Here is a 52,826-nt window from a genome sequence, read left to right on the forward strand (position 1 = left end):
GGTGGGCAGGGGCTGCGGGACGGCTGGCCGCCAACAGGGGCTGGGCAACGGGTGAGCAGAGGCTGCGGAACGGCTGGCCGCCAACAGGGGCTGGGCAACGGGTGAGCAGAGGCTGCGGAACGGCTGGCCGCAAACAGGGGCTGGGCAACGGGTGAGCAGAGGCTGCGGAACGGCTGGCCGCCAGCGGGGGGATCAACGGGTGGGCAGGCCGCCGAGCGCCTGCCCACGCGGCGTCGAGGCGTGTGGGCAGGCGTTCGCGGGGCTACTTTTCCGTTACCCCGGCCGAGTCGAACGTGGCCACCTCGTGCATTGCTCGGGCCGCGCTCTGGACCACCGGGAGGGCCAGGAGGGCGCCGGTTCCCTCGCCCAGGCGGAGGTCCAGGTCGACCAAGGGGCGCAGGCCCAGCTTGTTCAGGGCCGCCACGTGGCCCGGCTCCGCGCTGCGGTGGCCCGCGATGCAGGCCGCGAGGACCTCGGGGGCGATGGCGCGGGCGACCAGGGCCGCCGCGCCGGCGCTCACGCCGTCCAGGATGACGGGGGTTCGGAGGGAGGCTCCGCCCAGGAGGAGGCCGACCATCGCCGCGTGTTCCAGGCCGCCGATCGCCGCGAGGACGCCGATCGGGTCGGCCGGGTCGGGCTTGTGGAGGTCCAGGGCGCGGCGGACCACCTCGACCTTGCGGGCGTGCATCTCGTCGTTGATGCCGGTGCCGCGGCCGGTGACCTCCGCCGCGTCCACGTCCGTGTAGACGGAGATGAGAGCCGCGGACGCCGTCGTGTTCGCGATGCCCATCTCGCCGGTGAGCAGGGCCTTGTTGCCTGCCGCAACGAGGTCGCGGGCCGTCTCGATGCCTACCTCGATCGCAGCCTTGACCTCCTCGCGGGTCAGCGCGGGGCCGGTCGTCATGTCCGCCGTGCCCGCGCGCACCTTGCGGGGCAGCAGGCCCGGCGTCGCCGGGAGTTCACTGGCCACGCCCACGTCGATGACGCAGACCTCGGCGCCCACCTGGTTGGCGAAGGCGTTGCAGACCGCGCCGCCGCCGAGGAAGTTGGCGACCATCTGGGCCGTCACCTCCTGGGGCCAGGCCGTGACGCCCTGGGCGTGCACACCGTGGTCGCCCGCGAAGATCGCGACGGCCGCGGGCTCCGGGATCGGCGGCGGGCACTGCCGGGAAAGGCCCGAAAGCTGCGCGGAGATGATCTCCAGCATGCCGAGCGCGCCCGGCGGCTTCGTCATCCGCTTCTGCCGCTCCCACGCCTCGCCGAGCGCCTTCGCGTCCAGCGGGCGGATGTTGGAGACCGTCTCGGCGAGCAGGTCGTGCGGGTCCTCGCCGGGCAGCGCGCGTCGGCCGTACGTCTCCTCGTGTACGACCCACGAGAGCGGGCGGCGCTTGGACCAGCCCGCCTGCATCAGCTCGGGCTCCTCCGGGAACTCGTCGACGTATCCGACACAGAGATAGGCCACGACCTCGAGGTGCTCGGGCAGGCCGAGGGTCCTGACCATCTCGCGTTCGTCGAAGAAGCTGACCCAGCCGACGCCGAGACCCTCGGCGCGCGCCGCGAGCCACAGATTCTCGACGGCCAGGGCCGAGGAGTACGGGGCCATCTGCGGCTGCGTGTGGCGGCCCAGGGTGTGGCGGCCGCCGCGGGTCGGGTCGGCGGTGACGACGATGTTCACCGGGGTGTCGAGAATGGCCTCGATCTTCAGTTCCTTGAACTGCTTCGCACGGCCCTTGGGGAGCGACTTCGCGTACGCGTCCTTCTGGCGCATGGCCAGTTCATGCATGGTGCGGCGGGTCTCCGCCGAGCGGATGACGACGAAGTCCCAGGGCTGCGAGTGGCCGACGGACGGCGCCGTGTGGGCCGCCTCCAGGACGCGGAGCAGGACCTCGTGCGGGATCGGGTCGCCGCGGAAGCCGTTGCGGATGTCGCGGCGCTCGCGCATGACGCGCAGGACGGCCTCGCGCTCGGCGTCGTCGTAGCCGGGGGCCGCGGCGGACTCCGCCGGGTGGGTCGGCTGAGCCGGGTCCACGGGCTCGGCGGGCTCTGCCGCCTGGGCGGGAGCGGTCTCGTCCGTGGGCTCGACGGGGGCGGCGGGCTCGGCTTCGGCTGCCGCTTCCGCTTCGCCTCCAGCCGCCGCTTCCGGTTCGGCTGCCTCGGCCGCGGGCTCCGGTGCCTCAGCGGCGATCGGCTCTTCTGCCGTGTCCGGTACGGGAGTTGCGGCCATGTCCGGTACGGGCGTCGCCGTCGCGGAGTCCCCGGCGTCACGCGGGGCGGGAACGGTGGCCGCCGGCTGCGGTGCGGGCTCGGGGGCCTCGGCGGTCGCGATGACCTCGGGGATCTCGGGAACCTCGACGACCTGGGGGGCCTCGACGACCTCGACGGGGGCCGGGGCCTCCGGGGTGCCCGGCGTCTCGGGGGCGTCGGCCTGCGGTGCGGGCGCGGGCGCCTCCGCCTCGGCGGCCGGCTCGGGCTCGGCGGGCTGCTGGGCCTCGAAGTGCTCCGGGGGCACGGCCACCGGCTGCGGGGGCGTCGGTGCGAGGTGCGGCGTGGACGGTACGGAACCCTCGACCGGCACGAACTGGCCGAGCGGCGCGGGCGCCGGGGCCATCGGGGCGTCCGTGTGCGGGACGGCCTGCGGGATCTGCGGGCCCTGCCCGGCGTGCGGGAGGTGCCCGCCACCCGGAACCGCTGCGTCCGCCCAGGGCTGCGCGGCGGCCACGGCGAACTGCTGCTGACCGGCGGCCGCTTCGTGGGCGGGCACGCCTACGGCCGACAACTGCGCGTCTTCGGGGGCGAGCGGGAACTCCTGGCTCGCCTCCGGCACGGGCACCTGCTGGTCCGCGACCGGCGGCAGCACGGCCTGGCCGGTGGCCGCCGGCTGATCGGCGTCCTGCGCACCCGGGACGTCCAGCGCCTCGGCGGCGAACGCGGGCTCACCGCCGTCCGCGGCCTGCGGGAAGGCGGCCGCGGGCGGTCCTGCGACGGGCGTTGCCGTTGCGGCGGGCGTGGGTTCGGGCAGCTCGGCGGCGGCCGGTGCGGGCTGCGGTGCCTCGGGCGCGAGTACGTCCGGCGTGCTCTGCGGGACCTGTGCGTCCTGCGCGACCGGCGCGGCCTGTGCGTTCTGTGAGTTCTGTGAGTTCTGTGAGTTCTGAGGTGCGGGTGTGGCGTCCGGGACGACCGTTTCTGCTGGTGCGACCGACTGCCCGTGCTGCGAAGGCTGCGAAGGCTGCGAAGGCTGTGCGAACTGCTCGGCCTGCTCGGCCTGTCCGACCTGCTCGGCCTGAGGCTGCGGCGTCCACGGTGTCGCCCCCTGCGGCGGGATCTCGCCGAGCTGCGGACCCGGCAGTATCCCCTCGCCGTCACGCGGGATGTCGAGGTACTCGGGGCCGACGGTCGGCGGCCCCGCATGCCGCGCGGGCACGGCGTGCTGCGGCGCACCGGCGGGCCCGCGGTCGGCGAGCGAACGTACGGGGCTGCCCGTGCCGTCGGGTACGGCGGGGCCCGACGGCCCCCGGTACAGCGGCCGGCGGGCGGGACCGGCGTGCGAGGCGGGCGCGGGGCCCGTCGCGCCGGGCAGCTGGACGCCGTTCAGATCGACCGAGCCGCTGTCACGGCCCGCCGTCTCGTGCGGGCCCGGCTGGTGCGCGGCCTGCGCCTGCGCGAGCTGCGCTTGCGCGGCCTGCGCCTGCGCGACCTGCGGCTGCACGGCCACGGGCTGGCCGCCCAGGGACGGATCGGCCACGGGCTGCTGATCGCTCCCCTGCGGGGCGACGGCATAGGCGGCGCCCTGCGCCTGCTGCGGTGCCGTCTGCGGCTCGCTCCAGGCGCCCTGCGCGCCCGGCATCAGGAGCAGGTCGTCGTCCTCGGCGGAGGCGACTCCCCCGGCGGGATTCTCGGAGGGGTCGAGGTAGGTGTACGCACCCGGGGCGGCGACGCCCGGCTGCTCCACCAAGCCTGCGTTCTCCGGCAGTCCCTCGGCCGGGACCTGGCCGGTGTCGGTCATGCTTAACCCCTCGCCCATCGGTTAGTGCTTCTTCGACCGTCCCGCGGCCTTCGGCCGGGGAAGCCCCATTGCCCGGAGCGGCGCACCAACCGCCCGTCATTCTCAACGAGCGTGCGCGCCGCGCGGCACGAACCGCGTACGGACAACAGGCATTGTCCCGTTCGGCCTGCCGTCATGGCAGCTTGATCCGCGACGGCCCGCTGTGGACTGCGCCACGTTGCGCGCCCTCCGGTCATGCCGTACCACACACCCCCCAAAACGGGCGAGTTTTCCGGACATTGACCAACTAATCGCCGGACACCCTGGTGCGGTACAACGATCGGCCAGCCTACCTCGCGCCTTGCGGTGGCAGGGTCACGGGGCGCGATCGGGCAGCATCCCGGACAGCAGGAAGACGACGGTCCGTTCGCGCTCCGTCCACGCGCGCGTGTCGAGCTCGACAGACTGCAGCAGGGCGCACTCCACCGCGTATCCGTGCTCCGTCAGGTCCCTGCCGATGAGTTCGGCCTCGTCACGCGTCGACGCGTGCGTCACGATGCGCGCAGGGCGGCGGTCGGCGACGGCGGAGACCACCGCGGCTCCCCCGCCCCCGACGCGTACGACATCGGGTTCGGGCAGGTCTTCGAGGATGTACGGGGCCGTGCCCTGCACGATCTGTGGCTGTACGCCGAAATGGCGGGAAACGGCCGTGGTGCGGGCGCAGGCGTCGGGGTCGCGGTCGACGGCGATGACCGCAGCGCCGAACCGGGCGGCCTCCGCGGTGAAGGCGCCGCTGCCGCAGCCGATGTCCCAGACGAGGTCGCCCACGCGCGGCCCGGTGCGGGCGAGTTGGGCGGCCCGAAGACGGTCGCTCTCGCCCTCGCCGAGCTGGGCGTCGCCGCCGTACGCCGCGGCGGGCAGCGCCCAGCCTCGCGGGGCGCCCGGGTCGCGCCCCGCGATCCAGCCGGTGTCGGACGCGGCGACCGGGCCGCCGATGACGATGACGACGTTCGGGTCGCGCCAGGTGTGGTCGGCGGCCTTGTCCGAGGTGAGGACGGTGACCTGTTCGCGCTCGGTGCCGAGCTCCTCGCAGATCACGAAGGTGCGGTGGACGCCCTGGAGGAGCAGGCCGAGCTCGGCGGGGCCCGCGCCGGGCGAGGTGAGGACGGCGACCTTGGTGTGCGCGCGGCAGACGTTCACGGCCCGGCGCAGGGTGCGCGGGTGGGCGACCACGACCTGGGCGTCGTCCCAGGGCATCCCGGCGCGGGCGAAGGCCTGGGCGACGGAGGAGACTGCGGGCACGACCTCGACCTCGAGGCCGAATTCGGGGGCGCGCAGGGTGCGTACGACACCGAAGAAGCCGGGGTCGCCGTCGGCGAGGACCACGGCGGTGCCGCGGTGGGCCGCTATCCGGCGGGCGGCCAGGCTCACGCTGCCCAGGCGGATCCGTTCGGCGGCCGGGGGCACTTCGGCGAGGGCCAGGTGGTGGGCGGCGCCCGCGACGAGGGTGGCGGCGCCGAGCGCCGAACGCGCGGCGGCGGTCAGCGGCGAGCCGTCCCAGCCGATCACCGTGACGCGGTCGGCCATCTTCGTCGGTCTCCTGGGTTCTCGCGGGTCGGCAGTGCGGGCCGGTTAGGTGCAGGGGGCAACCGCGCCTGCGGCCAGGGGCGAGCGTACCTGGTGGGACGCGGCAGCGGCCGGGGGGTCAGTTCCAGTCGGAGAACGCGCTGAACCCGCTGTCCGCGAGCTGCTCGCCGACGCCCTCCAGGTCCTCGGGGAGCAGGCTCCACACGATGAGGTCGGTCCGGACGTCGAGCCAGCCGCCGAACGGATCGCCGCCGTTCCTCGTACGCGCTATCCAGGCGCCCCGCAGGACGCCCTCGCTGATGCAGCCGATCTTCTGCGCGACCTGCTGGGCGGCGGTGTTGTCGGCGGCGGTGCGCAGCTCGATGCGCTCGAAGCGCTGGTCGTTGAAGAGCCACTGGGCGGTGGCGAGCGCCGCCTCCGATGCGTAGCCCTCGCCGCGGGCCCAGGGGGCGATGACGTAACTGAGTTCGCTGGAGCGCACCCGCCAGTCGGTGTCCCGCAGTTGGACGATGCCGACCAGGCGCTGGGTGAGGAACTCGGTGACGGCGAGGACGATGCCGCGGCCCTCGGTGCGCTCGGCGGGCGCGAGTTCGGTGATCCAGCGGCGGGCGTGGGCCTCGGTGTAGGGCGCGGGCACGGACGTCCAGGCGGTGACCAACTCGTCGTTCATCATCTCCGCGTACGCGGAGACGTCGGCGTCCTCGAACGGGCGCAGCACCAACCGCTCCGTGCTGATGGAGATGTCGGGGAAGGTGGTAGTCATGCGCTGCTCCGTAACCTGGAACCCTCGGGCCTGCTGAAGAGCCCAGCATGCAGCATGTCGCCGCGCAGACGCACCACGGGGTCCGCTCCTTCATCAGGAGAGGACCCCGTGGTGAGGGCGGAAACGGACTGTGCGTCAGCTCGCTTCGACGGGCAGGACGGAGCCCTTGTACTTGTCCTCGATGAACCGCTTCACCTCAGGTGAAGTGAGCAGCTTCGCCAGCTTCTTGACCCGCGGATCGTCCTCGTCGCCCTTCTTGACGGCGAGCACGTTGTTGTACGGGTTGTCCTTGGGCGACTCGAGAAGGATGGCGTCCTTCTTGGGGCTCAAGCCGGCGTCGAGGGCGTAGTTGTTGTTGATGACCGCGGCGTCGACGTCCTGAAGGGAACGCGGCAGCTGGGCGGGCTCCAACGGCTTGATGGTGAGCTTCTTCGGGTTGGACGTGATGTCCTGGGGCGTCGCCGTGCCGCCGACGCCCTTCTTGAGCCCGATGACGCCCTTGGACGCGAGGAGTTGCAGCGCCCGGCCCTCGTTGGTGGTGTCGTCGGGAACGGCGACGGTCGCACCGGCGGGCAGGTCGGCGACGTCCTTCGTCTTCTTCGCGTACACCCCCATCGGAGGCAGATAGACCTCGGTCACCGGCGCGAGATCCGTCTTCTTGGACTCGTTGAAGTCCTTCAAGTACGGGGCGTGCTGGTAGAGGTTGGCGTCGAGGGACCCTTCCTGGAGCGCGGTGTTCGGTGCGACGTAGTCGGTGAACTCCGTGATCCGGAGGTCGAGTCCCTCCTTCTTCGCGAGGTTGTCCTTGATGTACGTGAGGACTTCGCCGGCCGGGGTCGGGGTGGCGCCGACGACGAGCGTGTCGCCGTCGCCGCCTCCCGTGCCCGACTCGGAGCCGCAGGCCGTGAGGCCGAGCGACAGGGCGAGCGCCCCGGCGGCGGCCGCCATGACGGACGTACGCATGATCAGAACGCCGCGACGACGGCGCCGTCGTACTTGTCCTCGATGAACTTCTTGACCTCGGGCGAGGTGAGGAGCTTGGCGAGCTTCTTCACGCGCGGGTCGTTCTCGTCGCCCTTCTTCACGGCGAGGAAGTTGCCGTAGGGGTTGTCCTTGGCCTTCTCGGCGACGAGGGCGTCCTTGGCGGGGCTGAGCGCGGGCTTGGCCTCCAGGGCGTAGTTGCCGTTGATCACCGCGGCGTCGACGTCACCCAGGCTGCGCGGCAGCGTGGGCGCCTCGAGCTCCTTGAACTTGATGTTCTTGGGGTTCTTGGCGATGTCCTTGGGGGTGGCTTCGTAGCCGACGCCCTTCTTGAGCTCGATGAGGCCGTTGTCCGCGAGGAGCTTGAGCGCGCGGGCCTCGTTCGTGGTGTCGTTCGGGACGGCGACGGTGGCGCCGTCCTTCAGGTCACCGAGCTTCTTGAGGCTCTTGGAGTAGACGCCGAGCGGCTCCAGGTGAACCGTGGCCCCGGGGACGGGCACGATGTCCGTGCCGTTCTTCTTGTTGAAGTCGTCCAGGTACGGCTTGTGCTGGAAGTAGTTCGCGAAGACCTCGCCCTGCTGGACGGCGGTGTTCGGCGTGACGTAGTCGGTGAACTCCTTGACCTCGAGGTCGAGGCCGGCCTTCTTGGCGAGGTTCTTCTGGACGTAGTCCAGGATCTCGCCCTGCGGCGTCGGGGTGGCGGCGACGACGAGCTTGCCGTCCTTGTCGCCCGCGGAGTCCTTGTCGGAGCCGCAGGCGGAGAGCCCGAGGGTGAGGGCTCCGGTGGCGAGGACAGCGGTGGTGATCTTGGCGGTGTTACGCACGAAAAGTGCCTTTCTCCATGGATGGTGCTCTGTGGTGCGGCCCCGCGTGGGTGTGCGGGGTGGGTTCAGAAGCCTTCGGGTCTCAAGAAGCCTTCGGGTCTCAAGAGGCCTTCGAGGGCGCGACCTTGAGGAAGCGCAGGCGCGGCGCTGCGCCCGAGCGGCCGCCTCGCTGGTGCAGGCTGCGGGCCGCGTAGTCGCCCGCGAACTGGATGATCGAGATGACCACGGCGAGGATCGCCACGGTGATCCACATCAGTTCGGTCTCGAAGCGCTGGTAGCCGTACCGAAGGGCGAGGTCGCCGAGGCCGCCGCCGCCGACCGTGCCCGCCATCGCGGAGTAGCCGATGAGGGCGACGATCGTCGTGGTGGCGCCGGAGATCAGCGAGGGCAGCGACTCGGGGACGAGGACCTTGCGTACGACGGTCCAGGTGGAGCCGCCCATCGACTGGACGGCCTCGACGAGCCCGCCGTCGACCTCACGGATCGAGGTCTCGACGAGCCGCGCGAAGAACGGGATGGCACCGATGGCGAGCGGCACGAGGGCGGCCTCGCGGCCGATCGTGGTCCCGACGATCCAGCGCGTGAAGCCCATCAGCGCGACCATGAGGATGATGAAGGGCATCGAGCGCACGATGTTCACGATCTGCCCGATCGCCTTGTTGAGGAAGGCGTTCTGAAGGAGACCGCCACGCTCGGTGAGGACGAGCAGAACGCCGAGCGGCAGTCCGGCGACGATGGCTATCAGCGTCGACCAGCCGACCATGTAGAGGGTGTCCCAACAGGCCTGCTCCAGCAGGGGCTGCGTCTCCGACCAGGTCACTTGGCACCTTCCTTGACCAGCAGCGTGGCGTCCTGCGGCACAGGCGCCGCATTGTCGTCGGTCCCGGCGACATCGACCTGAAGGCCCTGCTCGCGCAGGAAGCCGATCGGGACGACGTTCTCCTCGAAGCGTCCCGGCAGCTCGATGCGCATGCGGCCGACCTGCCGGCCCGCGACGGTGTCCATCGCGGCGCCGAGGATCGAGATGTCGATGTTGTACGTGCGCGACAGCTGGGAGATGACCGGCTGGGTCGCGGCCTCGCCGTGGAAGGTCACGTCGACGACGGTGCGGTCCTCTCCCGTGGCCTCGCCGCTGACCGGGAAGAGCGCGGCGGCCAGCTGGGAGCCGGGCGTCGCGAGCAGCTCGGTGACGGTGCCGTGCTCGACGATCTGTCCGCGCTCCATGAGGGCGGCGGAGTCGCAGACGCTCTTGACGACGTCCATCTCGTGCGTGATCAGCAGGACGGTCAGGCCGAGCTGCCGGTTGAGGTCGCGCAGGAGCTGGAGGATGGAGCGGGTGGTCTCCGGGTCGAGGGCGCTGGTCGCCTCGTCGGAGAGCAGCACCTTCGGGTCGCCGGCGAGCGCGCGGGCGATGCCGACGCGCTGCTTCTGGCCGCCGGAGAGCTGCGCCGGGTAGGACTTGGCCTTGTCGGCGAGGCCGACCAGGTCGAGGAGTTCGAGCGCCTTGCGGGAGCGCTCGGCGCCGCTGAGGCCGAGGATCTCCAGGGGCAGCTCGATGTTGTCCTGCACGGTGCGCGAGGACAGCAGGTTGAAGTGCTGGAAGACCATGCCGATACGGCTGCGGGCGCGGCGCAGGTCCTTGCTCGCGCGGCTCCCGCGGCCGGCGAGCGCGGTGAGGTCCTGTCCGGCGACGCTCACGGTGCCGGCGGTGGGACGCTCGAGGAGGTTGACGCAGCGGATCAGCGAGGATTTACCGGCGCCGGACTGGCCGATGACGCCGTACACCTCGCCTTCGCGGACGTGCAGATCGACGCCGTCGAGGGCAGTTACTTCACGACCGCGTGAGCGGTAGACCTTGGTGAGGCCGGAAGTGGTGATCACAGGGGTTTCCGTCACTGTCGAGTGCGCGGCCGGGTGGAGCCGGGCACGGGGCATTCGTGGGGAACGCGGCACGGTTTCTCGCGGTGGCGAAAGGAACCGGAGGACGTGTGCGCGGGGCAGGCTCGCTTCCTACGTCATGTACATCGGGTGTACGTCGCGCAGGGGCGTGGCACAGCGGCTTCGCTTCGGGGCGCGAGGCTCAGGGTGATGCGGGGGCCCTCAGAAGGCGCACATTCGACACATACAACGAGCACCGGGCGTCGTGATCGCCTCGGTCGCAGGGGTGCGGTAGCTCGTCGTGGTCATGCGGACCAGTAAAACACGCGTGCGCTCGCGGCCCACCACCGATGTCCGGTATACGGACAGCCGGTGGACAGGCGCGGACGCCTGCGGGCGGGCCCTCAGTCCCGGGTGGCGATCTCCACGCCACCCGCGATGGCCTGCGCGGACACCGCCGAGAGGTCCTCGACGACGACGTCGGCGGAGAGCTCGTCCGCCTGGTGCGTTGTGGTCAACGCCACGGTCGTCATGCCGGCCGCGCGCCCCGCGGTGAGACCGGCGGGCGCGTCCTCGAACACCACGCAGCGGGCCGGGTCGACGCCGAGTTTCCGGGCGGCGAGCAGGAAGGGCTCCGGGTCGGGCTTGCCGCGCGTTATGTCGTCGGCGGCGATGAGCATCTTCGGGTGGATGCCGACCTCGGCGAGCCGGGCCTCGGCGAGGCGGCGCCCGGCGGAGGTGACGACGGCCCAGCGCTCCGGGGGCAGCGACTCGAGGAGTTCGCGGGTGCCGGGCAGCAGGACGACGCCGCCGGCGACGTCCGAGACCTCGAGCTCCTCGATGCGGGCGACGGCCTCGGCCACGCGGTCGGCGGGCAGCAGATCGGCGATGATCTCGACGGCGGGCCTGCCGTGCAGCTCGACCCGCGCGAACTCCTCGGCGGTGATCCCGTACTCCTGCGCCAGGCGCGTCCAGCAGCGGTACACCGACTCCATGGAGGAGACGAGGGTTCCGTCGTTGTCGAACAGGAGCGCTTCAGCCTGGATCTTCATGGTGTCCGAGCCTACGGGGCACCCCAGGGGTGAGCGCATCGGGTCCAAGGGCCCGTAATAGAGTTCACGGCATGCTTGTTGCCCTGACGATCGCGACCGCCGTGGCCGCGCTCGCGCTCGCCGCGTGGTGCGGTTTCGCCGCCTACCGGGACCAGCCGACCAAGGACTGGCACTTCATCGGGATGGGCGTGGTGTCGTTCCTCGCCACCGTCCAGCTGATCGTGGGCATCGTCCAGCTGGCCCGCGGCGAGGATCCTGAACAGGGCACGACGATCTTCGTGGCGTATCTGATCGGTGCGTTCTCCTGCGTTCCCGCGGCGGGCTTCATGTCGCTTGCGGAGCGCACCCGTTGGGGCTCCATCACCGTCGCCGCCGGTGGCGTGGTCCTGGCCGTGCTCGAAGTGCGGCTCTACGACATCTGGGGAGGCTGAGGTGACGGTGACCGAGCCGGACAAGGACGGGGCTCCCGCCCGCCAGAAGCTCATCACCGGACCCGGCATCCTGCTGGTCTGGCTGTACGGCGTGATGGTCGTCGGCGCCGTGTCGCGCTCCGCCGTGCAGATCTCGTCGGACTTCGACAAGGCCCCGCTCGCGTACACGCTGTCCGCGCTCGCGGGTCTCGTCTACGGCTTCATCACGTACTCGCTCGTCCGCGGCGGCGAGAAGGCCCGCAGGGCGGCGCTGGTGTGCTGCGCCGCCGAGCTGGTGGGCGTCCTCGCGGTGGGCACCTGGACGCTGGTGGAGCCGTCCGCCTTCCCCGACGCCACGGTGTGGTCGGACTTCGGCATGGGCTATCTCTTCATCCCGGTGATCCTCCCGGTCACCGCCATGTTCTGGCTGAACAAGGCGCGGAGGGCGTCCGCCGGTTGAGCCGTTCACTGCGGGCCGGCTGTGGCTGGTCGCGCCCACGCGGCGGAGCCGCACAGTGTCACAGCCCCGCGCCCCTTCGGGGCGCTAAGCCCTGGCCGCGTATGCGCCCGCGATGGCCTCCTTGGCCAGCGTGACCAGCGTCAGGCGCTCATTGACGCGCCGGGTGCCCACAGCCGCGTACCCGTGCTTCCGGTAGAGCTGAAGGTTCTGCTCGCTCCGGTGCCCGGTGAACAGCTGGAAGCACTTGGTGGTGCCGCCCGCGCCGAGGCGCTGTTCTATCGCGTCGAGCAGCCGGCCGCCGAGTCCGTGCCGCTGCATCCGGGGGTGGACGATGAGCTTGTCGATCCGCGCCGTGCCGTCGGGGTCGACCGTGCCGCGCACGGAGGCCACCACCTCGTCGCCGAGCCGCGCCACCAGGACGTCGCCCGCGGCCAGTTCGGCCTTGATGGAGTCGAGGGTCTGTGTGAGCGGCTCGATGGAGTAGTCGCCGTACAGCTCGGCCTCGCTCTGGTAGCACAGGTACTGCAGTTTGAGGATCTTCTCGGCGTCCTGTCCGTCCGCCGCCGAGATCGTCACACTCATGCCCATGTGTGCATGCCTCCCGCTCACCTGCTCCGCCGGTTGTCTAACGCTCCTTTCCCCGCGGTTCAGGAGCTGCAACCTCCGCCGCGAGCATTCTGCGCAGGCATCCCAGGCATCGGGAACGTTCCGGCCCCAGGCTGCCCTGTGACATTCCCAACTCGCCTGCGATCTCCCGGTAGGTGAGGTCCTCGGGGGAGAGGAGTGCGGCCATGAGGCCGGGGCAGCGTCCTGGCAGCCTGCGGACCGCCGCGTACAGGGTGCGGTCCCGGTCGGCCCGCAGGGCGCGCTGCTCGGGGCCGCACTCGATGTCCTCGGCGGGTTCGGTCGCGTACCGCACCTCGCGCTCGGCCGTACGCCGGGTGCGGCCGGCCTCGGCGGCGACGGCGCCGCGCAGCCAGGCGGCCGGGTCGGCGGGCGGGTCGTCGGCGTCCATCCGCTCCAGGAGGCGCAGCCAGACGGCCTGTTCGAGGTCGCCGGGGTCGGTGCCGGAGCCGAGGGCGGCGGCGGACGCCTCGGCGGCGAGGAGCGGACGCAGTGCGGGGATGAGCTGGGTGGTCATGCACGGCGTGACGCGGCCGCCCCGGCGGCAGGTTGCCGGAGCGGCCGTCTCTCACCCCAACCGGGGCCGGGCGATCAGCTGTTGACGCGGGCCTCTGGCGAAGGCCGCTGGGGAGGTCAGCCCTTGAGGAAGTCCTCGCGGGCGAGCAGCGCCGTGTCGCAGTTGTCGGAGAAGACGCCGTCGATGCCCGTCGCGAAGTACGCCTTGAAGGCGCCGAAGGCGTCGCCGTAGGCGTTCGGGTCGGTGCCCTTCTTGAAGTTCGTGGGCAGGAAGGTGTTCTCGTTGCGCATCGTGTACGGGTGCAGGATCAGGCCCGCCGCGTGCGCGTCCTTGACCAGCGTGGACGGGGTGCCGAGGCTGCCGTCCGGGTTCTTCGGGATGACCAGGTCGAGGGTGGGGCCGATGCCCTGCGCGTACGACGCCATCCACGCCAGGCCATCGGGCTTGATGAGGTCGGCGACGGTGCGCGGGTCGCCCGCCTCGACGAAGTCCCAGGGGCGGGAGGCCGCGGTGGACAGGAGCACCACCAGCGGCGCGTCGACCAGCTTGTCCAGGCGCTGGATGCTGCTCGGCTCGAAGGACTGCAGGAAGTTCGGCGCGTCCTTCTTGTGCCGGCCGTACTTGCGCAGGAGCTTGGCGAGCGGCTCCTCAAGGCCGAGGCCCAGCTTGCGGAAGTACGTGGGGTGCTTGGTCTCGATGTGCAGCCAGATCGGCCTGCCGTGCTGACGTCCTTGCTTGTCGGCCCACTTCAGGACCTCTTCGAGGGTAGGCACGTCCCAGCGGCCGTCATAGAGGGTGTTGCGCTGGCGGGTGCCGGGGATGCGCTCCTTGGCGCGCAGCGTCTTCAGCTCGGCGAGCGTGAAGTCCTCGGTGAACCAGCCGGTGAGCGAGGTGCCGTCCACGGACTTGGTGGTCTTGCGGGACGCGAACTCGGGGTGCGCCGAGACGTCCGTCGTCGCGGTGATGTCGTTCTCGTGACGGCATACGAGATGGCCGTCCTTGGTGGGCACGACGTCCTGCTCGATGACGTGGGCGCCCATGTCGAGGGCGAGCTGGTACGAGCCGAGCGTGTGCTCGGGCCGGTAGCCGCTGGTGCCGCGGTGCGCGACGATCGTGGGCACCGGCAGATCCTTGTAACCCCCGTGCCCGTGCTGCGCGTCGGCTCTCGCCACGCCGGGCAGCCCCACGACGGCCGTGCCCGCCCCGAGCACCGCCGCTCCAAGGACCGCGCGCCGCCCCGGCCGTTGCTCCCCCGGCTCCCCCGGCTCCCCCGGCTTCGAATTCCTCGACTTCTGCGTAGCCATTGAGCGCTCCTCCCGATGTGCTGCCTTGCACCTGACAAAGCGGCACGATCGTAGGTGCCGTCGTGTGACGGATGGGAGACCCTGGGCCGAACGGAAGGGTGATGCCGGATGGCTACTGGTGTGCGGGGCCGGATCCGTTCGGTGGGATACGGCGGGACGCGGCGCACGTCACGTCATGGCCGCGCGTGACCGCGGCGCGTGACAAGGACCACTAGCGCGAGCCACTTCTCCCCCACAGGGATACGGTCGTCTCAGGGAGGGCGCCTCAAGGGCAACACCACGCAAACTCAAGTCAACTCTGCGTATCGAGTGCATGAACCCGATGTGCGGTGAGCGGGGACCCGCGAGTATCGTCCTCACCTGCACATACTCGTCGTCGACCCGTTGACACCGGAGGGCCCGTTGTCCCGTCTCGCGCTCATCAAGGCAGTGCTCGGACCGATCTTGCGTCTGATGTTCCGCCCTCGGGTGGAAGGCGCCGAGAACATTCCGGGCACCGGTCCGGTCATCATGGCCGGAAACCACCTCACGTTCATCGACTCGATGATCATGCCCCTGGTGTGCCCGCGTCCGGTGTTCTTCATCGGCAAGGACGAGTACGTCACGGGCAAGGGCATCAAGGGCCGCCTGATGGCCTGGTTCTTCACCGGCGCCGGCATGATCCCCGTGGACCGCGACGGCGGCCACGGCGGTGTCGCGGCGCTGATGACGGGGCGCCGCGTGCTCGAGGAGGGCAAGCTCTTCGGCATCTACCCGGAGGGCACCCGTTCCCCCGACGGCCGCCTGTACCGCGGCCGCACGGGCATCGCGCGCCTCACCCTGATGACGGGCGCGCCCGTCATCCCCTTCGCGATGATCGGCACGGACAAGCTCCAGCCCGGCGGCAAGGGACTCCCCCGGCCCGGCCGGGTGACGGTCCGCTTCGGTGAGCCGATGGAGTTCTCGCGCTACGAGGGCATGGACCGCGACCGCTATGTGCTGCGGGCGGTGACGGACTCCGTGATGACGGAGGTCATGCAGCTGTCCGGTCAGGAGTACGTGGACATGTACGCCACGAAGGCGAAGGCTGCGTAGCTTCTGCCTTCGCCTGCGGGGCGCTCCTCTCAGTGCTCGACGCCGTCCTCCAGCTTCGACCCCTTCAAGAGGAACCACGCCGCCACCGCGGTGGCCAGCAGAACCGCCGCGCCCACCCCCGCCGCGAGGCGAAGGCCGTCGACGAACGCGTCCTGCGCCGAGGCGAGCAGTTCCTGGGACTGCTGGGCCGGGAGGCCCCCCACGGACTCCACCGCGCCACCCAGCGACTCGTGCGCTGCCGACGCCACCTCCGGCGGGGTGCCCGCCGGGGCGGTGAAGTCCCGGTAGACGCCGGTCACGATGGAGCCCAGCAGCGCGATACCGAGGGCCGCGCCCAGTTCGTACGCCGTCTCGGAGACCGCTGACGCCGCGCCCGCCTGCTCCTTCGGCACGCCGGACAGGATGACGTCGGCGGTCACCGTGAACGAGAAGCCCGCGCCGATGCCGACGACCAGGAGCAGAGCTCCCAGGAGCGGATAGCCGGTGGACTGACTCAGGGTGGTGAGCGCCGCGAGCGCGATGCCGACCGCCGCGAGCCCGCCGGCGACCACCGCGCGCACCGAGAACCGCCGCGCGACCATGCCCGCGATCAGACCGGCGGCCACCGCGCCCACCGCGGCGGGCAGTTCGGCGAGGCCCGCCTCGAACGGCGGCCTCCCCTGCACCAGTTGCAGGAACTGGGAGAGGAAGAAGACCAGGCCGGACAGGCCGAGGATGGTCAGCAGGTCGGCGAGCACCGCCGCGGAGAACCCCCGGTTGCGGAAGAGGCGCATGTCCAGGAGCGGCGCGGTCAGCGTGAGCTGACGGCGTACGAACCAGGTCAGCGCGGTCACGCCGAGCAGGCCCGCCGCGGCGACGTCCCAGCGCAGACCGTGCGCCGCCGCCTCCTTGACGGCGTACACGATGGCGATCATGCCGATGAGCGAGAGCACGACGCTGATCAGGTCCCAGGGACCCGGCGCCGGGTTCTTCGACTCGGGCAGGAGCTTGATGCCGACCAGGACGAGGACGGCCATCACCGGCAGGTTGATCAGGAAGACCGAGCCCCACCAGAAGTGCTCGAGCAGGAACCCGCCGACGACCGGACCGACGGCGGCGCCCGCCGAGGCCATCGCGCCCCAGATGCCGACGGCGAGGCTGCGCTCGCGCGGGTCGTGGAAGATGTTCCGGATCAGCGCGAGCGTGGACGGCATCAGCGTCGCACCCGCGACACCGAGCAACGCGCGGGCCAGCATGAGGAATTCGGGTGTGGTCGCGTAGGCGTTGAGCACGGAGACCGCGCCGAAGGCGACGGCTCCGGTCAGCAGGAGCTTCTTGCGGCCGATGCGGTCGCCGAGGCTGCCCATGGAGACGAGCAGACCGGCGATGACGAACGAGTAGATGTCGCCGATCCACAGCAGCTGCGTGCCGGACGGCTCGAGGTCCTCGCTGATGTACGGCGTCGCGAGGCCGAGGACGGTCGCGTCGACGGCGACGAGGAGCACGGCGAGCACCAGCACGGCCAGCGCGAGCCAGCGCCCGGGGCTGCGCTCCACCTCCGCCTGGGAGGTCCGCTGTTGGGTGCTGGTCATGGTTCCACTCTCCGTTGCGCGCCGCCGATCAACAGCTCGGCGATCATGTATGAGAAATCCTTGGCGGCCACGCGGCCGTCCAGTACGGCCCAGGCGCCCGAGCCGACGAGCCCGTAGAGCGCCTCCGTGAGCCAGGCGGGGGTCAGGTCGATGCGGAACTCGCCGCCCTCTTGGCCGCGCCGGAAGAGCGCGGCCACGTAGGCGTCGAGGCGGGACCAGCCCTCGTGCTGCGTATCGCCCTCGAAGAGCTGGTTCTCGGTGACGAGGAACGCGAGCAGTCCCGCCGCGGGCTCGATCTCCTTCACCAGGCGGCGCAGCGCGTCGCTCGCGCTGTCCTCGTCGAGCCGGGCCGCGTCGATGGCCGCCTCGAACTCCTGGATGCCGAGCTCCTCGAGGGCTCGTACGAGGGCGTCGCGCCCGGCGAAATGCCGGTGCAGCGTGGCCCGGCTGATCCCCGCCGCGCGGGCCACCTCGTCCATCGTGGCGGAGCCTTTGCGGGTGAGGAGCGCCGCGGCGCTGCGCAGCACCTGGTCGCGATCGACTGACATGAGACAACCATAAGCCATGTGAGACAAATTTGTCTCACGAGATATGAATGACTCTCACCGGCGGGTCACCAGTCAGTCACCGGCGGGGCCGGTCAGTTCCAGGGCAGCTGCCCGCGCCGCTCCCAGTACACGGCGGGCTCCTCCACGAGCCCCGCGAGCCGTTCCAGCTGCTCCGCGTCGAGGTCGACGGCCGCCGCGTGCAGATTGGAGACGAGCTGGACCGAGGTGGCCGCCCCGGACAGGACGACGCCCGCCCACGGCTTGCGCAGCGCCAGGGCGAGGGCCACCGCGTCGCAGCCGAGCCCGGTCGCGTCGGCGACCTCGCGCAGGGCGGCCGGGGCGTGCTCCCCCGCGAGGCGGCCGTTGGCCATGCCCTCCTTGACCAGGACCGTGAGCCCCGCGTCATGGGCCTCGGCGAGCGCCGGTTCGGCCGAGGTCTCCAGGGCGTTGTACGTGGCCTGGACCGTACGGAAGAGCGGCTCGCCCTCGACGGTCACGGCGAGCGCGGCACGGATCGCCGCCGCCTGTTCCGGGCCGCTCACCGAGAGGCCCACCGTCACTCCTTCGGCCGCGAGGTCGGCGAGCCTGGCGTGCAGCTCCTTGTCGCCCAGGGCCGGGCTCTCGGGCGTGACGGAGTGGATCTGGTAGAGGTCGAGCCGGTCGCCGAGCAGTTCGGCGCTCTCCTCGCGCTGACGGACGTACGCGGCGACGCTGTGGTCCTTGACCTCGTGCGGGCCGTCCACCTCGGTGTGCCAGGCGGCCGTGTACGTATACCCCCACTTGCTGCCGACGACGACGTCCCGGATGTCGGGCCTGGCGTGCAGCCAGTCGGCGAGGAACTCCTCGGAGCGGCCGTAGGAGCGCGCCACGTCGAAGTAGCGGACCCCCGACGCGTAGGCGGCGTCGAGGAGTTCGAGGGTGCGCTCGCGCAGGGCCTCGACGCTGCGCGAGGGCGGCAGGTCGGCGTCGCGGCCGAGCGTGATGTAGCCGGGCCTGCCGATGGCGGCCAGGCCGAACCCGATGTGCGCGGTGGGGGTGGTCGCTGCTGCCAGACGGGCGAAGGGCATCGCGGGCTCCGTTCGGTCGGCTCCTTGCGGATGGCGACCAACGTAACCCGCGATGCCCCAAGTCGACGCGGCCGGCGAGGCGCTTGCGCTACTTGCGCGCCGCGGCCCACTCCTGCTGCACGGTCAGGTCGGCCTTGACCTCGGCGAGCTGGGCGGCGACGGCCGACGGCGCGGTGCCGCCGCGGCCGTTGCGGGACGCCAGAGCGCCGGGGACGTTCAGGACGGTGCGCACCTCGGGGGTGAGGTGCTCGGAGATCTTGGCGAACTGCTCGTCCGTCAGCTGGTCGAGCTCGATGCCGTGCGCCTCGCACTCCTTGACGCACTCGCCGGCGACCTCGTGCGCGACACGGAACGGCACGCCCTGCTTGACCAGCCACTCGGCGATGTCCGTGGCGAGCGAGAAGCCGGCCGGGGCCAGCTCCTCCATGCGCTCGCGGTGCACGGTCAGCGTGGCCATCATGCCGGTGAAGGCGGGGAGCAGGACCTCCAGCTGGTCGCAGGAGTCGAAGACCGGCTCCTTGTCCTCCTGGAGGTCGCGGTTGTACGCGAGCGGGAGCGCCTTGAGGGTGGCCATCAGGCCCGTCAGGTTGCCGATGAGGCGGCCCGACTTGCCCCGCGCCAGCTCGGCGATGTCGGGGTTCTTCTTCTGCGGCATGATCGACGAGCCGGTCGAGAAGGCGTCGTGGAGGGTGACGAAGGAGAACTCCTTCGTGTTCCAGAGGATGATCTCCTCGGCGATCCGGGAGAGGTTCACGCCGATCATCGCGGTGATGAAGGCGAACTCCGCGGCGAAGTCCCGGGATGCCGTCCCGTCGATGGAGTTGCCCGCGCTGCCGTGCTCGAAGCCGAGGTCCTTGGCGACCGCCTCCGGGTCGAGACCCAGGGACGATCCGGCGAGGGCGCCCGAACCGTACGGTGACACGGCGGTCCGCTCGTCCCACTGCCGCAGGCGCTCGGCGTCCCGCGAGAGGGACTGGACGTGGGCAAGGACGTGGTGGGCGAAGAGCACCGGCTGGGCGTGCTGGAGGTGCGTGCGCCCCGGCATGGCGACGTCCGGGTGCGCCTCGGCGAGGCCCACGAGCGCGCCCTGGAGGTCGGCGATCAGACCGCCGACGATCCGGGCGTGGTCCCGCAGGTACATCCGGAAGAGCGTCGCCACCTGGTCGTTGCGCGACCGGCCCGCGCGCAGCTTGCCGCCGAGGTCCGGGCCGAGCCGCTCGAGCAGACCGCGCTCCAGGGCGGTGTGTACGTCCTCGTCGGCGATGGTGCCCACGAACGAGCCGTCGGCGACATCGGCCTCGAGCCGGTCGAGCCCGGCCAGCATGCGGGTCAACTCGTCCTCGGTGAGCAGCCCCGCCTTGTGGAGCACGCGCGCGTGGGCGCGGGACCCCGCGATGTCGTACGGCGCGAGGCGCCAGTCGAAGTGGACCGACGCGGAAAGCTTCGCCAGGGCCTCGGCGGGCCCGTCGGCGAACCGTCCGCCCCAGAGCCGGACGTCACCGCTGTTGCTGCTCACTGCACGTGCTCCTTGAAAGGGGTAGTTACGAGAGGTCCCGTCGGGCTATGCCCGCAATTGACGCTGCGCCGCGATCTTGGACGAGAGACCGAAGATCTCGATGAAGCCCTGCGCCTTGGACTGGTCGAAGGTGTCGCCCGAATCGTAGGTCGCGAGGTTGAAGTCGTAGAGGGACTCGCCGGACTTCCGGCCGGTGACGACGGCGCGGCCGCCGTGCAGGGTCATCCGGATGTCGCCGGTGACGTGCTGGTTGGCCTCGTCGATGAAGCCGTCCAGGGCGCGCTTGAGCGGGGAGAACCACAGGCCGTCGTAGACCAGCTCGCCCCATCGCTGCTCGATCTGCCGCTTGTAGCGGGCCAGTTCGCGCTCGACGGTGACGTTCTCCAGCTCCTGGTGCGCGGTGATGAGCGCGATGGCGCCCGGCGCCTCGTACACCTCACGGGACTTGATGCCGACGAGCCGGTCCTCGACCATGTCGATCCGGCCGATGCCCTGCGCGCCCGCGCGCTCGTTGAGCTGCTGGATGGCCTGCAGGACGGTGACGGGGCGACCGTCGACGGCGACCGGGACGCCCCGCTCGAAGGAGATGACGACCTCGTCGGCCTCGCGCGGCGTTGCGGGGTTCGAGGTGTACTCGTAGATGTCCTCGATCGGCGCGTTCCAGATGTCCTCCAGGAAACCCGTCTCGACGGCCCGTCCGAAGACGTTCTGGTCGATGGAGTACGGGGACTTCTTGGAGGTGGCGATCGGGAGCTGCCTCTCCTCGCAGAAGGCGATCGCCTTGTCCCGCGTCATCGCGTAGTCACGGACCGGGGCGATGCACTTCAGGCCGGGGCCGAGGGCGGAGATGCCGGCCTCGAACCGCACCTGGTCGTTGCCCTTGCCGGTGCAGCCGTGGGCCACGATCCCGGCGCCGTGCTTCTCGGCGGCGGCCACGAGGTGCTTGACGATGGTCGGCCGCGAGAGGGCGGAGACCAGCGGGTAGCGGTCCATGTAGAGGGCGTTGGCCTTGATCGCCGGGAGGCAGTACTCCTCGGCGAACTCGTCCTTCGCGTCCGCGACCTCGGCCTCCACGGCACCGCAGGCGAGCGCGCGCTTGCGGATGACGTCCAGGTCCTCGCCGCCCTGGCCGACGTCCACGGCGACGGCGATGACCTCGGCGCCCGTCTCCTCGGCGATCCAGCCGATGGCGACGGAGGTGTCCAGACCGCCTGAATAGGCGAGTACGACGCGCTCGGTCATGGCTTTCTCCTCACGGTGCGGTCGCGTTACAGTGCGTTCTCCTTATGCATGAGTATGCAGTGCTCCGCATGATTCGTCAATCCGGTCACACCACGCCGAGGCCCACGAAGTCATTAGACAGGCGAAGAATTAGACAGACGAAGGATCTTTGGCGAATAATCCTTAGGCATGGGAAAGACTCACGAACGCATAGACGGCCGACTCCGCACCTTCATCGAGGCACAGCCCATCTTCTTCACCGCGACCGCGCCGCTCGCGGACGACGGCACGATCAATCTCTCCCCCAAGGGCCTGACCGGATCCTTCGCGGTCATCGACGAACTCACCGTCGCCTACCTGGACTTCGCGGGCAGCAACGCGGAGACGGTCGCCCATCTGCGCGAGAACGGCCGCATCACCCTGATGTGGTGCGCCTTCCAGGGCCCGCCCAACATCGTCCGGGTGCACGGGCGCGGCGAGCCCGTCTTCCGCGACGACCCGCGCTGGGCGGAGCTGCTCGGGCACTTCCCCGACATCGACCCCACCCCGCACGGCCTGCGCGCGATCATCGTCGTGACGGCCGAACTCGTCCGTGACACCTGCGGCTACAACGTTCCCTTCATGTCGTACGACGAGGACCGCGATCTGCACGCCAAGCGCTTCGGGCGCGAGGACGACGCGTCGCTGAGCGCGTACTTCACCAAGAAGGAGCACATCGCGCAGAGCATCGACGGCCTGCCGGGCCTGCCGTTGCCGCTGCCGCCGCTTACCGTCTGAGTCATGCGCCTACGTGCCGCCGCTCTCGCGTCCGCAGCCCTGCTCGCCACCGCCGCGACCCTGGGAGCCGCGCCCGGTGCATCCGGCTCCGGCCCCGCTGCCGGGAGGCCGCTCCCGGACCGCATGGCCGACACCGGCGGCGGCACCCAGCTCATCACCGCACGGGCCGCGCACACCGGCTCCACCACCGGCACCGTCACGTGGTGGGACCGGCGCGCGGGGCGGTGGACGAAGGCCGGCTCGGCGGCCGCGCGGTTCGGCGCGAAGGGCCTGACGGAGGGCGGTACGCGCAAGCAGGGCACGAACACGACGCCCACGGGCCTCTTCCGCCTCCCCTACGCCTTCGGCATCGACCGCGCACCGTCCGGCACGGACTACGCCTACCGCCGCGTGACGAAGAAGTCCTGGTGGTGCCAGGACAACAACTCCCGCTCCTACAACCGCTGGACTCAGCCACGCCCCGCCGACTGCCGCGCCACCGAGTCCGAGCACCTCATCACGTACGACCCCCAGTACGCGCACGCCCTGGTGATCGGCTTCAACTACGACCGCCCGGTGCGCGGGCGCGGCGCCGGAATCTTCCTGCACGTCAACGGGCGCGGGGCGACGGCGGGTTGCGTGTCGGTCTCCGGGGATGCGATGCGACGGATCCTGCGGTGGGCGGATGAGGGGCGGCGGCCGCACATGGCGATCGGTACCGCGTCGGGGGCTACGGCGATCACTCGCTACTGAGCACGGCACGCACGGCACGCACGGCACTTACGTAGGTGTAGCGACCACATATCGAGACGCGGTTGCGTCCACCCTCCACGGCGGCGTTGCATCGCCGGGTGCAAACCGAACAGACGATCCCCAACTCGACGGAGAGCGGCGACAAGGCGGCCCGGCTCGCCGTCACGGTCTTCCCCGTCCTCGTGCTCGCCGCCGGCGCGCTCGGCCTCGCAGCGCCGGACACCTTCGAGGGCTGGGGCACGAACGTCCCGTACCTCCTGGGCCTCGTGATGTTCTGCATGGGACTCACGATGACCCCGCTCGACTTCCAGGGCGTCGTCAAGCGGCCCTGGGCCGTCGCGCTCGGCTTGGTCGCGCACTACGTGATCATGCCGGGGCTCGGCTGGCTGATCGCCCACGCGCTCGGCCTGTCACCGCAGTTGGCGGCCGGCGTGATCCTGGTCGGCTGCGCGCCGAGCGGCACCGCATCCAATGTCGTGACCTATCTGGCGCGCGGCGACGTGGCCCTGTCCGTCTCGGTGGCCACCGTCTCGACCGTGCTCGCGCCGCTCATCACGCCGCCGCTGACGCTGCTCCTCGCGGGCGAGTATCTGCCGGTGGACGCGGGGTCGATGGTCACGGACATCCTCAAGACCGTGCTGCTCCCGGTCATCGCGGGCCTTGTCGTGCGGCTGCTCTTCGGGCGCTACATAGGTCGGGTGCTCAGCGCGCTGCCGTGGTTGTCCGCCCTGACCATCGCCGTCATCGTGGCGATCGTCGTCGCGGGCAGCGCGGCCGCCATCAAGTCGGCGGCGCTGCTGGTCTTCCTGGCGGTCGTGCTGCACAACGGGCTCGGGCTGGCACTGGGGTACGGCGCGGGGAAGCTGGCGCGGCTCGGGCCGCCCGCATCCCGGGCCATGGCCTTCGAGGTGGGGATGCAGAACTCGGGCCTCGCGGCGTCGCTCGCCACGGCCCACTTCAGCCCGCTCGCGGCGCTGCCCGCCGCGGTGTTCTCCGTGTGGCACAACGTGTCGGGGGCGTTGGTCGCCGCGTGGATGTCGCACCGGGCGCGGCGGACGGGCTGAAATTCAGCCCGTCCGGCGTTTGAGGACGAACTCGGCGAAGCCGGTGATGAACGGCGCCCGAGGCCCAGGGGCCCGGATCAGTGTTCGTTCGACGCCAGCCTCAACAGGTGGTCCGCCAACGCCTGACCCCCCGTAGCCTCCCGGCTGATCAGCATCAGCGTGTCGTCGCCCGCGATCGTCCCGAGGATGTCGTGCAGTTCCGCCTGGTCGATCGCCGATGCCAGGAACTGGGCGGCGCCCGGCGGCGTGCGCAGGACGACGAGGTTCGCCGAGGCCTCCGCCGAGATCAGCAGCTCCGCGGAGAGGCGGCGCATCCGCTCCTCCTTGGCGGACTCGCCCAGCGGCGCGCGCGGGGTGCGGAAGCCGCCCTCGCTCGGTACCGCGTAGATGAGGTCGCCCTCGGCGTTGCGGATCTTCACCGCGTTCAGCTCGTCCAGGTCCCGGGAGAGCGTCGCCTGGGTGACGGTCAGGCCGTCGTCGGCGAGCAGCTTCGCCAGCTGGCTCTGGGAGCGCACCGGCTGCCGGTTGAGGATGTCCACGATCCGGCGGTGGCGTGCGGTGCGGGTCTGCGGCACCGCGGGCCCGGTGTGATCCGGGTGCTCCGCGTGCTCGTTGCCTTGCGCATGACTCATCGTCGTCTCATTCTCCGGATCGTCCGTCCCCGTTGGCCTCGGAGGCCTTCAACGCCTCGGCAGCCGTTTCCAGGACGCCGGGCAGGGCCCGGAGGAACGCGTCCACCTCGTCGTCGCGGACGTTCAGCGGCGGCATCAGCCGTACGACATCGGGGGCGGGCGCGTTCACCAGGAAGCCGGCGTCCTGAGCCGCCTGCTGCACCTGGGGCGCGAGCGGCTCGGTGAGCACGATACCCAGCAGCAGGCCCGCGCCCCTGACATGGCCGACGAGCGGGTGTCCGAGTGACTCGATTCCGTCGCGCAGCTTCTCGCTCGCCCGCTTGGTGTTCTCCAGGAGACCCTCGGCCTCGATGGTGTCCAGGACGGCGAGGCCCGCGGCGCACGCGACCGGGTTCCCGCCGAACGTCGTGCCGTGGTGACCGGGCTTGAACAGCTCCGCGGCCGCGCCGAACGCGACGGTCGCGCCGAGCGGCAGACCGCCGCCCAGGCCCTTCGCGAGCGTGACGACATCCGGCTGGACGTCCTCGTGCGCGAGGTACTCGAACCAGTGGCCGGTACGGCCGATTCCGGTCTGCACCTCGTCCAGGACGAGCAGCGTCCCGGTGGCCGCGGTGATCTCCCGGGCCGCCTTCAGATAGCCCGCGGGCGGCACGACGACGCCGAGTTCGCCCTGGATGGGCTCGATGATCACGAGGGCGGTCTCGGTGGTGACCGCCGCGCGCAGGGCCTCCACATCGCCGAACGGGACATGCGTGACGTCGCCGGGCAGCGGCAGGAACGGCTCCCGCTTGCCCTGCTGCCCGGTGAGCGTGAGCGCGCCCATGGTCCGGCCGTGGAAGCCGCCCTCGGTGGCGACCATGTGCGAACGGCCGGTCAGGCGGCCGATCTTGAAGGCGCCCTCGTTGGCCTCCGCGCCGGAGTTGCAGAAGTACACCTTCCCCTCGCGCCCGAAGAGCTGGAGCAGCTTCTCGGCGAGCGCGACGGGCGGCTCGGCGACGAAGAGGTTCGAGACGTGGCCGAGCGAGCCGATCTGGTTGCTCACGGCTTCGACGATCGCCGGGTGGGCGTGGCCGAGCGCGTTGACCGCGATGCCGCCGACGAAATCGACGTACTCCTTGCCGTCCGCGTCCCACAGCTTGCTGCCCGCGCCGCGCACGAGGGGCAGCCTGGGCGTGCCGTAGTTGTCCATGAGCGCGCCCTGCCAGCGCGCGGTCAGCTCCTGGTTGCTCATGACTCCCCCTCGGTGTCCGTGCTGTCCTGATCGGGCACGACCATCGTGCCGATGCCCTCGTCGGTGAAGATCTCCAGGAGGATCGAGTGCTGCACGCGGCCGTCGATCACGCGGGCCGTCTCGACGCCGTTGCGTACGGCGTGCAGACAGCCCTCCATCTTCGGGACCATGCCGCTGGCCAGCTCGGGCAGGAGCTTCTCCAGCTCGGCGGCGGTGAGGCGGCTGATCACCTCGTCGCTGTTGGGCCAGTCCTCGTAGAGGCCCTCGACGTCCGTGAGGACCATCAGGGTCTCGGCGTCCAGCGCCGCAGCGAGTGCCGCAGCCGCCGTATCAGCATTGACGTTGTAGACATGTCCGTCGTCCTGGGAGCGGGCGATCGAGGAGACGACCGGGATGCGGCCGTCGGCGAGCAGGGCCTCGATGGCGCCCGTGTCGATCTCGGTGATCTCGCCGACCCGGCCGATGTCGACCAGCTCGCCCTCGATGCGGGGCTGGTGCTTGGTGGCGGTGATGGTGTGCGCGTCCTCGCCGGTGAGGCCGACGGCGAGCGGGCCGTGCTGGTTCAGCAGGCCGACCAGCTCGCGCTGGACCTGTCCCGCGAGCACCATGCGTACGACGTCCATGGCGTCCTCGGTGGTGACGCGCAGGCCCGCCTTGAACTCGCTGACGATGCCGTGCCGGTCCAGGGCCTTGCTGATCTGCGGTCCGCCGCCGTGCACCACGACGGGCCTCAGACCGGCGTGGTGCAGGAAGACGACGTCCTGCGCGAAGGCGGCCTTCAGCTCCTCGTCGATCATGGCGTTGCCGCCGAACTTGATGACGACCGTCTTGCCGCGGTGCCGGGTCAGCCAGGGCAGCGCCTCGATGAGGATCTGCGCCTTGGGCAGCGCGGTGTGCTTCCGGGCGGTGGGCTGGCTGCCGGCGTCCTTGCTCGCGTCCTTGCTCGCGTCCTTGCTCGCGTCCTTGCCCATGTCTTCGCTCGTGTCTTTGCTCATGACGAGTACGCGCTGTTCTCGTGGACGTAGTCGGCGGTGAGGTCGTTGGTCCAGATCGTGGCCGTCTCGGCGCCCGCCGCCAGGTCGGCGGTGATGACGACCTCCCGGTAGCGCATGTCGACGAGCTCGCGGTCCTCGCCCACGGAGCCGTTCTTGCAGACCCAGACGCCGTTGATGGCGACGTTGAGGTGGTCCGGCTCGAAGGCGGCGGACGTGGTGCCGATCGCGGAGAGCACCCGGCCCCAGTTGGGGTCCTCGCCGTGCAGGGCGCACTTGAGGAGGTTGTTGCGGGCGATGGACCGGCCGACCTCCACGGCGTCGGCCTCGCTCGCCGCGTTCACGACCTCGACCTTGATGTCCTTGCTGGCGCCCTCGGCGTCGCCGATCAGCTGACGTCCCAGGTCGTCGCAGACCTCACGGACGGCGTCGGCGAACTCGGCGTACTCCGGGGCGACTTGGGAGGCGCCCGAGGCGAGCAGCAGCACCGTGTCGTTGGTCGACATGCAGCCGTCGGAGTCGACCCGGTCGAAGGTGAGCCGGGTGGCGTCGCGCAGCGCCTTGTCCAGGACGTCGGCCTCGAGGTCGGCGTCGGTGGTGAGGACGACGAGCATCGTGGCGAGGCCCGGCGCGAGCATGCCCGCGCCCTTGGCCATGCCGCCGACGGTCCAGCCGTCCTTGGTGACGACGGACGTCTTGTGCACGCTGTCGGTGGTCTTGATGGCGATGGCGGCCTTCTCGCCGCCGTGCGCGGAGAGTTCACCGGCGGCCGTCTCGACGCCCGGCAGCAGCTTGTCCATGGGCAGCGTGACGCCGATGAGTCCGGTCGACGCGACGGCGACCTCGCCCGCGTTCACCCCGTCGAGCACCTCGGCGACCTTCTCCGCCGTGGCGTGCGTGTCCTGGAAGCCCTGCGGGCCCGTGCAGGCGTTGGCGCCACCGGAGTTGAGGATGACGGCGGAGACGAGGCCGCCCTTGAGCACCTGCTCCGACCAGAGGACGGGGGCGGCCTTGACGCGGTTGGAGGTGAAGACGCCCGCGGCGGCCAGGCGGGGCCCGGTGTTGACCACGAGGGCCAGGTCCGGGTTGCCGTTCTGCTTGATCCCGGCGGCGATGCCCGCCGCCTGGAATCCCTGCGCTGCCGTGACGCTCACGGTGCCACTCCGATCGTGGAAAGTCCCAGCTCCTCGGGGAGTCCGAGGGCGATGTTCATGCTCTGCACCGCGCCGCCCGCGGTGCCCTTGGTGAGGTTGTCTATGGCGCTGATCACGATGACGCGCCCCGCAGCCTCGTCGTACGCGACCTGGATCTGTACGGCGTTCGAGCCGTAGACGGCGGCCGTCGCGGGCCACTGCCCCTCGGGGAGCAGGTGGACGAACGGCTCGTCGGCGAAGGCCTTCTCGTACGCGGCCCGGACGGACGCGGCGGTGACGCCCTCCTTCGCCTTCGCGCTGGAGGTGGCGAGGATGCCGCGCGGCATCGGGGCGAGGGTCGGCGTGAAGGAGACCGAGACGGGCGTACCCGCGGCGGCGCTCAGGTTCTGGATCATCTCGGGGGTGTGCCGGTGCACGCCGCCCACGCCGTACGGCGACATGGAGCCCATGACCTCGGAACCCAGGAGATTCGGCTTGGGCGCCTTGCCCGCTCCCGAGGTGCCGGACGCCGCGACGATCACCGCTTCGGCCTCGACGAGGTCCGCCGCGTACGCCGGGAAGAGCGCGAGCGAGACGGCGGTCGGATAGCAGCCGGGCACCGCGATGCGCTTGACCCCCTCGAGGGCGGCGCGGCCGCCCGGCAGCTCGGGCAGGCCGTAGGGCCAGGTGCCGGCGTGCTCGCTGCCGTAGAACGCCTCCCAGTCCCCCGCGTCCTTCAGCCGGAAGTCGGCGCCCATGTCGACGACGAGGACGTCGGGGCCGAGCTGCTCGGCGACGGCGGCGGACTGCCCGTGCGGCAGCGCGAGGAAGACGACATCATGGCCGGCGAGGGCCTCGGTGGTGGTCGGTTCCAGGACGCGGCCGGCGAGCGGGAGCAGATGCGGCTGGAGCGTGCCCAGGCGCTGACCCGCGTTCGTGTTGCCGGTCAGGGCGCCGATCTCCACCTCGGGGTGGACGAGAAGCAGACGCAACAGCTCTCCGCCCGCGTACCCACTCGCCCCTGCCACTGCTGCGCGTACCGCCATGGAACCCTCCTCTTGGATGGCATGACTATACGTCTCGCTGCACGTTTATGCAACGCATCGCATAGGCCGCGGCCCGCGAGTGGGGTCGCCGCGCGGGCCGCTGATGCGAGGATGCCGCGAGAGTGATCAGAAGGTGCTGGGCACCTTGGCGACGACACCGTGCGCGGTGTCAGCAACCACGACGTTGGCTCACGGACCGCTTGTTGGCAGCCTTGGGGCCATGGCCGCCGGGGTTGACGCAGTTGGCGGTGGCGGTGACTTCGATGGCGACTTGGCTCTCGTTGCCGAGCCCCGCTTCCGGAGCGGCAGACACCCTTGGAATCGACCGCATGCGCCAGGCACTTTCCAGCTGTGTCGCAGCGATGAGTTTCCGCAGGGACCACGGTCAGTACAGGAAGAGAAGACAGGCAGACAGCCAGACGCAGCCTCCACCGAACGGCAGGAGAGAGCCATGCCCCGCATCACGCCCAATCTCTGGTTCGACACCCAGAGCGAGGACGCCGCCACGTTCTACGTCTCGGTCTTCCCGAACTCGAAGATCAAGAACATCTCCCACTACGGAGAGGCAGGGCCGCGGCCCGCCGGGACCGTGCTGACCGTCGACTTCGAACTCGACGGACAGCCGTACACCGCGATCAACGGCGGCCCCGAGTTCACCTTCGACGAGGCGGTCTCCTTCAGCATCGACTGCGCCGACCAGGAAGAGGTCGACTACTACTGGACGAAGCTCTCCGAAGGCGGCGAGGAAGGCCCCTGCGGCTGGCTCAAGGACAAGTTCGGCCTGTCCTGGCAGGTCGTCCCCGACGCCCTGGGCAAGCTCATGACCGACCCGGACGAGGGGCGGGCCCAGCGCGCCATGCAGGCCATGCTCGGCATGAAGAAGATCGACGTGGCGGCGCTGTACCAGGCGGCCGACCAGACGTGAGCGCCGCGGCCACCGAATAACTGCCTTGACTTGGGGGCGACTCCAGCTCCTAGGGTCGGACATGTCCACCTGGCTCCACCTGGAGGTACCGGCATGACCACCCTTCCCACACGCCGCCTCGGCGCGCTCACCGTCTCGGCGCAGGGACTCGGCTGCATGGGGATGAGTCACGCGTACGGCGCTGCGGACGACACACAGTCCATCGCGACCATCCACCGTGCGCTCGACCTCGGGGTCACCCTCCTCGACACGTCCGACTTCTACGGCAACGGGCACAACGAGGAGCTGATCGGCCGCGCCCTGGCCGGGCGGCGCGACGACGCCGTGCTCGCCACGAAGTTCGGCTTCGCCAACCGGCTCGGCGAGCCGATACGGATCCGGGGCGACGCGGCGTACGTACGAGAGGCGTGCGACGCGTCGCTGCGGCGCCTGGGCGTCGACCACATCGACCTGTACTACCTGCACCGCGTGGACCAGAGCGTGCCGATCGAGGAGACGGTCGGCGCGATGGCCGAGCTCGTCGAGGCCGGGAAGGTGCGCCACCTCGGGCTCTCCGAGGCGAGCACGCGGACGATCCGGCGGGCGCACGCCGTGCATCCGATCGCCGCGCTGCAGAGCGAGTGGTCGCTGTGGACCCGGGACCTCGAGGCGGAGATCGCCCCCGTGTGCCGGGAGCTCGGCATCGGGCTCGTGCCCTTCTCGCCGCTCGGCCGCGGCTTCCTGACCGGGCGCTACACCTCGACCGACGCCCTTCAGGAAGGTGACATGCGGCGCGGCCAGCCGCGGTTCGCCGACGGGAACCTGGAGCGGAACCTGGCCGTCGTCGAGGCCCTGGACGCGCTCGCCGCCGAGAAGGGCGTCACGGCGGGGCAGCTCGCCCTGGCCTGGGTGCAGCACCGCGGCGACGACGTGGTGCCGATTCCGGGCACCCGCCGGGAGAAGTACCTCACGGAGAACCTGGCGGCGACCGGCATCGAGCTCTCCCCCGACGAGCTCGCCGCGATCGACGCGGCGGCGCCCGCGGGCTCGGTCGCCGGGACGCGCTACGACGAGGGCAGCCTCACGTTCGTCGACAAGTAGACATCCCCGGCTCGGCCCCGCGTAGCCTGCGGGGCATGCCCTTTCCGGATGAAGCAGCCGAGGTGTACGGCGTACCCGACGTGCTGAGGTACCTGGCCGGTACCTGGCAGGTGGAGCGGACGGCACGGGACCTGGCGGGCGACGCGGCGGGGCACTTCTCGGGGGCGACGGCCTTCACCTGGGCCGACGGCGGGCTCCTGCACCACGAGTCGGGCACCTTCACCTGGCAGGGCACCGCACGCCCCGCCGAGCGCACCCTGCGCTTCCTGCCGGGCGCGGCGCCCGGCACCGCGGACGTCCGCTTCGCCGACGGGCGTCCCTTCCACGACCTCGACCTGCGCACCGGCCGGCACCGCACCGACCATCCGTGCGCGCAGGACCTCTACCGGGGCGAGTTCGCGGTGTACGACGAGGACCACTGGTGGACGCGGTGGCGGGTCGCGGGCCCGGCCAAGGACCTGATCCTCACGACCGAGTACCGACGGCAGGGAGCACCGGCACGGGGCTAGGGCCTGTCCGATGAGTCAGGCCGGCCTTCGGCGCCGGGCGCAGATTGATCAGGGCCGAGCGGGCCCTGGTGCGTGCCAGGGGTCGCGACCCCGGCAGGACCCATCGGACAGGCCCTAGAGCGCGGCGGCGCTCTCCCCCGCCCCCGCGATCCGCAGGTTCCAGCGGCCGCCGTGACCGGCCAGGGTGACCGTCGACAGCGGGCGGGCGTCGATGTTCCAGTACGTCGACGGGGGCGCCTTCAGGGCGTAGACGAGGGCCGCCCTGACCACCGCGGGCTCCGCCACGGCCAGGATCCGGGAGCCGTCGCCGACCGGACGCGTGTCGAGCCAGCCGCCGACCCGCGAGATGAACGCGAGGAGCGACTCGCCGCCGTGCGGCGCGGAGCGCGGATCCCGCAGCCAGGCGTCGACCGCGGACGGCTCGCGCGCCGTCACATCGGCGAGCGTCAGACCGCGCCACCGCCCCATGTCGCAGTCCCGCAGGGCCGGCTGGGCCAGCGGCGCGAAGCCCAGGGCGTCGCCGGTGCCGCGGCTGCGCGGCGTGGGCGAGCAGTAGCGCAGCTCGGCCGCGGCGAGCGGAAGCAGCGCGGGGGCGGCGAGCTGCACCTCGTGCCAGCCCGCCTGGTCCAGCGGCCGGTCGTCGTCGAAGCGCTCCGCGAGCAGCGAGGCGCTGCGCGCGGCGGCGATGAGCGAGACACGTACGTGCATGCGGTGATCGTGGAGTGCCCGGCAGCCCAGGTCAAGGTTTCACCGTGCGTACGCGGATGACCGCGGTGCCCCCGACACCGCTCACTGCATCCCCAGCGCCATCCAATTCCCCGGGGCCTCAAGGGCCTTGAAACCGACCTTCTCGTACACCCCGTGCGCGTCGGCCGTGCCCAGCAGGACCCGGCGCAGACCGTACGGCTCCAGGTGGTCACGGACGGCCGCGACGAGCGCGCTCCCGAGCCCCTTCCCACGGACCGCCCGGTCGACGTACACATCACAGAGCCAGGCGAAGGTGGCGCGATCGGTCACGACCCGGGCATAGGCGATCTGGTCGCCCGAAACCACGTCATACACGCCGAAGTTGAGCGATCCGGCGATCGCCCGGTCCTGCTTCTCGCGGGGCCGGTCCAGCGCCCAGTACGCGTCCGTGGAGAGCCATCGGTGGACGCGCTCGGCGTCGAGGCGGGCGGGGTCGGTGGACAGCTCGTAGCCGTCGGGAAGTGCCCGGTGCGTATCGGTCATGGGGGCAGGCTGGCAGCCGCCCCGCCGGACCGTCGAGCGGATTTCGCCCGCCGGAACGGCCTTCAGTCCGCGGCACCCCGCACCTCGTCGCAGGCCGTACGCAGCCTGCGCACCCCCTCCTTGATCTCCCCCACGCCCGCCAGCGCCGCGAAGCTCAACCGCAGGTGCGCCGCCGGGGGTTCGGCCGCGAAGAAGGGGCGGCCGGGCGCGACGGCGACGCCCGCGCGCAGGGCCGCGCTCACCAGGGCCGCCTCGTTCATGCCGTCGGGAAGGCGCAGCCAGAGGCTGTAGCCGCCGGCGGGGATGTGCGGCACGGCCAGTTCGGGCAGGCCGATGCGCAGGGCCGCCGCCATCGCGTCCCTGCGGTCCTTCAACTCGCCCGCCACCTGGCGCAGATGGCGCGGCCAGGCCGGTGAGCCGACCAGTTCGAGCGCCGCTTCCTGGAGCGGTCTCGGTACGAAGAAGTGGTCGACGACCTGGATCGCGCGCAGCCGCTCGAGGACCGGGCCGCGGGCGACGAGCGCGCTCACCCGGAAGCTCGGCGACGTCGCCTTGGTGAGCGAGCAGACGTGCACCACGACGCCGTCGGGGTCGTCGGACTGGAGCGGCCGTGGCAGCGGCCCCGCGTCGTCGTGGACCAGGCGGCGCACGAAGTCGTCCTCGATGACGAAGGCCCCGGCCTCGCGGGCGATGCGCAGCACCTCGGGTCGGCGCTCGGCGGAGAGCACGGCCCCCGTGGGGTTCTGGAACAGCGGCTGGCAGACGAAGACCCGCGCCCCGGTGGCCTTGAACGCCGCCTCGAGCAGCTGGGGGCGTACGCCGTCGGTGTCGACCGGCACCGGGACCGGCCTCAGGCCCGCCGCGCGGGCGATCGCCAGCATGCCGGGGTACGTCGGCGACTCGACGAGGACCGGGGCGCCCGGCGGGGCGAGCGCCCGCAGCGCCGTGGTCAGCGCGCTCTGCCCACCCGCGGTGACCAGCACCTCGGCGGCCGTGATCGCGCCGCCGATGCCCCGCGCGAACCACTCCCGCAGCTCGGGAAGACCGTCGACCGGCGGCCTCCCCCACGCGCCCGGCCGCCGCCCCGCCCGCGCGAGCGCCGCCGCCATCGCGCGCTCGGGCTGCAGCGAGGGGTGCAGATAGCCGCCGTTGAACTCGATGACGCCGGGCGGCGGCGGCGTGAGGGTGACCAGGACACCGGAGGCGTCCACCGCGCGCGGCACCAGCTCCGCCGCCGAGTCCGCGCTCAGCGACACCTCCTGCCACGAGGTGTCCCCCACCGGCGCGGGGGCGGCCTGCGGCTCCGCGCGGAACACACCTGCCCCGGGCCGGGTGACGACGAGCCCCTCGGCGGCCAACTGCGCCAGGGCCCGCGACACGGTCACCGGACTCACCCTGAAACGGTCGACCAGCGCCCGGCTCGACGGCAGCTTTCCACCCGGAGAGTAGCGGTCCAGCTCGCCCCTCAGCCGTTTCGCCAACTCAGCCACACTGCTACTCTCATGCATGACAGCACAGGATAGCGCTACTCGCCCGAGTCGGATAGCAGTTGCCGAGACCGCGAGCAGCACCACGAGCCCCGAGCCGGCCCGGATCGGCTCCCGCCGCGCAGGCACCGTCATGGCCGCGCTCGGCGTCACCGCCTTCTCGCTCACCTTCCCCTCCACCGCGTGGGGCCTCGAAGGCATCGGCCCCTGGTCCTTCGTGGCCCTGCGGGTCCTCCTGAGCGCGGTCATCGCGGGCGGCGCGCTGCTCGCCCTGCGGATCCCGCTCCCCGCGCGCCGCCACTGGGCCGGGCTCACGGTCGTCGCCGCCGGAGTCGTCGTCGGCTTCCCGCTGCTCACCACGCTCGCCCTGCAGACCTCCACCACCGCGCACGCGGCCGTGGTCGTGGGCCTGCTGCCGCTGACGACCGCCGTGTTCTCGGCGCTGCGCACGGGGGCACGCCCCTCGCGGACGTTCTGGACGGCTGCCCTCGCGGGCGCGGCCGCGGTGATCGCGTTCACCGTCCAGCAGAGCGGCGGCGCCCTGTCGACCGCCGACCTCTACCTCTTCGGCGCACTCCTCATCTGCGCGGCCGGCTACACCGAGGGCGGCCGGCTCGCCCGCGAGATGCCGGGCTGGCAGGTCGTCGGCTGGGCGCTCGTCCTGTGCCTGCCGCTCGCCGTGGCGGGGGCGGCCGTCGCCCTCCAGTACGAGCCCTTCCAGCTCACCGGGCACAGCACCGCCGGGCTGCTCTACGCCGCCATCGGCTCGCAGTTCCTCGGCCTGGTCGTCTGGTACCGCGGCATGGCGGTGATCGGCGTACCGAGGGCCAGCCAGCTGCAGCTCGCACAGCCGCTGCTGACCCTGGTCTGGTCGGTGTTCCTGCTCGGCGAGCACCTCACGATCGCCGCGCCGCTGACGGCCGCCGCCGTCCTCGTGTGCATCGCCGTCACCCAACGGGCCCGCGGCTAGGAGCCTCGCGCCGCCACCCGACGTAGACTGATGGCCACGGATCGCTACCGTCGGGTGGACAAGGAGGTCGCTCCAAATGCGTGCAAGCGTAGGCGACAGGCTATTGGTGCACGGCAGGATCGTCGGGCAGCACGACCGGACCGCGGAGGTCATCGAGGTGCTCGGTGAGAACGGCACACCTCCGTACCGCGTCCGGTTCGAGGACGGTCACGAGACCCTGATGTCGCCGGGTCCCGACACCGTCGTGCGGCACTTTTCCACCAACGAGGAGTGAGTCAGGGCCTGGCCCGCTCCTGGTAGTGGTCGGCGACCACCCGCGCCATGGCGCCGATCCTGTCGACGCCCACCTCCTTCGCCGAGAAGTAGACGTGCCCGCGCACCTGCGGGAACCCCTTGGCGAAGGTGAGGTGGCGCGACAGCTCGGCCGGGTCCTGCCAGGGCGCGGCCTGCGCCGGGTCGCCCGCCTTGTAGAGCGCCTCTCCCACGTACAGACGCACGCCCGTGTCCCGGACGACATCGGCCCACCAGGGCAGCAGCTTGCCGTAGTCGGCGACGGTGAAGCCGATATTCCAGTAGAGCTGCGGGCAGACGTAGTCGATCCAGCCCTTCTTGACCCAGCCGCGGGTGTCGGCGTGCAGGTTGTCGTAGGTCTGCACGCCCGCCTGGGTGTCCGAACCGAGCGGGTCGGTCGAGGCGTTGCGCCAGACCCCGAAGGGGCTGATCCCGAACTCCGCGCCCTTGCGCGTCTTGTGGACCCGCTCGGCCATCTCGCTCACCAGGCGGTCGATGTTGTCCCGGCGCCAGGCGGCCCGGTCCGGGAAGCCGCCGCCGTAGCGCGCGAAGGCGGCGTCGTCGTCGAAGACCTGCCCCGCCACCGGGTACGGATAGAAGTAGTCGTCCCAGTGCACCGCGTCGATGTCGTAGTGGCGCAGGGCGTCGAGCATCGCGTCCTGGACGAAGCGCCGCACCTCGGGCAGACCGGGGTTGTAGTAGAGCTTCCCGCCGTACGGCACGACCCACTCCGGGTGCAGGCGTGCGGGGTGCGTCGGCACCAGGCGCGAGGGGTCCGTGTGGTTGGCGATGCGGAAGGGGTTGAACCAGGCGTGCAGTTCGAGGCCCCTGCGGTGTGCCTCGCGTACCGCGGTGCCCAGCGGGTCCCAGCCGGGGTGCTTGCCCTGCACGCCGGTGAGGCACTCCGCCCACGGCTCGTACGGCGAGGGCCACAACGCGTCGGCGGTGGGCCGCACTTGGAGGATCACGGCGTTAAGCCGGCGCCGCACGGCCGTGTCGAGATGCGCCATCAGCTCGGCACGCTGCTCGTCCGCGGTGAGGCCCGGCCTCGACGGCCAGTCCCGGTTGGCGACGCTCGCCAGCCACATCCCCCGCAGTTCACGACGTGACCGAGCCCGTCCTGGAACCGCCGCCGCGTCGCCCGCCGCTGTGAGCCCCGCCACCATCGCGGCCGCCGCCACCGTGAATCCACGGCGTGACATACGCCTCATCCGCTCGCCCCCTGAGCCCGATATCCGCCGGAACCACTGCCTGTACCGGACAGCATGCCCGACCCGGTCCGTCATGCACCGGAGGTTCGGGAGTAACGTTCATCGGCGGGGCAGGCACCGCATCCGAACGGGGGACCTGCCCGCCCGTTGATCAGCGAAAGGCACGAGGTGACCGACTCTATGCCCGACATCGCACGCGTCGGAGTAGTGGGCTGTGGCCAGATGGGCGCCGGGATCGCCGAGGTCTGCGCCCGCTCCGGACTGGATGTGATGGTCGCGGAGACCACCGGCGAGGCCCTGGAGATCGGCCGCACCCGGCTCTACAACTCCCTCTCCAAGGCCGCCGAGCGCGGCAAGATCACCGAGGAGGAGCGGGACGAGACGCTCGCCCGGCTCAGCTTCACCACCGACCTCGGGGAGTTCGCCGACCGCGACCTGGTGATCGAGGCCGTCGTCGAGAACGAGGCGGTCAAGACCGAGATCTTCCAGGTGCTCGACCAGGTGGTGACCCGGCAGGACGCGATCCTCGCCTCCAACACCTCCTCCATCCCGCTGGTGAAGCTGGCCGTCGCGACCTCGCGTCCCGACCAGGTCATCGGCATACACTTCTTCAACCCGGCCCCGGTGCAGCAGCTCGTCGAGCTGATCCCCGCGCTCACGACGTCCGAGGGGACGATCAGCCGCGCGCAGGCCATGGTCGAGAAGATCCTCGGCAAGCACGCGATCCGCGCCCAGGACCGCTCGGGCTTCGTGGTCAACGCGCTGCTCATCCCGTATCTGCTCTCCGCGATCCGGATGTTCGAGTCGGGCATCGCCAGCCGCGAGGACATCGACAACGGCATGGAGATGGGCTGCGCCCACCCGATGGGCCCGCTCAAGCTCGCCGACCTGATCGGCCTGGACACGGTCGCCTCGGTCGCCGACTCCATGTACGCCGAGTTCAAGGAGCCGCTGTACGCAGCTCCCCCGCTGCTCCAGCGGATGGTGGACGCGGGCCGGCTCGGCCGCAAGTCCGGCTCGGGCTTCTACCCCTACGCCTGACACCCGGCACCTCGTACCGCACAACGGGCCCGGCACTCGACAGAGTGCCGGGCCCGCGGCATTCACACACCGTGTGCGCGGTGGGCTCGCATATGCCCTTCGCACACTCTCCCGCCTTGGCCACCAGGCGAGTTGACTTTCCGTGCGCATCAGGGGGATGGACAGCTACAGAAAGGAGCGGACTCGTGACCGCCGACCCCGAGCATCGCGTGGTCCCGCACGAACTCGCCGAGTTACGCCGCAGCTTGGACGTGGGCCTGGCCCGCGTCGACGGACAGCTGGCGTTGCTCACCCAACACGACGAACAGAGCGTCAAGAACCAGGACGAACTGACGGTGCGGATCGCCGCACTCGAGCACACTCGCTGGCCGCTGCCCGCCCTTCTCGCCCTCACGGCGGTTGGCGCGCTCGCCGTGGCGGTCTGGCAGGCGATCGGCCACTAGCGCGCGTCCTGGCCAAGTCGCAGATGGTGCAGGAGCAGCAGCGCCGCCGCCATGTTGGCGGCCGGGACCTCGCCACGGGCCACCATGTCGGGGACGAGTTTGAGTGGGACCCATTCACGGCGGTCGGACTCGAAGTCGTCCTCGGGATGGCCGATGTAGGTGCACTCGTCCGACCAGTAGATGTGGTGCCTGGCATCGGTGAGTCCGTTGGACGGCTCGACACTCATCAAGTGCCGTAACGGGCCCGGCCGCCAGCCGGTCTCCTCCTCCATCTCGCGGGCCGCCGCGTACGCGATGTCCTCGCCGTCCTCGACGACACCCGCGGCCAGTTCCCAGCCCCAGCTGTCGGTGATGAAGCGGTGCCGCCACAGCAGCAGCACCTCGTTGGCCTCGTTGACGACGGTGGCCACGGCTACCGGCCGCAGCCGTATCAGGAAGTGGTCGAGATGCCGGCCGTCCGGCAGCTCGACATCCGCCAGGTTGACGGTGAACCAACGGTTTCCATACACAGTTTGTTCGCTTTGTTTCGTCCACTGCACGGTTCTGCCACCTTCCGCCGAGTAGATGGCAATATCGCAGCAGCGGGGGTTTCAGAGCAGTGGTACGCGGTGCACGTCACAGAGGTACGCGCAGTGCCCCGTCGATGAGTTCGGCCGCCTCGGCCGTGCCGGCGCAGTCGCTGCGTACGAGATGTTCACGCACAGCCCGCAGCCGGTCGCGCAGCCGCTGGGACTCCATCCCCCGTGCCTGTTCTGCCATTTCCACCGCCGTGGCCACGGCCTCGTCGGTGTTCCCCTGGCGCAGTTCGATCTGGCTGAGCATGGCGAGCCGGTGGACCCGGCCCCGGTCGTGCGCCGGGGTGTCCACGGCGGCCGCCGCGTGTTCCCGCGCTCCCGTGAGGTCGCCGAGGCTGAGCAGCGCCTCCGCCACTTGTACGTTGACGAGTCCGGGCTGGACATAGCCGGTCTCGGCCGGCTCGCGCCCGCGCCGGATACGGTCCGCCGCGGCCTCCGCACGCCGGATGCAGGACAGCGCGCTCCTGCCGTCGCCCAGATGCGCGTACGCCTTGGCCTGCATGGCGTAGAGATCGGAGGCGAGCGCCGGGGTGAGGTCACGCCCGGCGGCGCGCAGCGCGGCCTCCGCGAAGGCCACCGCCTGCCGGTACTCCCGCATGAACAGCGACTGGTTGACGAGGAGGGCGATGACGTAGGCGCCAAGTCCCCGGTCACCGCTGGCCTTTGCCAGGCGCAGGGCCTGGTGGAAGTAGCGCTGGGCGAGACCGTGCGCGTCCGAGTCGTAGGCGCAGATGCCCGCGATGGCCACCAACCCGCCGGTGGAGCGGTGCAGTTGGCGCCCCGTCGCGTCGGCGTAGCTGCCGCGGAGCAGCGGCGCGGCTTCCGCGTTGAGGAAGCCGACGATGCGGGTGCGCGTCGCGATGCCGCCCGTCTTGCGGCACATCTGCTCGTAGTGAGTGCGGGCCGCGCGCATCATGTCGATGTCGGCCGTGCTGACGGGGTGCCGCCCGCCGCGCGACACGTCCACGTCCTCGGGCGGGTTCTCCCACTCCCATACGGGCATCACGGCGGGCGTGCCGGTGACCGCGGGGGCGCCGAGCAGGTGGGGGCGCTGCTGTTCGTCGGAGCGCCACAGGGCGGTGGCCCGTTCCACGAACCCCGACAGTGTCGAGGCCGCGGAGCCGAGTCTCGCGGCCGGCAGGCCCGGCACGCCGAGGCCGATGTCGTCGAGGGTCACGGGGCGCTGGAGTCGCCCCGCGAGGACTTCACAGATCAGGTCGGGCACCTGGCCGCGCGGACGCTGGCCCTTCAACCAGCGGGAGACGGCGGTGTGTTCGTAGCGCAACGCGAGACCTCGCCGCTTCCCGGCCTGGTTCACATGGGCGGCCAGGCCCGCGTGGGAGATTCCGGCTTCGTCGAGGATCGCGTCGAGCAGGGTGTTGGGCTGCATGGAGGCCCTCCGGTGGCTCGGTGTGGCCAGCGTAGTTGAGGTGTCTTCACACGGGGTGTGAACGGAGTGCTCGAATCCGGGGGGTGCGCGCTCTGCCGCGTCCCCTCCCGTCACGCTTGACTGAGATTCCTCACAAGGAGGCCGGCCGGGCCGCCGGCTCCCCCTCGAAAAGTGCGGCGGCCCTCACTGGCGCCGTCCGCCCCGCTGTCTGCCCGACAACTCCAAGGCGGGGCCGGGCGGCGCATGGCCGGCGCGAACAGCCGACTGACCGACCGTCAGCTCATCGTGCTCGCGCTGGGCACCGCCTCACCCTGTAAGGGCACCAGCCTGCGGTCGTTGCGCAGGACGAGCAGCGCCGCGTCGTCGGCGGGCAACCGCCCGGTGTGGCGCAGGAGTTGGTCGTAGACCGCACAGATCACGGCCTGCGGCACCACCGGCGGGACCCGCGCCGCTTCGGTGAGCGCCTCCCGTAACGGGAAGAACCGCCCGGCGGCGTCCCGCGCGTCCTCCATGCCGTCCGTGTGCAGCACGAGCGCCTCCCCCGGAAGGAGTGGACCGCAGTGCAGCAGGGGCAGTTCGGGCGGCAGCGGAAAGGGCCCGAGCGGCGGCAGCGGCTCACCGCCGCTGACCTGTTCGGCCCGCCCGCTCAGGCGGTGCGGCCAGGGATGGCCGCAGTTCAGCGCGGTCACCTCACCGTCCGGACCGATCTCCATCAGGAGTACGGTCACGAACTCCTCGGCCACGGGACTCTCCGGCGCCGGTCCACCACCGGCCGGATGCTCGGCCCGCGACCGCTCGCGCAGATGCCGGCCGAGGGCCCGCTCCAACCGCCGTAGTACGAGCGGCAGTTCGGGCTCCTCGTACGCCGCCTCGCGGAAGCTGCCGAGCACGGCGGCGGCCGTCGCGATCGCGGCGAGGCCGTGCCCGCGGACATCGCCCATGACGACGCGGACGCCGTGGTCGGTGGCCGCGACCTCGTACAGGTCGCCGCCGACGGAGGCGCCCCGGGATGCGGAGAGCCGCCCGGCCGCGACGGCGAGGCCCTCGACGCGGGGCGGCAGCGGCCGAAGGAGCACGTTCTGGGCGGCGCCCGCGATCTCGCGCAACTGCCGCAACTCCCGCAGCAGCACGCCTCGGACGTGCACTATCAGGCCCGTGCCGACCGCGAAGAAGACGGCGCTGGTGACGATCCGGGCGCCGAGGCCGTCCTGCTGGGCGAGCGGGCAGGCGAGTTTGTACGTGATGGCCACGGCGCCCCACACCGTCGGCAGCCCGAGCGTGAGCGCGCGCCGGATCCCCGTCGGTTCGGCACGGGGCAGCCTCCGCCCGGTCCGGCGGGGAGCTCCAGCCCTGATACGGATCATGCCGACGGCCCCCCTTAAGGCCCTGTTCAGCGTGCAGGCCGTGCAGCCGCGCGGGTCAGCCCCTGCGGCCGGATAGATTCTGTCGACCACCTGGGCCGATCGGGCCAGAGAGGGCTTACTAGTCACTCAAACGAGTGAAGGGCGCACCCGGAGGTCCGGATACGCCCTTCTTTGCGCCCCTTGTGCGCCTGGCAATGACTACAGGGGGTGACTAAGCTCCGCGCAGCACAGCGCCCGTCCGCTCCGCCGCGAGGGCGACGGCCGCGTCACGGGCCGCGGAGGCCTCGTCGACGGTCAGCGTGCGGTCGGCCGCGCGGAAGCGCAGCGCGTACGCCAGGGACTTCTTGCCCGCGCCGATCTGCTCGCCGGTGAAGACGTCGAACAGGCGGATGGACTCGAGGAGTTCACCCGCGCCCTCGCGAAGGATCTTCTCGACGTCGGCGGCGGGGACGTCCTCGTCGACGACGAGCGCGACGTCCTGCGTGGCCACCGGGAAGGTGGAGATCTTCGGCCCCTGCGGGACACCGGTGCTCGCGTCCTCGAGACGGTCGAGGTCGAGCTCCATCGCGCAGGTGCGCGCGGGCAGCGACAGCGCCTTGACGACGCGCGGGTGCAGCTCACCCGCGTACCCGATGACCTGCTCCGCACCGTCGATCACGACGGCGAGCTCGGCGCACCGGCCCGGGTGCCAGGGACCGTACTGGCCCTGGCGCACGAGCAGTTCGGTGCCGGACTCGGCGGCCAGGGTGCGCGCGGCCTGGACCGCGTCGGCCCAGTCCGCCGGACGGCCCTTGCCCCACCAGCCGGCCTGCTCGCGGGCGCCCGCGAGGACGACGGCGGCATGGCGCGGCTGCACCGGAAGCGCCTCGGTGAGGGAGGCGATCTCCTCATCGGTGGGACGCCGGTCGACGGGCAGCCGCACGGCGACGCGGGCCTCCTCACGCGGCTGGAAGACCAGCCCCGTCTCGAAGAGCGCCAGGTCGTGGCTGCCGCGGCCCTCGTTGCGGCGCAGCGCACCGAGCAGCCCCGGAAGCAGCGTCGTACGGAGCGCGGGCTCCTCGTCGGAGAGCGGGTTGACCAGCTTCACGACGCGGCGCTTGGGGTCGCCGGGCTCGAGGCCGAGCTGGTCGAAGACCTGCTCGCCGATGAACGGGTAGTTCGGCGCCTCGACGAAACCGCTCCCCGCGAGGGCGCGGCCGATGCGGCGGTGCAGCCGCTGCCGGTCGGTCAGACCGCGGCCCGCGGGGGGCTTGGGCAGCGTCGAGGGGAGGTTCTCGTACCCCTCGAGCCGGATGACCTCTTCGGCGAGGTCGTTCGGCTCGGTGAGGTCGGGACGCCAGGACGGCACGGTGACGGTCAGGGCGTCCTGGCCGTAGACGTCGCAGCCGACCTCCTGCAGGCGGCGCACGACGGTCTCGCGGCCGTAGTCCATGCCCGCGACCTTGTCCGGGTGGTCCGCGGGCATGCTGATCGTGCGGGGCGCGGAGGGCGCGATGACCTCGGTGACGCCGGTCTCGGCCTTACCGCCCGCGAGCAGGACGAGCAGGTCGACCGTGCGCTGCGCGGCGGCGGACGCGGCCTGCGGGTCGACGCCGCGCTCGAAGCGCTTGGCCGCCTCGGAGGGCAGCTTGTGGCGCCGGGCCGTGCGGGCGATGGAGATCGCGTCGAAGTGCGCGGCCTCGATGACGACGTCGGTGGTACCGGCGTCCTCGGCGTGGTCCGCGATCTCGGTGTTGGCACCGCCCATGACGCCCGCGAGGCCGATCGGGCCGCGGTCGTCGGTGATGACCAGGTCCTCGGCGTCGAGGACGCGGTTGGCGCCGTCGAGCGTCGTGAACTTCTCGCCCTGCTCGGCACGGCGCACACCGATCGTGCCCTCGATGCGGGAGCGGTCGTAGGCGTGCAGCGGCTGGCCGAGCTCCAGCATCACGTAGTTGGTGACGTCGACGGCGAGCGAGATCGGGCGCATGCCCGCCTTCTGCAGGCGGCGCTTGAGCCAGATCGGCGAGCGGGCCTCGGGCTGCAGGCCCGTGACCGTGCGCGCGGTGAAGCGGTCGCAGCCGCGCGGGTCGGAGATCTTGACCGGGTAGCCGGACGCATTCGGCGCGGGCACGTCCAGGAGCGCCGGGTCGCGCAGCGGCAGGCCGTACGCGGTGGCGGTCTCACGGGCGACGCCGCGCATGGACAGGGCGTAGCCGCGGTCGGGCGTGACGGCGATGTCCAGGACCTCGTCGACCAGCTCGAGCAGCGCGATGGCGTCGGTGCCGACCTCGTGCTCGGGCGGCAGGACGATGATGCCGCCGCTGCCGTCGTCACCCATGCCCAGTTCGTCGCCGGAGCAGATCATGCCGTGCGAGGTCTTGCCGTACGTCTTGCGCGCGGCGATCTTGAAGTCGCCGGGCAGGACGGCGCCGGGCAGCACGACGACGACCTTGTCGCCGACGGCGAAGTTGCGCGCGCCGCAGACGATCTCCTGCGGCTCGCCGGTGCCATTGGCCTGGCCGACGTCGACGGTGCAGAAGCGGATGGGCTTCTTGAACTCCGTCAGCTCCTCGATGGTGAGGACCTTGCCGACGACCAGGGGGCCGGTGAGACCGGCGCCGAGCGGCTCGACGGTCTCGACCTCGAGGCCGACCTCGATCAGCTTGGCCTGTACGTCACGGCCGGTCTCGGTGGTGGGGAGGTCGACGTACTCCCGCAGCCAGGAAAGCGGGACCCGCATCAGATCTCCATCCCGAACGGCCGGGTGAACCGGATGTCACCCTCGACCATGTCTCGCATGTCTTCGACGTTGTGGCGGAACATCAGCATCCGTTCGATGCCGAACCCGAAGGCGAATCCGCTGTACTTCTGGGGGTCGACACCGCAGGCCGTGAGGACCTTCGGGTTGACCATGCCGCAGCCGCCCAGCTCGATCCAGCCCTCGCTGCCGCAGGTGCGGCAGGGGCGGTCGGGGTTGCCCACGGACTCGCCACGGCACACGTAGCAGACCATGTCCATCTCGGCGGACGGCTCGGTGAACGGGAAGTAGTTCGGGCGCAGGCGCGTCTTCATGTCCGCGCCGAAGAGCGACTGGACCATGTGGTCCAGGGTGCCCTTGAGGTCGGCCATGGTCAGGCCCTCGTCCACGGCGAGCAGCTCGATCTGGTGGAAGACCGGGGTGTGCGTCGCGTCCAGCTCGTCCGTGCGGTACACACGGCCGGGGCAGACGATGTAGACGGGCGGCTCACGGTCGAGCATCGCGCGGGCCTGCACGGGAGAGGTGTGCGTGCGAAGGACGACACCGGATTCATCTCCCTCGGTGCCCTTGGGGCCCTCGACGAAGAAGGTGTCCTGCATCTGCCGGGCCGGGTGGTCCGGGGTGAAGTTCAGGGCGTCGAAGTTGAACCACTCCGCCTCGGCCTCGGGGCCCTCCGCGATCTCGTAGCCCATGGCGACGAAGACGTCCGCGACGCGCTCCATGAACGTGGTCAGCGGGTGCCGGGCACCGGCCGGGACGCGGTCGTAGGGCAGCGTGACGTCCACCGCCTCCTCGACCAGGACCCGCGCGTCGCGCTCGGCCTCGAGCTCGGTCTGGCGGGCGGCCAGGGCCTTGCTCACCGCGCCGCGCGCCATGCCGACGCGCTTGCCGGCCTCGGCCTTGGCCTGCGGGGGCAGCGCGCCGATCTCGCGGTTGGCGAGCGCCAGCGGCGAGGTGCCGCCGGTGTGCGCGACCTTGGCCTCCTGGAGCTGTTCGAGGTCGCCCGCGGTGGCGAAGGCGGCGAGCGCCTCGTCCCGCATGCGCTCGATCTCTTCAGGTTTCAGTGCCTCGACCTCAACAGGGTCGTACGACTTGTTCGGTGCCGACATCTCTTCCCGTGCTTCCGGTTGGCTGGTGATGGTCCCCGTCTACGACTCGGAGACGAATCGTCCACATAGGGGGACGCAAACGTGCCAAGGATCGAGTCTAACGGGGATGGCGCAGGTGAATGAGCCCGCGGGCGGTGCTCGGGCGGATCAAAGGTGATCAGTGATGATCAGAGGAGATACGCCGGAGTGCCCACGGGCAACGTAAATCGGAACTGGGCGCCGCCGCCGGGCGCACGGCCGACGGTGATCGTCCCGCCGTGCGCTTCCACGATGCCCTTCACGATGTACAAGCCAAGTCCTGTCCCGCCGCGTTTGCTGCCCCGCCAGAAGCGGGTGAAGACGCGGCCCATCGATTCCTCCGGAATGCCGGGGCCCTCGTCGCTCACGGTCACGGCCGTCGAGCAGGTCACCGAGGACGCCACATCAATGGTGACGGTTCCCTCGCCGTGCCGCACGGCATTTTCCAGGAGGTTGCTGAGCACCTGGTCGATCTTGTCGGGGTCGGCCCAGAGGTCGGGCAGCGGCTGCTCTATCCGTACGAGGAAGCGGTCCGCGTCTTGGCCCGACGCGACATGGGCCTGGACGTGGCGGCCGACGGCGGCGCCGATGTCGACGGGCTGGCGGCGCAGTTCGAGGCGTCCGGAGTCGATGCGGGAGATGTCGAGGAGCTCGGCGATGAGGCGGGTGACGCGGTTGGCGTCGGCGTCCACCGTCTCCAGCATCAGCTTTTTCTGGTCGTCGGTGAACCGCTCCCACTTGGCGAGCAGCGTCGCCGTGAAGCCCTTGACGGAGGTGAGGGGCGAGCGGAGCTCATGGGCGACCGTGGCGATCAGCTCGGCATGGCTGCGTTCGGTGCGGCGGCGGGCCTCGGTGTCGCGGATGGACACGACGACACGGCGGACGGGCCCGGTGGGCGCGGTGCGCACATAGCGCGCGGAGACGAGGACCTCACGCCCGCCGGGGAGCAGCAGATTGCGCTCGGGCTGGGCGAAGCGGATGGCGAGGCCGCCGTAGGGATCGGTGAGCTGCCACCAGCGGCGCCCTTCGAGGTCCTCTAAAGGCAGGGCCAGCTCCAGCGGTGAGCCCAGGGCGTCGGCGGCACGGACCGCGGTGATGCGTACGGCCGCGGTGTTGAAGCAGATGACGTGGCCCGTCTCGTCCGCGACGACGAGGCCGTCGGGCAGCTCGTCCGGGTCCAGGCCCAGGCTGCCGAGGCCGCCCGGGTCCGCGCGGGTGCGCAGGACGGTCTGCGCTCCCGGTGATCTGCTCGTGCCGATGGTCATTCCCCGTATCCCACCTCTAGGACTGGCGTGGGCCCCCGAGTCCGTCACACTACTAGCTGGGGGTTACAGAACGGCACCCTCCCACGGCACGCTGTGCACGGGCGGAGGCGTAGAGGCACACCGCCGCCGCCGTCGCGAGGTTGAGGCTCTCGGCCCTGCCGTGGATCGGGACGCGCACCACGGCGTCGGCGAGTGCGCGGGTCTCCTCCGGAAGCCCCCAGGCCTCGTTGCCGAAGACCCAGGCGGACGGCGTGCCCATGGTGCCCTTGTCGAGCTCGGTGTCGAGATCGTCCTCGCCCGCGCCGTCGGCGGCGAGGATGCGTACGCCGGCGTCCTTGAGCCCCCGCACGGCCCGCTCGACGGGTACGCCGACGGCGACGGGCAGATGGAAGAGCGAACCGACCGAAGCGCGCACGCACTTGGGGTTGTAGAGATCCACGGAGGCGTCCGTGAGGATCACCGCCTCGGCACCCGCGGCGTCGGCGCACCGCAGCACGGTGCCGGCGTTCCCGGGGTCGCGGACGTGCGCGAGCACGGCGACGAGCTTGGGCCGGGCGGCGAGGATGTCCTCGAAGGGCGTGTCCAGGAACCGGCAGACCCCGACGAGCCCCTGCGGCGTCACGGTCGTCGAGATGTCGGCGATGACGTCCTCGTCGGCGAGGTGCACACGGGCCCCGGCGGCGCGGGCCTCCCCCACGATGTCGGCGTACCGCTCGGCGGCGTCGACGGTCGCGAACAGCTCCACCAGCGTGTCCGAGTACGCGGCGGCCTCCCGCACGGCCTGCGGCCCCTCAGCGAGAAACAGCCGCTCCTTCCCCCGAAAATTCCGCTTGGCGAGCCGCCGCGCAGCACTGACGCGCGGGGACTTGGGAGAAATCAACTCAGGGGCGGCAACCATGAACTCACCTTAGGAACAGCGCCCCGTCAGGGGCGCGGGGAACTGCGCGACCAGCCAGGTACAACCCGCGGACGGCAGCGCACAGACGACGGCAGACGGGAAGCCGGACGCACTCGGACCCGCAAGCCAAGTGGCCTGCGGGTCCGATGTCACGCTCAGCTCAGCGCAGCGTTACGCGGCAGCCTTAGGGGCGTTGACGTCCGAAGGCAGAGCCTTCTGCGCAACCTCGACGAGCGCCGCGAAGGCGTTCGCGTCGTTGACGGCCAGCTCCGCGAGGATCTTGCGGTCCACCTCGATGTTGGCGGCCTTCAGACCCTGGATGAGGCGGTTGTACGTCATGCCGTTCTGGCGGGCCGCAGCGTTGATGCGCTGGATCCACAGCTGACGGAAGTCGCCCTTGCGCTTCTTGCGGTCGTTGTAGTTGTAGACCAGGGAGTGGGTGACCTGCTCCTTGGCCTTGCGGTACAGGCGCGACCTCTGGCCGCGGTAACCCTTGGCCGCCTCGAGGATCGCCCGACGCTTCTTGTGGGCATTGACTGCCCGCTTGACGCGTGCCACTTGTTAACTCCTTGTAGCGGGGCCGTGGTTGGACTCACACGACCCGGTTATCGAATAGGTCCCGGTCAGAGCTCAGGCGCGGTGTGCGCCCGGACTCACTTGCCGAGAAGCTTCTTGATCTTCTTGGCGTCGCCCGGGGCCATCTCGGCGTTGCCACTGAGGCGACGCGTCAGACGGGACGACTTGTGCTCGAGCAGGTGGCGCTTGCCGGCGCGCTCACGGAGCACCTTGCCGGAGCCGGTGATCTTGAAGCGCTTGCTGGCACCGCTGTGCGTCTTGTTCTTCGGCATAGCGCCGTTCTCTCCTCGTCAGTGGCACTCCCTGCCGTTTCCGGTTCCTGCGAATCGGAGGCAGGGAGCGTCAGATGTATCGGTTGTCATCCAGGGCGCGCGTGGGAGGCGCGTCCCGGATCAGGCTTCGGCAGGCTCCTCGGCGGGCGCCTCGACCTCGGCTGCGGCCTCGACGGCCTCGGCCTCGTCGGGCGTCTCCTCCGCGGAGTCGTCCGTGCGGCCCTGTCGCTCGGCCTTGCGGGCGGCCTGGGCCTCGCGGGCCTCGGCCATGGCTTCAGTCTTCTTCTTGTGCGGACCGAGGACCATGATCATGTTTCGGCCGTCCTGCTTCGGGTTCGACTCGATGAACCCGAGGTCTTCGACATCGTTCGCGAGACGCTGCAGGAGTCGGTAGCCGAGCTCCGGGCGGGACTGCTCACGACCACGGAACATGATCGTGATCTTGACCTTGTCGCCCTGCTTGAGGAACCGGACGACGTGACCCTTCTTCGTGTCATAGTCGTGCGGGTCGATCTTCGGCCGGAGCTTCATCTCCTTGATGACCGTGTGCGCCTGGTTCTTGCGCGCCTCACGGGCCTTCATGGCCGACTCGTACTTGAACTTCCCGTAGTCCATGAGCTTGCACACGGGCGGACGGGCGGTAGCCGCCACCTCGACCAGGTCGAGGTCGTACTCCTGTGCAAGCTCCAGGGCCTTGGCAAGCGGAACAATCCCGACCTGCTCGCCGCTGGGACCGACAAGTCGCACCTCGGGAACGCGAATCCGGTCGTTGATGCGGGGCTCGGCGCTGATGGATCCTCCTCGGTAGCACCACGCGGCGGTCTGGCGGACAGCCGCGTTACGTCTGTGTTTTCGGACCAACAGCTTCGGCGCACAAAAAAATGCCCCGGCCGATCACAGGAAGGGGCTCCATTACTACCGGAGCACCTCCGCGGTGATCGCGGGGCGCAACTCGGGCGGGCCCGTAGTCTCGGGGACTATGGCCGCCTGACCGGTGACCCGCCGCTCCGGGGAGCGGTCAGGTGGGAAGCGGAGCCTCCACTTGTGGGCCGGTTCCTTGCGTTTGGACGCGAGTATCCGGCCGGTCGTTACACAAGGTTAGCAGGTCCCCGGGGGTGCGGCTAACCAGCGTGCACGCGGACTCCCGCGGCGCCGCCCGCACAGGGCTCCGCTTATCGTGTGGGACATGAGCGACGCGACCCCCACCCCCGAGTCCCCCGCAGGCGACTCCCCCGACTTCGACACCCTGACCCGCGACATCGCGGACGTCCCCGCGGTCGAGGTGATCACCACGGTCGCCGTCCACCTGATGAGCGCCGCGGCCGTGAACCTGGGCCTCGCCGAGGGCGGCGAGGGCCACAAGGACCTGGACGAGGCCCGCAAGCTGATCCACTCCCTGGCCGGTCTCATGGACGCGAGCGCGACGGAGATCTCCTCGTTCCACGCGGCCCCGCTGCGCGACGGCCTGAAGTCGCTGCAGCTGGCCTTCCGCGAGGCCTCCGACGTGCCGGACGAGCCGGGTCAGGGCCCGGGCGAGAAGTACACGGGCCCGGTCTTCGGCTGATCCCTCACACCGTACGTACGTAAAGGGGCTCGCCCGGTGGCGTCGCCTCGGCCGGCAGCAGTGCCAGGTCGAGGCCGCTCACCAGGCGGGCCCTCAGTGTTTCGTCGGCCGCCAGGTGCCGGGCCACGCGCTGTGCCGTTTCACCGGGGGCGGCGGAGGGGTCGATGACGAGGGCGAGGGTGCCGTCCGCGGTGCCGGCGCCGAGGTAGGCGCGCAGGACGGCGGGCTCGGCGGCGACGGCGGAGCGCACGGCCGCGGTGACGGCGGGGTCGCTCAGCGGGTCCTGGCTGTGCCGGCCCTCGGAGAGGGCGATCAGGGCGGAGCGGTTGATCTCGTACGGGACGGGGCCCGCGAGGTCGAGGACGATGGTGTCGGCCTGCTCATGGGCGGCGGCGGCCAGGGCCTGGTGCAGCGGCACGGCGACGGGCCTGGCCTCCGGGTCCCACAGGGCCAGTGACGCGGTCGAGGTGAAGGCGGGCAGCGCCTTGCGGTTTCCGGCCTTGAGGGTGGGCACCGCCATGTCGCTGGTCTTCTCGCGACGCAGGCCGTTCCCGTCCTCCTCGACCTCGCCGAGGACGGCGACGACGGGGACGAGAAGGCGGGCGCCCGCGAGTGCTTCGAGGACCGGGCCGTGCGCGCTGCGGTCCTCGGCCCAGGCGGCGAGCGCGCTGGTCAGCCGGGGGTCCGCGGACCCGTCGTCGTCGGAGAAGCCGGGGTCCGGGATGTTCTTGTTCGCCACGGTCCTGACCCTATCCACCGTGGCAGGGGGCCCGACGACCGCGGTCCGCCCCTATCGGACGGCGCCCGGCCGGATCCCCCGCCGGCCGCGCCACAAGTACACAGCCGCCACGAGGAGCGCCACACCCAGGCCGCCCGCGACCGGGCCCACCCAGCCCGCCGGGCCGTCGTCGCCCTGGTCGGGGTCGGGCCCCGCACCGAAGTACTTCTTCTCGTACGCCGCCGAGCTCAGCCCCTCCGGCTTCACCTTGCCGCCCTCGGCGATCGCGGCCGCCGGGTCGATGAAGCCGAAGCCTCGGGAGTCGTCGCGGCCGCCGCCCGGCACGTCGCGGGCGGTGTCCTCGACGAGCTTCTTGATCTGGGCGGGGGTCAGGCCGGGGTGGGCGTCGCGGATCAGCGCGACGGCGCCGGAGACGAACGCGGACGCGGCGCTGGTGCCCCACCCCTCGTAGTACTCGCGGTCGGGGTCGGCGATGACGATCTTCTTGCCGGGGGCGCTGACGGTGGCGTACCAGCGGCGGGTGGAGAAGGAGGCGCGGTCGCCGTCCTGGTCGACGGCGGTGGCGGCGATCACTCCGGGGTAGGCCGCCGGGTACGAGATGTGGTCGCCGCGCTCGCCGCCGTTGCCCGCGGACGCGACGACGACGGCGCCCTTCTTCAGGGCGTACTGGACGGCGGCGTCCTCGGCGGGTTCGGGGTGGGCGGACTTGGAGTCGTCGCCCAGGGAGAGGTTGATGACGTCGGCGCCGTGGTCCGTGGCCCAGCGGATGCCGTCGGCGAGCGCGTTGCCCCGGGTGTTGCGGGCCTTCGAGCGGGCGGAGTCGCCGTCCTCGAGGATCACGCGGATCGGCAGGATCTTCGCCTCGGGTGCGATGCCGAGTACGCCGTCGGTGCCGCCCGCGCCGTGTCCGTGGCCCGCGATGATGCCTGCCATGGCGGTGCCGTGCCGGGCCCAGGGGCGGTCGCCCCGCTTCGCGCCGAAGCCGACCATGTCCTTGCCTGTGAGGACGTTGCCCTTCAGGTCGGGGTGTTCGGCGTCTATGCCGGTGTCCAGGACGGCGACGGTGATGCCCTTGCCCTTGGTGGTCTGCCAGGCCCGGTCGGTGTGCATCGCGTCCAGGGCCCACTGCTGGGCGCGGATGCCGTCGTCGGCGTGCGCGACGGTGGGCAGCAGGGCGAGTGACCCCGCGACCAGGGCGGCGGCCGTCATCTGACGGATTCTCATGAGGACTTCTCCGTGGCCGCGATGGTCTTGCGCAGGCCGCGCTCGACGCGGTCGGCGATGCCCTTCGCCTCGTTGCCGAGACCGGCCTGGGCGGGGGCGCTGGTGGCGGAGGTCTTCATGGCCTCCTCGGCGGGCTCCGGTTCGGTGACCGTGCGGCCGTCGGCGAACCCGGAGACGGCGAAGGCGACTACGGGGGCGTCCGGCAGGACGGACACGGTCCAGGACGCGCGCTGGGCGTCGCCGAAGTCGGCGGCCAGGGTTCCCTTGGCGGCGTACGGCCGTGGCATCAGGTCGGCGCGCCGGTCGAGGCCCTCCTCCGTGAAGCGGGTGCGCAGGGAGCGCATCGCCTCGGCGTCGGCCTTGGTGAACAGCAGGCCCACCGTGGTGACATGGCTGCGGGTCGCGTCCGTGTACGTGGCGCGCAGCAGCCGCAGGCAGCCTGCCGGGGCGAGCGCTTTGCGCAGGAGCGGGTCGAAGGCGGTCTTGCAGCCGCTGTCGGGGGCGACGGCTATCCGGGTCCAGGTGCGGTCGGCGCCGCCGGGGCCCGCGCCCTCTCCCTTGATCGTGACGGGGAAGAGCCGGTCGACGGGCACGCTGTGCCAGAGCTCGCCCGCGACGGCGTACGCGCTCTGTGTGCCGCCCGCTCCCTCGGCCTCGCCGGTCAGCCAACTCCCGGTGGCCGCACCGCCGATGAGCCCGAGGCCGAGCACCACACAGGCAGCGGCGGCCACCGCCTTGGGGCGGGCCCAGGAGCGGACGGGCCGCAGCCGGGTGGTGCTGTCGTCGTACAGAGCGGGCCGCGCGAACGTCACGAAGGGGCGCCCCGTGCCGGGTCCCGGCGTCAGGTCGACGGCGCCGACTGCCCTGCGGGCGGCGGCGGTTCGGGGGGAGGGCGCCGGCGGCGCGAGCGGGCCGGGCG

General features: G+C 71.3%; 52 protein-coding genes. 14 read left to right on the plus strand and 38 right to left on the minus strand.

Annotated elements, in window-relative coordinates; translation table 11 throughout:
• Positions 1-262: 262 nt before the first annotated feature.
• The 8 genes from cobT to E2651_RS08335 all read right to left on the minus strand — a co-directional run bounded on the left by cobT (position 263) and on the right by E2651_RS08335 (position 11,067).
• A complete protein-coding gene (gene cobT, locus E2651_RS08300) occupies positions 263-4,003 on the minus strand; it encodes a nicotinate-nucleotide--dimethylbenzimidazole phosphoribosyltransferase (RefSeq protein ID WP_135330379.1) in 3,741 nt (1,246 codons plus the stop codon).
• A gap of 354 nt (positions 4,004-4,357) precedes the next feature.
• Positions 4,358-5,569, minus strand: coding sequence for a precorrin-6y C5,15-methyltransferase (decarboxylating) subunit CbiE (gene cbiE / locus E2651_RS08305; protein WP_135330380.1), 1,212 nt, complete (start codon positions 5,567-5,569; stop codon positions 4,358-4,360).
• Positions 5,570-5,687: 118 nt separating this feature from the next.
• The gene (locus E2651_RS08310; RefSeq protein ID WP_135330381.1) at positions 5,688-6,332 is read right to left on the minus strand and encodes a GNAT family N-acetyltransferase; all 645 of its coding nucleotides are present in this window, start codon (positions 6,330-6,332) and stop codon (positions 5,688-5,690) included.
• A 135-nt stretch (positions 6,333-6,467) separates the two neighbouring features.
• Positions 6,468-7,295, minus strand: coding sequence for a MetQ/NlpA family ABC transporter substrate-binding protein (locus tag E2651_RS08315; protein ID WP_135330382.1), 828 nt, complete (start codon positions 7,293-7,295; stop codon positions 6,468-6,470).
• Between the two features lie 2 nt (positions 7,296-7,297).
• Positions 7,298-8,137, minus strand: coding sequence for a MetQ/NlpA family ABC transporter substrate-binding protein (locus E2651_RS08320; protein ID WP_135330383.1), 840 nt, complete (start codon positions 8,135-8,137; stop codon positions 7,298-7,300).
• A gap of 100 nt (positions 8,138-8,237) precedes the next feature.
• Positions 8,238-8,957, minus strand: a complete 720-nt coding sequence (locus E2651_RS08325; RefSeq protein WP_135330384.1) for a methionine ABC transporter permease — start codon at positions 8,955-8,957, stop codon at positions 8,238-8,240.
• Positions 8,954-10,018, minus strand: coding sequence for an ATP-binding cassette domain-containing protein (locus E2651_RS08330; protein ID WP_245238668.1), 1,065 nt, complete (start codon positions 10,016-10,018; stop codon positions 8,954-8,956). Before E2651_RS08330 ends, E2651_RS08325 begins: the two co-directional genes overlap by 4 nt.
• A 401-nt stretch (positions 10,019-10,419) precedes the next feature.
• On the minus strand, positions 10,420-11,067 hold the full coding sequence (locus tag E2651_RS08335) for an HAD family hydrolase (protein ID WP_135330385.1): 648 nt from the start codon (positions 11,065-11,067) through the stop codon (positions 10,420-10,422).
• 71 nt (positions 11,068-11,138) lie between these two features.
• Here E2651_RS08335 and E2651_RS08340 point away from each other — a divergent pair, with 71 nt between their 5' ends.
• Positions 11,139-11,498 carry a hypothetical protein gene (locus tag E2651_RS08340; protein ID WP_135330386.1) on the plus strand — a complete coding sequence of 120 codons (360 nt, stop codon included), beginning with the start codon at positions 11,139-11,141 and terminating at the stop codon, positions 11,496-11,498.
• Between the two features lies 1 nt (position 11,499).
• Positions 11,500-11,937: a hypothetical protein gene (locus tag E2651_RS08345; RefSeq protein ID WP_135330387.1), complete on the plus strand. Its 438-nt coding sequence runs from the start codon at positions 11,500-11,502 to the stop codon at positions 11,935-11,937.
• 84 nt (positions 11,938-12,021) lie between these two features.
• Here E2651_RS08345 and E2651_RS08350 read toward each other — a convergent pair whose 3' ends face one another.
• The 3 genes from E2651_RS08350 to E2651_RS08360 all read right to left on the minus strand — a co-directional run bounded on the left by E2651_RS08350 (position 12,022) and on the right by E2651_RS08360 (position 14,382).
• Positions 12,022-12,525: a GNAT family N-acetyltransferase gene (locus tag E2651_RS08350; RefSeq protein WP_135330388.1), complete on the minus strand. Its 504-nt coding sequence runs from the start codon at positions 12,523-12,525 to the stop codon at positions 12,022-12,024.
• Between the two features lie 37 nt (positions 12,526-12,562).
• Complete coding sequence (locus E2651_RS08355) at positions 12,563-13,078, minus strand: sigma-70 family RNA polymerase sigma factor (protein ID WP_135330389.1); 516 nt, start codon at positions 13,076-13,078, stop codon at positions 12,563-12,565.
• Positions 13,079-13,194: 116 nt separating this feature from the next.
• On the minus strand, positions 13,195-14,382 hold the full coding sequence (locus tag E2651_RS08360; RefSeq protein WP_135330390.1) for a glycerophosphodiester phosphodiesterase: 1,188 nt from the start codon (positions 14,380-14,382) through the stop codon (positions 13,195-13,197).
• A gap of 453 nt (positions 14,383-14,835) precedes the next feature.
• On the opposite strand from E2651_RS08360, the gene E2651_RS08365 reads away from it, so the two are divergent.
• Entirely contained in the window at positions 14,836-15,456 is a 621-nt protein-coding gene (locus E2651_RS08365) for a lysophospholipid acyltransferase family protein (protein ID WP_245238670.1), read from the plus strand.
• 29 nt (positions 15,457-15,485) lie between these two features.
• Here E2651_RS08365 and E2651_RS08370 read toward each other — a convergent pair whose 3' ends face one another.
• The 5 genes from E2651_RS08370 to E2651_RS08390 all read right to left on the minus strand — a co-directional run bounded on the left by E2651_RS08370 (position 15,486) and on the right by E2651_RS08390 (position 21,400).
• Positions 15,486-17,027: an MFS transporter gene (locus tag E2651_RS08370; protein ID WP_135330392.1), complete on the minus strand. Its 1,542-nt coding sequence runs from the start codon at positions 17,025-17,027 to the stop codon at positions 15,486-15,488.
• Positions 17,024-17,575, minus strand: coding sequence for a TetR/AcrR family transcriptional regulator (locus E2651_RS08375; RefSeq protein WP_245238672.1), 552 nt, complete (start codon positions 17,573-17,575; stop codon positions 17,024-17,026). The genes E2651_RS08370 and E2651_RS08375 overlap by 4 nt, the downstream gene beginning before the upstream one ends.
• A 92-nt stretch (positions 17,576-17,667) precedes the next feature.
• Entirely contained in the window at positions 17,668-18,642 is a 975-nt protein-coding gene (locus E2651_RS08380) for an aldo/keto reductase (protein ID WP_135330394.1), read from the minus strand.
• 88 nt (positions 18,643-18,730) lie between these two features.
• Positions 18,731-20,158 (minus strand): argininosuccinate lyase, encoded by a 1,428-nt coding sequence (gene argH / locus E2651_RS08385; RefSeq protein ID WP_135330395.1) that lies wholly within the window; start codon positions 20,156-20,158, stop codon positions 18,731-18,733.
• A gap of 45 nt (positions 20,159-20,203) precedes the next feature.
• Positions 20,204-21,400, minus strand: coding sequence for an argininosuccinate synthase (locus tag E2651_RS08390; RefSeq protein ID WP_135330396.1), 1,197 nt, complete (start codon positions 21,398-21,400; stop codon positions 20,204-20,206).
• A 168-nt stretch (positions 21,401-21,568) separates the two neighbouring features.
• On the opposite strand from E2651_RS08390, the gene E2651_RS08395 reads away from it, so the two are divergent.
• The 3 genes from E2651_RS08395 (at position 21,569) to E2651_RS08405 (ending at position 23,952) form a co-directional block, all read left to right on the plus strand.
• A complete protein-coding gene (locus E2651_RS08395) occupies positions 21,569-22,156 on the plus strand; it encodes a pyridoxamine 5'-phosphate oxidase family protein (protein WP_135330397.1) in 588 nt (195 codons plus the stop codon).
• 3 nt (positions 22,157-22,159) lie between these two features.
• A complete protein-coding gene (locus E2651_RS08400) occupies positions 22,160-22,888 on the plus strand; it encodes a L,D-transpeptidase family protein (RefSeq protein WP_135330398.1) in 729 nt (242 codons plus the stop codon).
• 98 nt (positions 22,889-22,986) lie between these two features.
• On the plus strand, positions 22,987-23,952 hold the full coding sequence (locus E2651_RS08405) for a bile acid:sodium symporter family protein (protein ID WP_167828739.1): 966 nt from the start codon (positions 22,987-22,989) through the stop codon (positions 23,950-23,952).
• 77 nt (positions 23,953-24,029) lie between these two features.
• Here the strand turns inward: E2651_RS08405 and E2651_RS08410 are convergent, their stop codons facing one another.
• The 5 genes from E2651_RS08410 to argC are packed head-to-tail and all read right to left on the minus strand — an operon-like array spanning position 24,030 to position 28,986.
• Positions 24,030-24,584 carry an arginine repressor gene (locus tag E2651_RS08410; RefSeq protein ID WP_135330399.1) on the minus strand — a complete coding sequence of 185 codons (555 nt, stop codon included), beginning with the start codon at positions 24,582-24,584 and terminating at the stop codon, positions 24,030-24,032.
• A gap of 7 nt (positions 24,585-24,591) precedes the next feature.
• On the minus strand, positions 24,592-25,815 hold the full coding sequence (locus E2651_RS08415; RefSeq protein ID WP_135330400.1) for an acetylornithine transaminase: 1,224 nt from the start codon (positions 25,813-25,815) through the stop codon (positions 24,592-24,594).
• Complete coding sequence (gene argB, locus E2651_RS08420; RefSeq protein WP_245238674.1) at positions 25,812-26,786, minus strand: acetylglutamate kinase; 975 nt, start codon at positions 26,784-26,786, stop codon at positions 25,812-25,814. The genes E2651_RS08415 and argB overlap by 4 nt, the downstream gene beginning before the upstream one ends.
• A gap of 20 nt (positions 26,787-26,806) precedes the next feature.
• Positions 26,807-27,961, minus strand: coding sequence for a bifunctional glutamate N-acetyltransferase/amino-acid acetyltransferase ArgJ (argJ, locus tag E2651_RS08425; protein WP_135330401.1), 1,155 nt, complete (start codon positions 27,959-27,961; stop codon positions 26,807-26,809).
• Entirely contained in the window at positions 27,958-28,986 is a 1,029-nt protein-coding gene (gene argC / locus E2651_RS08430; protein ID WP_135330402.1) for an N-acetyl-gamma-glutamyl-phosphate reductase, read from the minus strand. The genes argJ and argC overlap by 4 nt, the downstream gene beginning before the upstream one ends.
• Positions 28,987-29,437: 451 nt before the next feature.
• On the opposite strand from argC, the gene E2651_RS08435 reads away from it, so the two are divergent.
• The 3 genes from E2651_RS08435 (at position 29,438) to E2651_RS08445 (ending at position 31,500) form a co-directional block, all read left to right on the plus strand.
• Positions 29,438-29,911, plus strand: a complete 474-nt coding sequence (locus E2651_RS08435) for a VOC family protein (RefSeq protein WP_135330403.1) — start codon at positions 29,438-29,440, stop codon at positions 29,909-29,911.
• A gap of 93 nt (positions 29,912-30,004) precedes the next feature.
• A complete protein-coding gene (locus E2651_RS08440; RefSeq protein WP_135330404.1) occupies positions 30,005-30,991 on the plus strand; it encodes an aldo/keto reductase in 987 nt (328 codons plus the stop codon).
• 35 nt (positions 30,992-31,026) lie between these two features.
• Positions 31,027-31,500, plus strand: a complete 474-nt coding sequence (locus E2651_RS08445) for a DUF6314 family protein (RefSeq protein WP_135330405.1) — start codon at positions 31,027-31,029, stop codon at positions 31,498-31,500.
• A gap of 114 nt (positions 31,501-31,614) precedes the next feature.
• Here the strand turns inward: E2651_RS08445 and E2651_RS08450 are convergent, their stop codons facing one another.
• The 3 genes from E2651_RS08450 to E2651_RS08460 form a co-directional block, all read right to left on the minus strand.
• Positions 31,615-32,208: a histidine phosphatase family protein gene (locus E2651_RS08450; RefSeq protein ID WP_135330406.1), complete on the minus strand. Its 594-nt coding sequence runs from the start codon at positions 32,206-32,208 to the stop codon at positions 31,615-31,617.
• 81 nt (positions 32,209-32,289) lie between these two features.
• On the minus strand, positions 32,290-32,730 hold the full coding sequence (locus E2651_RS08455) for a GNAT family N-acetyltransferase (protein ID WP_135330407.1): 441 nt from the start codon (positions 32,728-32,730) through the stop codon (positions 32,290-32,292).
• A gap of 62 nt (positions 32,731-32,792) precedes the next feature.
• Entirely contained in the window at positions 32,793-34,238 is a 1,446-nt protein-coding gene (locus E2651_RS08460; RefSeq protein WP_135330408.1) for a PLP-dependent aminotransferase family protein, read from the minus strand.
• Between E2651_RS08460 and E2651_RS08465 the strand changes: the two genes are divergently transcribed.
• Positions 34,237-35,187, plus strand: a complete 951-nt coding sequence (locus tag E2651_RS08465; protein WP_135330409.1) for a DMT family transporter — start codon at positions 34,237-34,239, stop codon at positions 35,185-35,187. The genes E2651_RS08460 and E2651_RS08465 overlap by 2 nt on opposite strands.
• A gap of 76 nt (positions 35,188-35,263) precedes the next feature.
• Complete coding sequence (locus tag E2651_RS08470; protein WP_135330410.1) at positions 35,264-35,461, plus strand: DUF1918 domain-containing protein; 198 nt, start codon at positions 35,264-35,266, stop codon at positions 35,459-35,461.
• A 1-nt stretch (position 35,462) separates the two neighbouring features.
• On the opposite strand, the gene E2651_RS08475 is transcribed toward E2651_RS08470, so the two are convergent.
• Positions 35,463-36,689, minus strand: a complete 1,227-nt coding sequence (locus E2651_RS08475; protein ID WP_135330411.1) for a family 10 glycosylhydrolase — start codon at positions 36,687-36,689, stop codon at positions 35,463-35,465.
• 180 nt (positions 36,690-36,869) lie between these two features.
• On the opposite strand from E2651_RS08475, the gene E2651_RS08480 reads away from it, so the two are divergent.
• On the plus strand, positions 36,870-37,730 hold the full coding sequence (locus tag E2651_RS08480; protein WP_135330412.1) for a 3-hydroxybutyryl-CoA dehydrogenase: 861 nt from the start codon (positions 36,870-36,872) through the stop codon (positions 37,728-37,730).
• 185 nt (positions 37,731-37,915) lie between these two features.
• Entirely contained in the window at positions 37,916-38,173 is a 258-nt protein-coding gene (locus E2651_RS08485; RefSeq protein WP_135330413.1) for a hypothetical protein, read from the plus strand.
• Here the strand turns inward: E2651_RS08485 and E2651_RS08490 are convergent.
• From E2651_RS08490 to infC, 10 genes are all read right to left on the minus strand, one after another.
• Complete coding sequence (locus tag E2651_RS08490) at positions 38,170-38,712, minus strand: NUDIX hydrolase (RefSeq protein ID WP_135330414.1); 543 nt, start codon at positions 38,710-38,712, stop codon at positions 38,170-38,172. The two genes, E2651_RS08485 and E2651_RS08490, sit on opposite strands and share 4 nt — an antisense overlap.
• Positions 38,713-38,788: 76 nt before the next feature.
• Entirely contained in the window at positions 38,789-40,138 is a 1,350-nt protein-coding gene (locus E2651_RS08495; RefSeq protein WP_135330415.1) for a transcriptional regulator, read from the minus strand.
• A gap of 275 nt (positions 40,139-40,413) precedes the next feature.
• A complete protein-coding gene (locus E2651_RS08500; RefSeq protein ID WP_135330416.1) occupies positions 40,414-41,502 on the minus strand; it encodes a PP2C family protein-serine/threonine phosphatase in 1,089 nt (362 codons plus the stop codon).
• Positions 41,503-41,713: 211 nt separating this feature from the next.
• Positions 41,714-44,224 (minus strand): phenylalanine--tRNA ligase subunit beta, encoded by a 2,511-nt coding sequence (pheT, locus tag E2651_RS08505; RefSeq protein WP_135330417.1) that lies wholly within the window; start codon positions 44,222-44,224, stop codon positions 41,714-41,716.
• Complete coding sequence (gene pheS, locus E2651_RS08510; RefSeq protein ID WP_135330418.1) at positions 44,224-45,351, minus strand: phenylalanine--tRNA ligase subunit alpha; 1,128 nt, start codon at positions 45,349-45,351, stop codon at positions 44,224-44,226. Before pheS ends, pheT begins: the two co-directional genes overlap by 1 nt.
• 167 nt (positions 45,352-45,518) lie before the next feature.
• Positions 45,519-46,634 (minus strand): ATP-binding protein, encoded by a 1,116-nt coding sequence (locus E2651_RS08515; RefSeq protein ID WP_135330419.1) that lies wholly within the window; start codon positions 46,632-46,634, stop codon positions 45,519-45,521.
• Between the two features lie 52 nt (positions 46,635-46,686).
• A complete protein-coding gene (locus E2651_RS08520; RefSeq protein ID WP_135330420.1) occupies positions 46,687-47,532 on the minus strand; it encodes an RNA methyltransferase in 846 nt (281 codons plus the stop codon).
• 171 nt (positions 47,533-47,703) lie between these two features.
• A complete protein-coding gene (gene rplT / locus E2651_RS08525) occupies positions 47,704-48,090 on the minus strand; it encodes a 50S ribosomal protein L20 (RefSeq protein WP_108147726.1) in 387 nt (128 codons plus the stop codon).
• Positions 48,091-48,185: 95 nt separating this feature from the next.
• The gene (rpmI, locus tag E2651_RS08530) at positions 48,186-48,380 is read right to left on the minus strand and encodes a 50S ribosomal protein L35 (RefSeq protein ID WP_135330421.1); all 195 of its coding nucleotides are present in this window, start codon (positions 48,378-48,380) and stop codon (positions 48,186-48,188) included.
• A gap of 120 nt (positions 48,381-48,500) precedes the next feature.
• Complete coding sequence (gene infC / locus E2651_RS08535) at positions 48,501-49,244, minus strand: translation initiation factor IF-3 (RefSeq protein ID WP_135330422.1); 744 nt, start codon at positions 49,242-49,244, stop codon at positions 48,501-48,503.
• Positions 49,245-49,566: 322 nt separating this feature from the next.
• On the opposite strand from infC, the gene E2651_RS08540 reads away from it, so the two are divergent.
• On the plus strand, positions 49,567-49,944 hold the full coding sequence (locus tag E2651_RS08540) for a DUF1844 domain-containing protein (RefSeq protein WP_135330423.1): 378 nt from the start codon (positions 49,567-49,569) through the stop codon (positions 49,942-49,944).
• 4 nt (positions 49,945-49,948) lie between these two features.
• Here E2651_RS08540 and E2651_RS08545 read toward each other — a convergent pair whose 3' ends face one another.
• From E2651_RS08545 to E2651_RS08555, 3 genes are read right to left on the minus strand one after another with little or no spacing between them, the layout of a single operon-like run.
• Positions 49,949-50,683 (minus strand): SseB family protein, encoded by a 735-nt coding sequence (locus tag E2651_RS08545; RefSeq protein WP_135330424.1) that lies wholly within the window; start codon positions 50,681-50,683, stop codon positions 49,949-49,951.
• A gap of 51 nt (positions 50,684-50,734) precedes the next feature.
• The gene (gene mycP, locus E2651_RS08550; RefSeq protein WP_135330425.1) at positions 50,735-51,907 is read right to left on the minus strand and encodes a type VII secretion-associated serine protease mycosin; all 1,173 of its coding nucleotides are present in this window, start codon (positions 51,905-51,907) and stop codon (positions 50,735-50,737) included.
• Positions 51,904-52,752: a hypothetical protein gene (locus E2651_RS08555; RefSeq protein ID WP_245238675.1), complete on the minus strand. Its 849-nt coding sequence runs from the start codon at positions 52,750-52,752 to the stop codon at positions 51,904-51,906. The genes mycP and E2651_RS08555 overlap by 4 nt, the downstream gene beginning before the upstream one ends.
• Between the last annotated feature and the right edge of the window lie 74 nt (positions 52,753-52,826).

Source organism: Streptomyces sp. MZ04 (assembly GCF_004684775.1).
GTDB lineage: Bacteria > Actinomycetota > Actinomycetes > Streptomycetales > Streptomycetaceae > Streptomyces.

Coding starts and splice junctions, on each gene's coding strand:
- cobT (WP_135330379.1), bottom strand. CDS start 4,003: ATGACCGACACCGGCCAGGTCCCGGCCGAGGGACTGCCGGAGAACGCA.
- cbiE (WP_135330380.1), bottom strand. CDS start 5,569: ATGGCCGACCGCGTCACGGTGATCGGCTGGGACGGCTCGCCGCTGACC.
- E2651_RS08310 (WP_135330381.1), bottom strand. CDS start 6,332: ATGACTACCACCTTCCCCGACATCTCCATCAGCACGGAGCGGTTGGTG.
- E2651_RS08315 (WP_135330382.1), bottom strand. CDS start 7,295: ATGCGTACGTCCGTCATGGCGGCCGCCGCCGGGGCGCTCGCCCTGTCG.
- E2651_RS08335 (WP_135330385.1), bottom strand. CDS start 11,067: ATGAAGATCCAGGCTGAAGCGCTCCTGTTCGACAACGACGGAACCCTC.
- E2651_RS08340 (WP_135330386.1), top strand. CDS start 11,139: ATGCTTGTTGCCCTGACGATCGCGACCGCCGTGGCCGCGCTCGCGCTC.
- E2651_RS08350 (WP_135330388.1), bottom strand. CDS start 12,525: ATGGGCATGAGTGTGACGATCTCGGCGGCGGACGGACAGGACGCCGAG.
- E2651_RS08355 (WP_135330389.1), bottom strand. CDS start 13,078: ATGACCACCCAGCTCATCCCCGCACTGCGTCCGCTCCTCGCCGCCGAG.
- E2651_RS08360 (WP_135330390.1), bottom strand. CDS start 14,382: ATGGCTACGCAGAAGTCGAGGAATTCGAAGCCGGGGGAGCCGGGGGAG.
- E2651_RS08365 (WP_245238670.1), top strand. CDS start 14,836: ATGTTCCGCCCTCGGGTGGAAGGCGCCGAGAACATTCCGGGCACCGGT.
- E2651_RS08370 (WP_135330392.1), bottom strand. CDS start 17,027: ATGACCAGCACCCAACAGCGGACCTCCCAGGCGGAGGTGGAGCGCAGC.
- E2651_RS08375 (WP_245238672.1), bottom strand. CDS start 17,575: ATGTCAGTCGATCGCGACCAGGTGCTGCGCAGCGCCGCGGCGCTCCTC.
- E2651_RS08380 (WP_135330394.1), bottom strand. CDS start 18,642: ATGCCCTTCGCCCGTCTGGCAGCAGCGACCACCCCCACCGCGCACATC.
- E2651_RS08390 (WP_135330396.1), bottom strand. CDS start 21,400: ATGACCGAGCGCGTCGTACTCGCCTATTCAGGCGGTCTGGACACCTCC.
- E2651_RS08395 (WP_135330397.1), top strand. CDS start 21,569: ATGGGAAAGACTCACGAACGCATAGACGGCCGACTCCGCACCTTCATC.
- E2651_RS08400 (WP_135330398.1), top strand. CDS start 22,160: ATGCGCCTACGTGCCGCCGCTCTCGCGTCCGCAGCCCTGCTCGCCACC.
- E2651_RS08410 (WP_135330399.1), bottom strand. CDS start 24,584: ATGAGTCATGCGCAAGGCAACGAGCACGCGGAGCACCCGGATCACACC.
- E2651_RS08415 (WP_135330400.1), bottom strand. CDS start 25,815: ATGAGCAACCAGGAGCTGACCGCGCGCTGGCAGGGCGCGCTCATGGAC.
- argB (WP_245238674.1), bottom strand. CDS start 26,786: ATGGGCAAGGACGCGAGCAAGGACGCGAGCAAGGACGCGAGCAAGGAC.
- argC (WP_135330402.1), bottom strand. CDS start 28,986: ATGGCGGTACGCGCAGCAGTGGCAGGGGCGAGTGGGTACGCGGGCGGA.
- E2651_RS08435 (WP_135330403.1), top strand. CDS start 29,438: ATGCCCCGCATCACGCCCAATCTCTGGTTCGACACCCAGAGCGAGGAC.
- E2651_RS08440 (WP_135330404.1), top strand. CDS start 30,005: ATGACCACCCTTCCCACACGCCGCCTCGGCGCGCTCACCGTCTCGGCG.
- E2651_RS08445 (WP_135330405.1), top strand. CDS start 31,027: ATGCCCTTTCCGGATGAAGCAGCCGAGGTGTACGGCGTACCCGACGTG.
- E2651_RS08450 (WP_135330406.1), bottom strand. CDS start 32,208: ATGCACGTACGTGTCTCGCTCATCGCCGCCGCGCGCAGCGCCTCGCTG.
- E2651_RS08455 (WP_135330407.1), bottom strand. CDS start 32,730: ATGACCGATACGCACCGGGCACTTCCCGACGGCTACGAGCTGTCCACC.
- E2651_RS08465 (WP_135330409.1), top strand. CDS start 34,237: ATGACAGCACAGGATAGCGCTACTCGCCCGAGTCGGATAGCAGTTGCC.
- E2651_RS08460 (WP_135330408.1), bottom strand. CDS start 34,238: ATGCATGAGAGTAGCAGTGTGGCTGAGTTGGCGAAACGGCTGAGGGGC.
- E2651_RS08470 (WP_135330410.1), top strand. CDS start 35,264: ATGCGTGCAAGCGTAGGCGACAGGCTATTGGTGCACGGCAGGATCGTC.
- E2651_RS08475 (WP_135330411.1), bottom strand. CDS start 36,689: ATGAGGCGTATGTCACGCCGTGGATTCACGGTGGCGGCGGCCGCGATG.
- E2651_RS08480 (WP_135330412.1), top strand. CDS start 36,870: ATGCCCGACATCGCACGCGTCGGAGTAGTGGGCTGTGGCCAGATGGGC.
- E2651_RS08495 (WP_135330415.1), bottom strand. CDS start 40,138: ATGCAGCCCAACACCCTGCTCGACGCGATCCTCGACGAAGCCGGAATC.
- E2651_RS08500 (WP_135330416.1), bottom strand. CDS start 41,502: ATGATCCGTATCAGGGCTGGAGCTCCCCGCCGGACCGGGCGGAGGCTG.
- pheT (WP_135330417.1), bottom strand. CDS start 44,224: ATGCGGGTCCCGCTTTCCTGGCTGCGGGAGTACGTCGACCTCCCCACC.
- pheS (WP_135330418.1), bottom strand. CDS start 45,351: ATGTCGGCACCGAACAAGTCGTACGACCCTGTTGAGGTCGAGGCACTG.
- E2651_RS08515 (WP_135330419.1), bottom strand. CDS start 46,634: ATGACCATCGGCACGAGCAGATCACCGGGAGCGCAGACCGTCCTGCGC.
- E2651_RS08520 (WP_135330420.1), bottom strand. CDS start 47,532: ATGGTTGCCGCCCCTGAGTTGATTTCTCCCAAGTCCCCGCGCGTCAGT.
- rpmI (WP_135330421.1), bottom strand. CDS start 48,380: ATGCCGAAGAACAAGACGCACAGCGGTGCCAGCAAGCGCTTCAAGATC.
- E2651_RS08540 (WP_135330423.1), top strand. CDS start 49,567: ATGAGCGACGCGACCCCCACCCCCGAGTCCCCCGCAGGCGACTCCCCC.
- mycP (WP_135330425.1), bottom strand. CDS start 51,907: ATGAGAATCCGTCAGATGACGGCCGCCGCCCTGGTCGCGGGGTCACTC.